The organism is Bacteroidota bacterium, from assembly GCA_025059945.1.
Taxonomy (GTDB): Bacteria; Bacteroidota; Rhodothermia; order JANXDC01; family JANXDC01; genus JANXDC01.
In genome coordinates, this window is the sequence record JANXDC010000002.1 from 1 (window position 1) to 55,984 (window position 55,984).

The 55,984-nt window shown below is 63.1% G+C and carries 53 protein-coding genes, 1 tRNA gene and 2 rRNA genes; 43 read left to right on the forward strand and 13 right to left on the reverse strand.

From position 1 onward, the window contains the following. Both NZ993_00905 and rrf read left to right on the forward strand, forming a co-directional pair. Nucleotides 1-1,047: ribosomal RNA gene (locus NZ993_00905) — 23S ribosomal RNA — on the forward strand; the annotation flags it as partial. Nucleotides 1,048-1,137: 90 nt separating this feature from the next. Beyond that, nucleotides 1,138-1,250, forward strand: a 5S ribosomal RNA gene (rrf, locus tag NZ993_00910). Between the two features lie 42 nt (nt 1,251-1,292). Here rrf and NZ993_00915 read toward each other — a convergent pair. Then, nucleotides 1,293-2,702 carry a Glu/Leu/Phe/Val dehydrogenase gene (locus NZ993_00915; GenBank protein ID MCS7154357.1) on the reverse strand — a complete coding sequence of 470 codons (1,410 nt, stop codon included), beginning with the start codon at nt 2,700-2,702 and terminating at the stop codon, nt 1,293-1,295. Nucleotides 2,703-2,789: 87 nt separating this feature from the next. Between NZ993_00915 and NZ993_00920 the strand changes: the two genes are divergently transcribed. Then, complete coding sequence (locus NZ993_00920) at nt 2,790-3,878, forward strand: DUF4097 domain-containing protein (GenBank protein ID MCS7154358.1); 1,089 nt, start codon at nt 2,790-2,792, stop codon at nt 3,876-3,878. On the opposite strand, the gene bshA is transcribed toward NZ993_00920, so the two are convergent. After that, a complete protein-coding gene (gene bshA / locus NZ993_00925) occupies nt 3,875-5,020 on the reverse strand; it encodes an N-acetyl-alpha-D-glucosaminyl L-malate synthase BshA (GenBank protein ID MCS7154359.1) in 1,146 nt (381 codons plus the stop codon). The genes NZ993_00920 and bshA overlap by 4 nt on opposite strands. A gap of 92 nt (nt 5,021-5,112) precedes the next feature. Here bshA and NZ993_00930 point away from each other — a divergent pair, with 92 nt between their 5' ends. From NZ993_00930 to NZ993_00955, 6 genes are all read left to right on the forward strand, one after another. After that, nucleotides 5,113-6,297: a KamA family radical SAM protein gene (locus NZ993_00930; protein ID MCS7154360.1), complete on the forward strand. Its 1,185-nt coding sequence runs from the start codon at nt 5,113-5,115 to the stop codon at nt 6,295-6,297. A 60-nt stretch (nt 6,298-6,357) separates the two neighbouring features. Beyond that, entirely contained in the window at nt 6,358-7,605 is a 1,248-nt protein-coding gene (locus NZ993_00935) for an ABC transporter permease (protein ID MCS7154361.1), read from the forward strand. Continuing rightward, on the forward strand, nt 7,598-8,869 hold the full coding sequence (locus NZ993_00940; protein ID MCS7154362.1) for an ABC transporter permease: 1,272 nt from the start codon (nt 7,598-7,600) through the stop codon (nt 8,867-8,869). The genes NZ993_00935 and NZ993_00940 overlap by 8 nt, the downstream gene beginning before the upstream one ends. Before the next feature lie 83 nt (nt 8,870-8,952). Continuing rightward, the gene (locus NZ993_00945; protein MCS7154363.1) at nt 8,953-10,704 is read left to right on the forward strand and encodes a hypothetical protein; all 1,752 of its coding nucleotides are present in this window, start codon (nt 8,953-8,955) and stop codon (nt 10,702-10,704) included. Further along, nucleotides 10,701-12,110 (forward strand): hypothetical protein, encoded by a 1,410-nt coding sequence (locus NZ993_00950; protein MCS7154364.1) that lies wholly within the window; start codon nt 10,701-10,703, stop codon nt 12,108-12,110. The genes NZ993_00945 and NZ993_00950 overlap by 4 nt, the downstream gene beginning before the upstream one ends. A gap of 4 nt (nt 12,111-12,114) precedes the next feature. Further along, nucleotides 12,115-12,720, forward strand: a complete 606-nt coding sequence (locus NZ993_00955; GenBank protein ID MCS7154365.1) for a phosphatase PAP2 family protein — start codon at nt 12,115-12,117, stop codon at nt 12,718-12,720. Between the two features lie 19 nt (nt 12,721-12,739). Here NZ993_00955 and NZ993_00960 read toward each other — a convergent pair whose 3' ends face one another. Beyond that, nucleotides 12,740-15,904: a PAS domain S-box protein gene (locus tag NZ993_00960; protein MCS7154366.1), complete on the reverse strand. Its 3,165-nt coding sequence runs from the start codon at nt 15,902-15,904 to the stop codon at nt 12,740-12,742. A gap of 228 nt (nt 15,905-16,132) precedes the next feature. Here NZ993_00960 and NZ993_00965 point away from each other — a divergent pair, with 228 nt between their 5' ends. Both NZ993_00965 and NZ993_00970 read left to right on the forward strand, forming a co-directional pair. Continuing rightward, the gene (locus NZ993_00965; protein MCS7154367.1) at nt 16,133-16,627 is read left to right on the forward strand and encodes a flavin reductase family protein; all 495 of its coding nucleotides are present in this window, start codon (nt 16,133-16,135) and stop codon (nt 16,625-16,627) included. A gap of 122 nt (nt 16,628-16,749) precedes the next feature. Next, nucleotides 16,750-18,096: an OmpA family protein gene (locus NZ993_00970; protein MCS7154368.1), complete on the forward strand. Its 1,347-nt coding sequence runs from the start codon at nt 16,750-16,752 to the stop codon at nt 18,094-18,096. 73 nt (nt 18,097-18,169) lie between these two features. Here NZ993_00970 and NZ993_00975 read toward each other — a convergent pair whose 3' ends face one another. Further along, nucleotides 18,170-19,702: a magnesium chelatase gene (locus tag NZ993_00975; GenBank protein ID MCS7154369.1), complete on the reverse strand. Its 1,533-nt coding sequence runs from the start codon at nt 19,700-19,702 to the stop codon at nt 18,170-18,172. Next, nucleotides 19,699-20,793 carry a VWA domain-containing protein gene (locus NZ993_00980; GenBank protein ID MCS7154370.1) on the reverse strand — a complete coding sequence of 365 codons (1,095 nt, stop codon included), beginning with the start codon at nt 20,791-20,793 and terminating at the stop codon, nt 19,699-19,701. Before NZ993_00980 ends, NZ993_00975 begins: the two co-directional genes overlap by 4 nt. A 241-nt stretch (nt 20,794-21,034) precedes the next feature. On the opposite strand from NZ993_00980, the gene NZ993_00985 reads away from it, so the two are divergent. Further along, nucleotides 21,035-21,616 (forward strand): DUF3109 family protein, encoded by a 582-nt coding sequence (locus tag NZ993_00985; GenBank protein ID MCS7154371.1) that lies wholly within the window; start codon nt 21,035-21,037, stop codon nt 21,614-21,616. Continuing rightward, complete coding sequence (rpoN, locus tag NZ993_00990) at nt 21,610-23,199, forward strand: RNA polymerase factor sigma-54 (protein ID MCS7154372.1); 1,590 nt, start codon at nt 21,610-21,612, stop codon at nt 23,197-23,199. The genes NZ993_00985 and rpoN overlap by 7 nt, the downstream gene beginning before the upstream one ends. On the opposite strand, the gene NZ993_00995 is transcribed toward rpoN, so the two are convergent. Beyond that, nucleotides 23,194-24,138: a PorV/PorQ family protein gene (locus NZ993_00995; protein MCS7154373.1), complete on the reverse strand. Its 945-nt coding sequence runs from the start codon at nt 24,136-24,138 to the stop codon at nt 23,194-23,196. The two genes, rpoN and NZ993_00995, sit on opposite strands and share 6 nt — an antisense overlap. A 66-nt stretch (nt 24,139-24,204) precedes the next feature. Between NZ993_00995 and NZ993_01000 the strand changes: the two genes are divergently transcribed. From NZ993_01000 to NZ993_01030, 7 genes are all read left to right on the forward strand, one after another. Further along, the gene (locus NZ993_01000; protein MCS7154374.1) at nt 24,205-25,149 is read left to right on the forward strand and encodes an alpha/beta hydrolase; all 945 of its coding nucleotides are present in this window, start codon (nt 24,205-24,207) and stop codon (nt 25,147-25,149) included. 134 nt (nt 25,150-25,283) lie between these two features. Continuing rightward, a complete protein-coding gene (locus NZ993_01005; GenBank protein ID MCS7154375.1) occupies nt 25,284-25,652 on the forward strand; it encodes an Hsp20/alpha crystallin family protein in 369 nt (122 codons plus the stop codon). 14 nt (nt 25,653-25,666) lie between these two features. Beyond that, nucleotides 25,667-26,137 (forward strand): Hsp20/alpha crystallin family protein, encoded by a 471-nt coding sequence (locus NZ993_01010; protein ID MCS7154376.1) that lies wholly within the window; start codon nt 25,667-25,669, stop codon nt 26,135-26,137. A 149-nt stretch (nt 26,138-26,286) separates the two neighbouring features. After that, nucleotides 26,287-27,822 carry a DegQ family serine endoprotease gene (locus NZ993_01015; protein MCS7154377.1) on the forward strand — a complete coding sequence of 512 codons (1,536 nt, stop codon included), beginning with the start codon at nt 26,287-26,289 and terminating at the stop codon, nt 27,820-27,822. Between the two features lie 104 nt (nt 27,823-27,926). After that, a complete protein-coding gene (locus NZ993_01020; protein ID MCS7154378.1) occupies nt 27,927-29,408 on the forward strand; it encodes a Xaa-Pro peptidase family protein in 1,482 nt (493 codons plus the stop codon). Between the two features lie 29 nt (nt 29,409-29,437). Next, nucleotides 29,438-30,187, forward strand: a complete 750-nt coding sequence (locus NZ993_01025) for an SDR family oxidoreductase (GenBank protein ID MCS7154379.1) — start codon at nt 29,438-29,440, stop codon at nt 30,185-30,187. Continuing rightward, complete coding sequence (locus NZ993_01030) at nt 30,184-30,705, forward strand: hypothetical protein (protein ID MCS7154380.1); 522 nt, start codon at nt 30,184-30,186, stop codon at nt 30,703-30,705. Before NZ993_01025 ends, NZ993_01030 begins: the two co-directional genes overlap by 4 nt. Before the next feature lie 1,046 nt (nt 30,706-31,751). Here NZ993_01030 and NZ993_01035 read toward each other — a convergent pair. The 4 genes from NZ993_01035 to NZ993_01050 form a co-directional block, all read right to left on the reverse strand. Beyond that, nucleotides 31,752-32,174 (reverse strand): hypothetical protein, encoded by a 423-nt coding sequence (locus NZ993_01035; protein MCS7154381.1) that lies wholly within the window; start codon nt 32,172-32,174, stop codon nt 31,752-31,754. Between the two features lie 128 nt (nt 32,175-32,302). Then, the gene (locus NZ993_01040) at nt 32,303-33,172 is read right to left on the reverse strand and encodes a hypothetical protein (protein ID MCS7154382.1); all 870 of its coding nucleotides are present in this window, start codon (nt 33,170-33,172) and stop codon (nt 32,303-32,305) included. A gap of 108 nt (nt 33,173-33,280) precedes the next feature. Then, nucleotides 33,281-33,787, reverse strand: coding sequence for a hypothetical protein (locus tag NZ993_01045; protein MCS7154383.1), 507 nt, complete (start codon nt 33,785-33,787; stop codon nt 33,281-33,283). An 83-nt stretch (nt 33,788-33,870) separates the two neighbouring features. Beyond that, entirely contained in the window at nt 33,871-34,389 is a 519-nt protein-coding gene (locus tag NZ993_01050; GenBank protein ID MCS7154384.1) for a hypothetical protein, read from the reverse strand. A 1,030-nt stretch (nt 34,390-35,419) separates the two neighbouring features. Here NZ993_01050 and NZ993_01055 point away from each other — a divergent pair. From NZ993_01055 to NZ993_01070, 4 genes are all read left to right on the forward strand, one after another. Continuing rightward, on the forward strand, nt 35,420-36,625 hold the full coding sequence (locus NZ993_01055) for an acetyl-CoA C-acyltransferase (GenBank protein MCS7154385.1): 1,206 nt from the start codon (nt 35,420-35,422) through the stop codon (nt 36,623-36,625). Nucleotides 36,626-36,673: 48 nt separating this feature from the next. Continuing rightward, complete coding sequence (acs, locus tag NZ993_01060; protein ID MCS7154386.1) at nt 36,674-38,644, forward strand: acetate--CoA ligase; 1,971 nt, start codon at nt 36,674-36,676, stop codon at nt 38,642-38,644. 73 nt (nt 38,645-38,717) lie between these two features. Further along, entirely contained in the window at nt 38,718-39,227 is a 510-nt protein-coding gene (locus tag NZ993_01065; GenBank protein ID MCS7154387.1) for a peroxiredoxin, read from the forward strand. 93 nt (nt 39,228-39,320) lie between these two features. Beyond that, the gene (locus tag NZ993_01070) at nt 39,321-40,217 is read left to right on the forward strand and encodes an HDOD domain-containing protein (GenBank protein ID MCS7154388.1); all 897 of its coding nucleotides are present in this window, start codon (nt 39,321-39,323) and stop codon (nt 40,215-40,217) included. 12 nt (nt 40,218-40,229) lie between these two features. Here NZ993_01070 and NZ993_01075 read toward each other — a convergent pair whose 3' ends face one another. Beyond that, a complete protein-coding gene (locus NZ993_01075) occupies nt 40,230-40,904 on the reverse strand; it encodes an adenine nucleotide alpha hydrolase (GenBank protein MCS7154389.1) in 675 nt (224 codons plus the stop codon). 103 nt (nt 40,905-41,007) lie between these two features. On the opposite strand from NZ993_01075, the gene NZ993_01080 reads away from it, so the two are divergent. The 7 genes from NZ993_01080 to NZ993_01110 all read left to right on the forward strand — a co-directional run bounded on the left by NZ993_01080 (nt 41,008) and on the right by NZ993_01110 (nt 45,872). After that, nucleotides 41,008-42,540, forward strand: a complete 1,533-nt coding sequence (locus NZ993_01080) for an aldehyde dehydrogenase family protein (GenBank protein MCS7154390.1) — start codon at nt 41,008-41,010, stop codon at nt 42,538-42,540. Continuing rightward, nucleotides 42,537-42,953 carry a thioesterase family protein gene (locus NZ993_01085; protein ID MCS7154391.1) on the forward strand — a complete coding sequence of 139 codons (417 nt, stop codon included), beginning with the start codon at nt 42,537-42,539 and terminating at the stop codon, nt 42,951-42,953. Before NZ993_01080 ends, NZ993_01085 begins: the two co-directional genes overlap by 4 nt. A 38-nt stretch (nt 42,954-42,991) precedes the next feature. Then, nucleotides 42,992-43,960, forward strand: coding sequence for a hypothetical protein (locus tag NZ993_01090; GenBank protein MCS7154392.1), 969 nt, complete (start codon nt 42,992-42,994; stop codon nt 43,958-43,960). Next, entirely contained in the window at nt 43,948-44,250 is a 303-nt protein-coding gene (locus NZ993_01095) for an EthD family reductase (protein ID MCS7154393.1), read from the forward strand. Before NZ993_01090 ends, NZ993_01095 begins: the two co-directional genes overlap by 13 nt. Further along, nucleotides 44,251-44,718 carry an EVE domain-containing protein gene (locus tag NZ993_01100; protein ID MCS7154394.1) on the forward strand — a complete coding sequence of 156 codons (468 nt, stop codon included), beginning with the start codon at nt 44,251-44,253 and terminating at the stop codon, nt 44,716-44,718. Continuing rightward, the gene (locus NZ993_01105) at nt 44,705-45,085 is read left to right on the forward strand and encodes a VOC family protein (GenBank protein MCS7154395.1); all 381 of its coding nucleotides are present in this window, start codon (nt 44,705-44,707) and stop codon (nt 45,083-45,085) included. The genes NZ993_01100 and NZ993_01105 overlap by 14 nt, the downstream gene beginning before the upstream one ends. A gap of 73 nt (nt 45,086-45,158) precedes the next feature. Beyond that, nucleotides 45,159-45,872 carry an SDR family NAD(P)-dependent oxidoreductase gene (locus NZ993_01110; protein MCS7154396.1) on the forward strand — a complete coding sequence of 238 codons (714 nt, stop codon included), beginning with the start codon at nt 45,159-45,161 and terminating at the stop codon, nt 45,870-45,872. Here NZ993_01110 and NZ993_01115 read toward each other — a convergent pair. Both NZ993_01115 and NZ993_01120 read right to left on the reverse strand, forming a co-directional pair. Beyond that, a complete protein-coding gene (locus tag NZ993_01115; protein MCS7154397.1) occupies nt 45,869-46,624 on the reverse strand; it encodes an SDR family NAD(P)-dependent oxidoreductase in 756 nt (251 codons plus the stop codon). The two genes, NZ993_01110 and NZ993_01115, sit on opposite strands and share 4 nt — an antisense overlap. Beyond that, nucleotides 46,621-47,061, reverse strand: coding sequence for a secondary thiamine-phosphate synthase enzyme YjbQ (locus NZ993_01120; GenBank protein MCS7154398.1), 441 nt, complete (start codon nt 47,059-47,061; stop codon nt 46,621-46,623). The genes NZ993_01115 and NZ993_01120 overlap by 4 nt, the downstream gene beginning before the upstream one ends. A gap of 92 nt (nt 47,062-47,153) precedes the next feature. On the opposite strand from NZ993_01120, the gene NZ993_01125 reads away from it, so the two are divergent. From NZ993_01125 to NZ993_01180, 12 genes are all read left to right on the forward strand, one after another. Continuing rightward, complete coding sequence (locus NZ993_01125; protein ID MCS7154399.1) at nt 47,154-48,665, forward strand: FAD-dependent thymidylate synthase; 1,512 nt, start codon at nt 47,154-47,156, stop codon at nt 48,663-48,665. A gap of 51 nt (nt 48,666-48,716) precedes the next feature. Beyond that, nucleotides 48,717-49,598 carry a M23 family metallopeptidase gene (locus NZ993_01130; protein MCS7154400.1) on the forward strand — a complete coding sequence of 294 codons (882 nt, stop codon included), beginning with the start codon at nt 48,717-48,719 and terminating at the stop codon, nt 49,596-49,598. Between the two features lie 68 nt (nt 49,599-49,666). Then, nucleotides 49,667-50,008 (forward strand): polymer-forming cytoskeletal protein, encoded by a 342-nt coding sequence (locus NZ993_01135; protein MCS7154401.1) that lies wholly within the window; start codon nt 49,667-49,669, stop codon nt 50,006-50,008. After that, the gene (locus tag NZ993_01140; GenBank protein ID MCS7154402.1) at nt 50,008-50,247 is read left to right on the forward strand and encodes an AtpZ/AtpI family protein; all 240 of its coding nucleotides are present in this window, start codon (nt 50,008-50,010) and stop codon (nt 50,245-50,247) included. Before NZ993_01135 ends, NZ993_01140 begins: the two co-directional genes overlap by 1 nt. Further along, complete coding sequence (locus NZ993_01145; protein ID MCS7154403.1) at nt 50,244-50,681, forward strand: hypothetical protein; 438 nt, start codon at nt 50,244-50,246, stop codon at nt 50,679-50,681. Before NZ993_01140 ends, NZ993_01145 begins: the two co-directional genes overlap by 4 nt. Nucleotides 50,682-50,770: 89 nt before the next feature. Then, complete coding sequence (gene atpB / locus NZ993_01150; protein ID MCS7154404.1) at nt 50,771-51,772, forward strand: F0F1 ATP synthase subunit A; 1,002 nt, start codon at nt 50,771-50,773, stop codon at nt 51,770-51,772. Nucleotides 51,773-51,795: 23 nt separating this feature from the next. Further along, on the forward strand, nt 51,796-52,026 hold the full coding sequence (gene atpE, locus NZ993_01155) for an ATP synthase F0 subunit C (protein ID MCS7154405.1): 231 nt from the start codon (nt 51,796-51,798) through the stop codon (nt 52,024-52,026). Between the two features lie 61 nt (nt 52,027-52,087). After that, nucleotides 52,088-52,594, forward strand: a complete 507-nt coding sequence (atpF, locus tag NZ993_01160; GenBank protein ID MCS7154406.1) for a F0F1 ATP synthase subunit B — start codon at nt 52,088-52,090, stop codon at nt 52,592-52,594. A gap of 1 nt (nt 52,595) precedes the next feature. Next, a complete protein-coding gene (atpH, locus tag NZ993_01165; protein ID MCS7154407.1) occupies nt 52,596-53,147 on the forward strand; it encodes an ATP synthase F1 subunit delta in 552 nt (183 codons plus the stop codon). Between the two features lie 19 nt (nt 53,148-53,166). Further along, a complete protein-coding gene (atpA, locus tag NZ993_01170; protein ID MCS7154408.1) occupies nt 53,167-54,768 on the forward strand; it encodes a F0F1 ATP synthase subunit alpha in 1,602 nt (533 codons plus the stop codon). 9 nt (nt 54,769-54,777) lie between these two features. After that, nucleotides 54,778-55,683, forward strand: coding sequence for an ATP synthase F1 subunit gamma (gene atpG / locus NZ993_01175; GenBank protein MCS7154409.1), 906 nt, complete (start codon nt 54,778-54,780; stop codon nt 55,681-55,683). A gap of 59 nt (nt 55,684-55,742) precedes the next feature. Continuing rightward, nucleotides 55,743-55,832: transfer RNA gene (locus NZ993_01180), tRNA-Ser, on the forward strand. Nucleotides 55,833-55,984: the final 152 nt, after the last annotated feature.

Here is a 55,984-nt window from a genome sequence, read left to right on the forward strand (position 1 = left end):
GAAGGTTAAGGGGAGGGGTTAGCCCGCAAGGGCGAAGCTCCGAACCGAAGCCCCGGTAAACGGCGGCCGTAACTATAACGGTCCTAAGGTAGCGAAATTCCTTGTCGGGTAAGTTCCGACCTGCACGAATGGTGTAACGACCTGGGCGCTGTCTCGGCCGCGCGCTCGGTGAAATTGTGGTGCCGGTGAAGACGCCGGATACTCGCCACGGGACGGAAAGACCCCGTGCACCTTTACTGCAGCCTGGCATTGGCTTCTGTTAGGGCGTGTGTAGGATAGGCGGGAGGCTGAGAAGCCCGGGCGCCAGCTCGGGTGGAGCCGCCCTTGAAATACCGCCCTCGTTCTAATGGGAGTCTAACCTGCGGCCCTGAAGCGGGTCGAGGGACCGTGTCAGGTGGGCAGTTTGACTGGGGCGGTCGCCTCCTAAAGCGTAACGGAGGCTCCCAAAGGTCCCCTCAGCACGGTCGGCAATCGTGCGTAGCGTGTAAGGGCATAAGGGGGCTTGACTGCGAGACCGACAGGTCGAGCAGGGACGAAAGTCGGGCCTAGTGATCCGGCGGTTCCGCATGGAAGGGCCGTCGCTCATAGGATAAAAGGTACGCCGGGGATAACAGGCTGATCGGAGCCAAGAGTTCACATCGACGCTCCGGTTTGGCACCTCGATGTCGGCTCATCGCATCCTGGGGCTGGAGAAGGTCCCAAGGGTTGGGCTGTTCGCCCATTAAAGCGGTACGTGAGCTGGGTTCAGTACGTCGTGAGACAGTACGGTCCCTATCTGTGGCGAGCGCAGGAGGCTTGAGGGGAGCTGTCCTTAGTACGAGAGGACCAGGACGGACGGACCTCTAGTGTACCAGTTGTGCCGCCAGGTGCAGCGCTGGGTAGCTATGTCCGGATGGGATAAGCGCTGAAAGCATCTAAGCACGAAACCCACCCCAAGATGAGGCCTCCCTGAAGGGCCCTCCGAGATGAGGAGGTAGATAGGCGGCAGGTGTACGCGGGGTAACCCGTTGAGCCGAGCCGTACTAATAGCCCGTTCGACTTGAGCGCGGATTTTTACACCGCGCTGGACGCGCAGCCGCTTGTGCGTGCAAACGTCGCTACCCTCTGCTTCGCCGTGTCGAGCGTAGAGTTTGCTTTCCTGGTGGCTATACCGGACGGGAAACACCGCTTCCCATTCCGAACAGCGAAGTTAAGCCGTCCAGGGCCGATGGTACTGCCCAAGAGGGCGGGAGAGTAGGTCGCTGCCAGGAAGATTTTGGGCCCTCGCCCCACAGGGCGAGGGCCCTTCTTCTTTATGGGAAGATCCCTAGATCCAAGTACGCCGTGGCGATCTTGCGGATCGCGCTCACAAAAGCCGCTGTACGCAGCGTGCCCGTTCGGGGATCCCGCTTCCAGATCTCCCGAATTTGGTGATAGGCCGAGATCATCGTCTCCTCTAAGCCGGAGTTGACGATGTCCTCCTCGTCGGCGCCATGCGCAATCGACTGCCGTTCGTGCTCCGAGAAGGCGTGCCCTGTGGCGATTTCGACTGCCCGAAGCATGCGCCCCAGGCTGGCCTGCTCATAGCGCTTGCTGAGGCGCCCAAAGCGCACGTGCGAGAGGTTCTTGAGCCACTCGAAGTACGATACGGTCACTCCGCCCGCGCTAAGGTACAGGTCGGGCAAAATGAGCACGCCGCGGGCCGTAAGCAGCTCCTCGGCCTCTGGGGTGGTCGGGCCGTTGGCCGCTTCGGCGATGATCTTCGCCCGGATCCGGGGGGCGTTTTCGGCCGTGATCTGGTTCTCGAGCGCGGCCGGAATCAAGATGTCGCAGTCTACCTCCAACACGTCCTCCCGGCGTGGAAGCGCCCGAGCCTTGGGATATTCCGTAATGCGCCCACCCTCGGACAGAAACCGGTTTAGGTCCTCCACCTCGATTCCGTCTGGATGGTAGATGGCCCCGTCGGATTTGCCCACGGCCACGATCACGGCCCCGCCTTCCTGACAGAACTTGGCCGCATGATAGCCCACGTTGCCCCACCCTTGCACGGCCACGCGCTTGCCCGCTAGCCCCGGGCTGAGCCCGAGAGCCTTCATGTCTTCGGCCTGCGCGCAGGCCTCCCGGATGCCGAAGTAAGCCCCGCGCCCGGTGGCCTCTACGCGTCCTCGCACGCCCCCGGCGCTGATGGGCTTGCCCGTTACGCAGGCCATGGCGTCGATCTGATCGGGGAAGAAGGTGGCGTAGGTGTCGGCGATCCAGGCCATCTCCCGAGGTCCGGTGCCCACGTCCGGAGCAGGTACGTCGATCCCAGGCCCGATGAAGTGCTTTTTGATCAGCTCAGCCGTATAGCGACGCGTAATCGCCTCTAGCTCCTCTGCCGTATACGCTTTAGGATCGATCTTGACCGCCCCCTTGGCCCCCCCGAAGGGAACGTCCACCACGGCGCACTTGTACGTCATGAGGGAAGCCAGCGCCTTGACTTCGTCTTCGTCCACGTAGGGCGCGTACCGAATGCCGCCCTTAGTGGGAAGCTTGTGATGGCTATGCTCTACGCGCCAGCCCGTGATCACCTCTAGACCCCGACGCGTACGCACAGGGAAGTGAAAACGGTAGACCGCGTTGGGGACCTTGATCTGCTCCAGGAGCCCAGCCGGATACTCGAGCAGAGCCGCGGCTTTATCGAACTGGTGGTGTACGGTGGCATAGAATTGGGCGCCCGACATCGCAATGCCTCCTCTCAAAGCCGACACAGAGCGCCCCATGCTAGCAAGCCTTCGGCTAAAGTGCAACGGTTGAGCGGGAAAAAACTCGTGAAACCCGATCCTGCGGATTGCGTACACGTTCGGGAGCGGGCGGGGGTCATTATGCAACTCATGCGGCCAAACTGGGTGCTCATCGCTTTAGGTATTGCCTTGGTGGCCGCCGGCTTATGGAATGTGACGCGCCGCCGGAGTCCAGCGCAGCCCCACCAGGCGGCGGCCCATCCCGTCGTAGCCGAAGCTACAGAGAGGCAGCCGGAGCAGGAACTGCTGTGGTCTCAAGTCTTCTCCCTATCCCCAGGGGGGCGGTTTAGCCTGCGCACCGAAGGGGGCTCCGTTCGCCTTGAGGGAGGGGAGGGAGATTCGCTGGTGGTGCGCGTGCTGGTGCGCGGCGTCCGCGCAGAGCGAGCGCGCGCTTGGTGGAGACGCCATCATCTTGAGGTGCGGGCTTATCCTAATGAGGTCGCGATCGCGCACGAAAGCCCCCGACGGGAGGCGCTCTGGGAGGCTTTTCGGGACTATGAGCTCGAGTTTCACGTTCGCGCCCCTCGCGCGCTGCAAGCGCACCTTACAAGCGCCGGAGGCGACATCTTCGCCTCGGCCTTTGCGGGCAGGCTAGAGGCCCGCACGGCTGGGGGCGAAATCGAGCTTGTCGGGGTAGGCGGTGCGCTTGCGGTTCAGAGCAGCGGGGGAAACATCCGGCTGCGCGATTTTGCCGCCTCCGAGGCCCAGATCTCCGCCTCTGGGGGAGATATCCGGTTAGATAGCGGAAGGGCTGAGGATCTGCGCGTGCGCACAAGCGGCGGCGATATAAGGCTAAAGGCCGTCCGGGTGGGTCGAAGCCTGGCGCTAACCGCCTCTGGCGGGGATATCGAAGCGTGGCTTGCCGAGCTGGGCTCTGAGGTCAATTCCTTGAGGGCCGCCGGGGGCGATGTTGTGCTGTACCTGCCGCGATCGATCCCGTTGCGGATGCGGCTGCGGGGCGATCGGGTGCGCGTGGACTCGGCCCTCGCAGCTGCCCACGTCGTCTGGGAGGGCGGACGTTCCGGCATCCATCTGGAGCAAAGCCCCAAGGCGGAGGGGCGGCCCTTGGAGGTTCGCGCCTCTGGGGGCGCCATCTTGTTGCGTGCGCTGCGTTAAGAAGGAACGGTTGGGCGCGCGATTACGGCTTCGTACAGGGCCTCGTAGCGAGGCACGATTTGCTCGATTCCGTAGCGGGAGACGGCCCATGCGCGCGCCTGCGCGCGCAGGCGCTCCTGTAGCGCGGGGTTGGTGAGCACCTCATAGGCGTGTTCGGCCATGGCCGTTACGTCTCCGACGGGACACAGAAACCCCGTCTCGCCGTGCCGAATAAGCTCCGGAAGCCCGCCGGCGTCTGTTGAGATCACGGGCACCCCGCAGGCCATGGCCTCCAGGGCAGCTAGCCCGAAGGTTTCCGAGGCGCTCGGCATCAGGAACAGATCCGCGATCGCCAGGATCTCCTCCACCGGTTCTTGCTTACCCAAAAACCGAACGGCCTCGCAGGCGGCCAGCTCCCGGCAGAGCTGCTCCACCTGCGTGCGCTCCGGCCCGTCTCCGACCAATAGCAGCTTGGCCTGCAGGCCTCGCTCCAGAAGCCGCACGAGCACCCAGACGGCGTCCGAGACGCGTTTAAGCGGACGGAAGTTGGAGATGTGCACGAGCACTTTTTCGCCATTTGGGCAGAGGGCCTGCTTAAAGTGCGCCTTGTTGATGGGCCGAAACCGCTCCGTGTCGACGAAGTTGGGGATCACCACAATGGGGACGCGCACGCGAAAGTGCGCCTCCGTCTCCCGGCGCAGGTACTCGGAGACGGCCGTTACGGCGTCGCTCTGGTTGATGCTAAAGCGCACCACGGGTTCAAAGCTGGGGTCCTGGCCCACGAGCGTAATGTCCGTTCCGTGCAGGGTCGTGATGACCGGGATCCGGATCCCCTCCTCGGCCAGGATCTGCTTGGCTAGGTAGGCGCTCGTGGCGTGTGGGATCGCATAGTGCACGTGCAGCAGCTCCAGGTGCGCAAAGCGCACTGCGTCGACCATCTTGCTGGCCAGGTTCAGGTCGTAGGGGGGATACTCGAAGAGGGGATACTGCACGATCGGGACCTCGTGGTAGAAGATGCGCTCGCTAAAGCCCTCCAGGCGCATGGGCATGGCGTAGCTGATAAAGTGCACCTCGTGACCTCGACGGGCCAGGGCTTTGCCTAGCTCCGTAGCCACCACGCCCGATCCGCCATATGTGGGATAGCAGGAGATCCCGATACGCACGCCGCCTCTCCTTGTGCCCCGTTTACAACCCCATCGGACCCCGGGGGTTCCCGCTAACGAGGGGGCGCGCGTATCTTTAATGCAAAAAGATCATGGAGCCTATCGGAGCCGATCATCCCCAGTGGCGCGATTGGCGCTGGCAGATGCAGCATCGCATTCGCACCGAGGCCGAGCTAGCCCGCTACATTCGGCTGACCGAAGAGGAACGCCAGGCCCTGGAGCGCACCCGGGCTCATTTTCAGTGGGGGATCACCCCGTATTATGCGGCGCTCATGGATCCGGAGGACCCCCAATGCCCCGTGCGCCGGCAGGTGGTGCCCCGTATGGCGGAGCTGGACGATCCGATCGGGCTAGACCGCGAAGATCCGCTGGCGGAGCTAGAGCACGCGCCCGTAAAGAACCTGATTCACGTCTACCGAGATCGGGTGGCTTTCTGCGTGACGGCGGAATGCGCCCTATACTGCCGCTATTGCCTGCGCAAGCGCATGGTGGGCGATCCAGCCTTTTTTTTGAGTCGGGCCGAACGGCGGGAGGCGATCGCCTACGTCGCCGCCCATCCGGAGATCCGGGACGTGCTGCTGACGGGCGGCGATCCGCTGTCCTTGGGCGATGAGGCCTTAGAGGAGCTCATTCGAGAGCTGCGGGCTATTCCGCACGTGGAGCTCATCCGGCTGGGCACCCGATATCCCGTAACGCTTCCGTATCGGATCACGGAGGCCCTGTTGAGGCGCCTGGAGCCCTATCATCCGATCTGGGTCAACACGCACTTCAATTGCGCCAAGGAGATCACCCCGGATGCGGCCGAGGCGGTGGATCGGCTATTGCGACACGGCTTTCCCGTAGGCAACCAGAGCGTGTTGCTGCGGGGCATCAACGACACCCCAGAGCAGATGCGGGCGCTGCTAGCGGGCCTTGTGCGCAGCCGCGTGCGGCCCTATTACCTCTATCAGGCCCAACTGGTGGGGGGTACGGCGCACTTTCGCACCTCCATCGAGCGAGGCCTTTGGATTATGCGCGAGCTGCAGGGGCGTATTACGGGCTTTGCCATCCCGCGTTATGTGCTCGATACCCCCTTCGGCAAAGTACCCCTGACCAGGGACTACATCTTGGGCCGCTCCGGAGATTACGTCGCCGTGCGGGCCTACGACGGCCGGGTTTGGCTTGAGTACAACCCGCTTGCGGAGGAGGATCGGGATCTGCCCGTTCAGCTTCCGAGTGTGGAGATCGACCCCAGCTGGCCCACGTATGTGCCCGCGCCTGCGAAGCCCCGCCCGTAGGCCGCAACTTCGCCTTGAGGGTTCCGTTTAAGAAAGGGCGTCTAAGGGGGCCTTCCGTACATGAGCCAACGCATACGCCGCTGGGCGCTAGAGTGGTACGAAGGCGTGCGCATGGCCCTGGAGGCCATCCGCGCCCACCGGCTGCGCAGCCTGCTTACCACGCTCGGCATCATCATTGGGATCGTCTCCGTTACGGCCATGTTCACCACCATCGACGGCATCAACCGGGGCTTTGAGCGCACCATGGCCATGATGGGCACGAACGTGTTGTACGTGCAGAAATGGCCATGGGGCTTTGGGGAGGGCGAATATCGGTGGTGGGAGTACATCAACCGCCGGGCTATAGAGCCGGCCTATGCGGAGCAGATTTTGGCCCTCTCCCAATACGCCACGGCCGTGGATGTGGGGGTGTCCACGCGGCGGACGGTGCGGTACCGGGACCGAAGCGCGGAGATAAGCGTGCAAGGCCGATCCGCGTACATGCCGCTTGTCTCCAACGCCGAGGTGGCCGAGGGGCGGTTCTTTACCGAGACCGAAGACCGAGCCGCGCGCTTTGTGGCGGTATTGGGTGCGGAGGCGGCCGAGGCGCTCTTCCCCAACGAAAGTCCCTTGGGCAAGCGCCTTTATGTCGGCTCGTATCGCTTTGAGGTCATAGGCGTGCTGGCCGTGCAGGGGCGGGCTTTGGGTCTGTTCCGCGTTGACAACATGGTCATCATACCCTTTAACACGTTCCGGCGGCTTTTTGGCACGCGGGACCGGGACGTTACGATCACGGTCAAATATCCGAGCGCGCAACTGCTCCCCGAAGCCCGGGAGGAGCTGCGCGGAATTATGCGGCGGCTGCGTGCGCTGCGACCCGAGCAGCCCGATGACTTTTCGATCAACGAGCAGGAGATGATCCGGCGCCAATACGAACAGGTGACGGCCGTGATCTACGCCGTTGGCATCGGGCTTACGGCTCTCTCGCTCCTTGTGGGCGGCATCGGGGTGATGAACATTATGTTCGTCTCCGTGCGCGAACGCACGCGCGAAATCGGCATTCGCCGCGCCGTTGGGGCCAAGGCGCGGGCCATCTTGTGGCAATTTTTGGTAGAGGCTATCGTGGTCTGCTCTCTGGGGGGCGCGGTCGGGATTGCGCTTGCGGCCCTCGTAACCTGGGGCATCAACCGGATATTCACCGCCTATATGAGCCCCGCGACCGTGGCTTTGGCCTTCGGGATTTGCGTGCTGACGGGGATCGTCTTCGGGTACCTGCCCGCTCGCCAAGCGGCCCGCGTTGATCCCGTGGAGGCGCTGCGCTATGAGTAGAGCTCCTCTTATGCCGGTGCTAGAGGCCTTCCGGATGGCCTGGGATGCCCTGCAGGCCAACCGGCTGCGTTCCGGTCTCACGTTGTTGGGCATCGCGATAGGGGTCTTCGCCATCATCGCCTCCGTTACGGCCGTGGGGGTGATCGACCGCTACTTTCGCGACACAACGCGGTTTTTGGGCTCCAACGTGTTTATCGTGCAGGACCGGCCCAGCGTGGAGATCAGCACAGGCGATCGCCGGCCCCGCACCAATCCCCCTATCACGTATGAGCAGGCCCTGGAATTCCGGCGCCGGGCTACTTTGCCTTTGGCCGTGGGGATCTCGGATTGGTTTGGCGTAGAGCGAATCCGCTATGCGGATCGTCGCACCGAGCCCAACGTGGAGGTCTGGGGAGGCGACGAGTACTTCCTGGCCCACCTATCATATGAGCTAGCCGAGGGCCGGAACCTGACCGCAGACGACGTCCATTACGCCCGCTCCGTGGTTTTGCTCGGCCACGAGGTGGCCGAAAAGCTCTTTCCCGACCGAAGCCCGCTGGGCAAAATCGTCAAAATCGGCGGCGTGAGCTTTCAAGTTGTGGGCGTGGTCGCGCGCAAGGGCTCCGCTTTTGGCCAGAGCCAAGATCGCTTTGTGGTGGCTCCGATTACGCGGCTTTTTCAGGTTTATGGCTCCTACAGAACCACGCCCACCGGAGAGCTAGTGCCACGCTCCATGTTGATCAGTTTTGAGGCGCCGAGCTTGGAGCTTCGGCAGGCCACGCGGGAGGAGGCCACGGGTCTATTGCGTCAAATCCGCCGCCTGCGGCCTGAGGAGCCCGATAATTTCTACATCGACACGAACGAGTCCATAGCTCAGGCCGTCACCTTTTTCACCCCCTATCTTACGGCCGGTGGGGTCTTGATCGGCAGTATCGCCTTGCTTGCGGCCGGGATCGGGATCATGAACATTTTGCTCGTCTCCGTGACCGAACGCACGCGCGAGATCGGCATCCGGATGGCCGTGGGCGCGCGCAGGCGCGATATCCTGTGGCAGTTTCTGCTCGAGGCCATCTTCATCTGTGAGCTCGGAGGGGCTGTGGGGATCCTGTTGGGCGTTTTGGGCGGCAACGTGATGGCCTGGCAGTTTGACATCCGGCCGGTTTTTCCTTGGGGCTGGGCTATCGGCGGGGTCTTGGCTATGACGGCCATAGGGCTTTTGTTTGGCGTCTACCCCGCCGCCCGGGCCGCCCGGTTGGATCCGGTTGAGGCGCTGCGTTATGAGTAGCGCAGGCACTTGAGTTTTTGTTCGTTTCTGCTTACTATCGCCAGACGATAAGGGGGGGAGTCTAAAACGTAGGGAGGACGTCTATGCGGCTTCCTATCCTCTGCTGGCTCGGTGTGGCATGGGGCGCTTTGGCGGCCTGTGATCTTATCCCAGAAGCCCCGAATGTAAACGTGCAACCTAGCCTCAGCCTGGCTTTGGTGCGGGAGCTGGAGTATCAGTTCCTGGGCCGCGGCAGAAAAGTGTTTCTGGACAGCACCCGTGAGGCGGTGGGCAAGCTTTTTGACGCCCAGCCCGGAACGGGGCGCGTCTTTTTGGGCCTGGAACAAGATGCCGATATCGGACAGTTCGACGCCGCCATCCCTGCGCTTACGATCCGGGGTGTCTCGATCGAGATGAGCAATCAGGTCTCCGTTGTCTCCGGGGGGTTGATCGTCTCCGAGGACAACGTGCGCTTCGCCCCGGGGGATTTTGTGGCCTTCTCCGATGGTCGCATCGAGATCCCCGAGATCCGCAACACGGAGCCGGTGGCCTATGAGTTCGTGCGCATTGTGCTTAAAGGGCTGCGCAGGGCCCCGTTTGGCCCCGCCGACTCCGTCGTGATCCGCTTCGAAGGCGCGGTCGACCGGCCGGATCAATACCTGTTTCGGCGCCTGGAAGCAGGCGAGGTGCGTCGGGGGATCCAGATACCCGTTCGGGGCATGCGGCTTTACCCGGTTCGCGGTCAGCTGGGCTACGATGTTTTCGCCCGACCCACGCAGTTTCGCGCCGAGTCCAACCCGCGGGCCATAGTCATCCAGCTCGGCGTCGAGCGCGTGGCCGTAAGCCAAGTGCAGGCGCGCCTGGTGCCCCGTACGATCCTGCTCTCGGAGGACCGCAACAGAGACGGCCGGCTGGATATCGCTCGCGTAGAGGAATCCCGCATCACGCGCCTTTCGGATCTGCGCAACCTCTCGCAGGTCATCCAGAACCTCAAGCTCTCGGGAGCCCAGATGACCCTCGAATACCAGACGAACTTGCTCATGGGTGGGGTCTTGTATGGGGTCTTCGAGGGCCGCCGAGCCGATGGCTCGCGCATCGAGCTTGTGGGCCGAGGACCTTACGCCCTGACGGCCGCCGACACCGTAGGGGGGTTTCTCAGGGGAGGGCAGGCGATCCGGCCCACGATCAAGTTTCCGCTTCCCCGACCGGCCTCCGCCACGCAGACGATACGGCTTCTGCTGGATGACGGCAACAGCAACCTGAGCCAGTTTCTGAGCGCCCTGCCCGTAGAAGTGCGCTTTACGGGCAAGTTTCTGCTCAACCCCACAGGCGAGGCCGTCGTGCTCAACACCCCCGTAACGTTCCGAGCTCGGATCCGCTTTCAGCTCCCCTTGAGTCTGGAAAACACGCTGGCTGATCCCGTGGTGCTTACGGACACGGTGGAGGCCGATCTGAGTGATCTACCCAAAAACGAGCCGCAGGATGAGCTGCGGCTGCTTTCCGGACGGGTGCGCCTGAGCTACCGGAATGGGCTTCCGATGGGCATTCGGATCTCCGAAATCGGCTTCTTGGATGAGGCCCGAAGGCCGTTAGCCGTTCGGATCCCCAAGCCGGGCCAGGTGCTCGAGCTCAGTCCTGCTCCGGTGGATGCGGCCGGGCTCTCCTCAGGCCGGGCGACGGGCGCACTCGAAATCGGCCTGGAAGAGTCGGAGCTCAACCTCCTGCATCGGACCCGACACCTGCGGCTCGTCCTGCGCGCCGGAGCCGCTCGCCCGGGCGCTGTGATCCGAGCCCAAGACCGCCTTGCGGTGGATCTCACAGCAAGCCTGCAACTTAACGTAAAGGTGCGGCCATGAAAGCACAAGTCGGGGCAGTAGCCATGGGCCTGCTGTTGCAGGCGAGCGCGCTTCAGGCGCAGTGGGCCGCTACCCCTCGGGGGCTTGCGGCCGGGGGGCTGGGGGTGGTCTGGGAGACGGGTGTATACGGGCTTTTGGCCAATCCAGCCAATTTGGCCTGGTCGGATCGCCCCGGAGCCGTCACGATCGCCCTGGGCACCCTTGGGGTGGGCCTGGATGCAAACCTGTTCCCCAAGTCCGTATACGATCGATACTTCATCGGGGGGGAGACGCTCGGGTCCGATCGGGCCGATGCGGTGCTCCGCGAATGGTTTGGGCCCAGCGCGGAGCGGCAGCTGTATAGCCAGGTGGACCTGGTGCCGATCGGGATCGGGCTTCGAACATCCGGCGTGGGCTTCGGCCTGGCTCTGCGCAGCCGCCTGGCCATCAGCCAGCGCCTGAGTCGGGGGTGGCTGGATCTGGTGCTGAAGGGCACGGCTCCGGATCGGGAGCTAGAGCTCAATCTCGACGGGATCCTGCTGCATTACACGGAGCTGACCGCTGGGATCGCGTTGCCCATCTGGCGCTCCGATTCAGAAGGCGCCCTTTATGTGGGCGTCGCCCCCCGTATCGTGCTGCCCATGACGTACGGGCAGGCTGAACTGAGCTCAACCCTCGCCATCAGCAGCGGAGGGCAAGAGCTCCGCCATCGCTATCGGATCGAGGTGCGCACGGCCGGAGAGCTGACCAGGCGCTGGAACGCGTGGTTGGATGAGGAGTCCGTCTCCGGCTCCTGGAGCGTACTCAGCCCCACGGGCAGCGGATGGGGGGTGTCTGTGGGGTTGGCCTACCGGAGGCCAAACTGGGTGGCGGCGGTGGCGCTAAACGACCTGGGACAGGCGCAGCTGACCAAACAGGCACAGCGGGCCACGAACAAAGTTTCCGAGTTTCTGTACCGGGGCATACGCCTGGATCCGGATAAGCTCAAAGAGCGCTTCAACAACGACCTGGGCGAGTACGTGCGCGCTTTTTGGGAGGATAGCGTCCTAAGCGTCCACTACCGCGCCTTCAATCGCCAATCGGAGTCTTTGCGCGTGCCGCTTCCGGCGCACGTGCAGGGGGGGTTTGCGTATAGGCCCGCCGGCCCCCTGCGCGTGGCCTTGGCTGCGGGCCTGGGCCTGACGGAGACGGCGCCGCCGGCCGCGTTGGGGCTGGGGCTAGAGTACCGACTGGGCGGCGAGGGCTTCTTCATCCCCCTGCGGGCGGGCTTGCAGGTGGGCGGTCATGTGCCCTGGGCCCTGACCGGCGGGTTGGGGCTGATCAACTCCCGCACCCTGGACCTAGATTGGGGGCTGCTGTTGCACCCAAGCGGCAGTTCGGGCTACCGGGTGCGCGTGGGCCTGGGCACGCTCACCTTGCGCTTTTAGCTTCATGATTCTCTCCGTAGGCTTGCTATGCGTTTCCCTAGTCGCGGCGGCCGAGGATTCCAGCTGGTGGCTGCGCCAGGATGTACGGCTACTGCGCGCTATAAACGGGATAGAGGATCCGATCTGGGGCGGTTTGCTTTCGGCCGCCAACGCCTCCGCTTACCCCGTTTTTCTGGGTGCGCCCCTCAGTATGTGGGCGACGGGGTTTGTGCGGCGCGATGAGCGCTGGCTTCGGGCCGGGATCCGTTTGGCGCTCATAGAAGGGGTGGTGGCCGGAGCTGTTTTCGGTCTTAAGCGCGCCATCGGACGCAAACGCCCCTATTGGGTGCTTCTGGACCTACGACGCAGCCCTCCGGAACCCTCCCGGTCCGATTCCTATGCGATGCCCAGCGGTCATGCGGCGCTCGCCTTCGCTGTGGCGACTGGAGGGGCGCTGGAGGCTCGGCGCTGGGCCGTGAGCGCCTCCTTGTACGCATGGGCCGCTCTAGTGGCCTTGGCGCGGCCTTATTATGGGGCGCACTATCCCTCGGATGTGATCGTGGGGGCCGCGCTGGGAGCGGGCCTCTCCTGGGGGGTGCGCGAAGCGCTACGCCACTGGGGATGGCCTTAAGCAGCGTTTGGGCCTCGGTTCAAACCAAGGCTTCCCCTCCGGTGAGCTCGCGCAAAGCGCGTCGGGTGTGTCGATAGGCCTCCTGGAGTTGGCCAACGAGGTAGCGAGCGCGCAAGGGCTCTCCCCCCCGCGCTTCCTTTTCGAGCTCCTCGCAGAGTTGGCGCATCGCTTCTGCTCCGATGCTAGCCGAACCACCCTTGAGGGTATGGGCCTCGCGGTAAAGCTGTTCCCAGTGGCCGGTATGCACCAGCTGTTCCATAACGCGCAGCCGTTCCCGGGCATCCTCCAGAAAGCTTTCGACCAGCTCGCGCAAAAACGCTCCGTCGCTTGTCTCATCGATCGCCTGTAGCTCCGCGATCACGGCCCGATCCAGCACAGTCTCCAGAGGGGGTGTGGGCTGTGCGGAGGGCTCAGCCTCGGCAAGAGGTAGCCACTGCCGCAACAGCTCAAGCAGAAGCCCAGGCCGGATGGGTTTGGCCAGGTAGTCGTTCATGCCCGCCTGGAGGAACCGCTCCCGGTCCCCGCTCATGGCGTGCGCGGTAAGCGCGATCACCGGCGTCTGGATGCCCATCTGACGCAGCCGCCGCGTGGCCTCTAGTCCGTCCATCTCGGGCATCTGCACATCCATGAGGATCAGATCAAACCGAGCGCGTCGAAGGGCGTCGAGCGCCTCCTTGCCGTTGCCCGCGGTGATCACAGACAGGTTTAGGCGCTCAAGCATCGTAGAGGCGATCTTCTGGTTGACCGGGTTGTCCTCGACCAGCAAGACCCGGTAGCGCTCTTTGGGCCAGGGAGGGCTAAGCTCCTCACCGGGCTCAAGCGGAGTTTTCTGTGGGCCATCTGAGGCGCTGGGGCGGTCGGCGGGGCTAGGGGGAAGCGCCCGCAGCTGTTTGGCCAGCTCCGAGGCTCGAATAGGTCTATACAGGCACCTTCGGATCCCGAGCATGGCCAGCTTGGCTTGGTCCACCGCAGCCGAGGAGGACAGGAGCACGATCGGTAGCTCGCGAAAACGGGGCTCAGCCCGGATGGCGCGCGCCGTATCGTAGCCGTCCCAATCCGGCATGTTGAGATCAAGCAGCACCCCGTGAAAGGGACGGCCTGCAAGGAGTGCGCCTTTGAGCGCCTCCAGCCCAGCACGGCCTGAAGGGGCGGATTCGGCCTCGGCTCCCAAGGCGCGCAACATGCGCACGAGCGCGCTGCGGTTAGCCGGATGGTCGTCGATAACGAGCCACCGATGGCCGGCTAAATGGGATTGCGCCTGCTCCTCTTCTTCCTCTGCATACGAGAAGGGGAGCTCGATCCAGAACGCGCTTCCTTTCCCTGGTTCACTTTCGGCCCCGATGCGGCCGCCCATGAGCTCTACCAGCTGTTTGGAGATCGCCAGTCCCAGTCCCGTTCCCCCGTATTGGCGGCTGATTAGGCGATCGGCCTGCTCAAATGGCTCAAAGAGCCGCGCTAGCTGATCGCTAGCGATGCCGATGCCCGTATCGTGTACGGTGATCCGGATCCAGAGCGTTTGGGCTTCCTCGCGTAGCACCTCGGTCCAGATCAACACATGGCCCTGATGGGTGAACTTGACGGCGTTGGAGACCAAGTTGAGCAACACCTGACGCACCCGATCCGGATCGCCTTGAAGCCGCGCTGGCAGCGACGGGGGCAGGATGTAGCCTATCTCGAGGCCCTTCTGACGCACGATGGGTCCGAGCAACTCCAAGACCTCGCGCAGGAGCTCCTCTAGACAGAAGGGGGCGATCTCGAGTTTCAGGCGGCCGGATTCGATCCGGGATAGGTCCAGCAGGTCGTTGATGAGGGCCAGGAGCATCTCGGCCGATTGCCGGGCACCTTCCAGGTATTCGTTGCGCTCGCCTTCGTCTCGGTATGCCCCTTGCGTTATGAGGTCCAGGTATCCGATTACGCCGTTCAGGGGGGTGCGGATTTCATGGCTTACAGAGGCCAAGAAGGCGCTTTTGGCGCGGTTGGCCGCTTGGGCCTGCTCGGCTAGTTCGCGGGCCAGCTGAACGGCCTCTTCTAGCTGCAGTTTCTGCGCCGCTAGCTCTGCTGTGGCCAAGCGCAGCTCGGTGACGTCACGCAAGAAGACCTGCCAGAGCACCTTCTCGTCATTGAGCGGGATCCGAGATGCTCGGAGGCTGGCGATGAACAATTTGCCGTCTTGGCGACAGAAGGTGAGCTCTTGCTCTATGAGCGGTTTGTCTTGGCTCAGCAGATGGTCTAAAAGAGGCTCTTGGCAGGAGCGTGAGATAGCCTGCAGGCTCGCCAGAGGCCGACCGTGTAGTGCTTCGGGTCTATAGCCGAAGGCGGCCGCGGCGCGTTCGTTGGCCTCGACGATGCGCCCCGCCTTGTCGAGCACCAGGATCGGATCCGGTGCGCTCTCAAATAGGTTTCGGTAGCGGCGTTCTTGCTCTCTGAGGGCTTGCTGGGCCAGGCGGGCTTCCGTGATGTCCTCGGCGACGCAATGAAAGCCCACCACTTGATCGTGCTCCCAAAGAAGCGAACAGCGCTGCCGCAGCCAGAGCTGCCGTCCAGTGGGCAGCTTGAGGGCGATTTCAAGCTTCGTCTGCGGGGTGCGGCTGAGAAACTGGCGCAGATAAAAGCGCTGCACGCGCCCACGCTGGGCCGGCTCCAATAGGTCCGTATAGCGAAGCCCGCGGAGCGTCTCCAAGTTCATGCCCACTACTTGGCAGGCCATAGGGTTAGCATAGGTGAAGCGGCCCTCCAGGTCGAAGCTGTAGATCATAAGCGGGGCGTGTTCGACCAGGCTCCGATAGCGCGCCTCCGAGTCGGCTAGCGTTTTTTCCAGTTCGATCCGGGCCGTTATCTCCTGTACCCATAAGGCGGAGCCAATTACGCGCCCTGCGGGGTTTCGTAGAGGGGTAGCCTGCCAGTGGCACCAGATACGGCGCCCATCGGGGCGCGTGATTTCCCAGAGGCCCCCCCGCGGTTCTCCCAACGATAGGGTCGCACCGATCTGCGAAGACAGTACCCCTCCGGCCGTTAGTTTGCACCAATCCTGCCCCCGTAGGGCCGCGGCGTCTTGATCGAAGATCTTGCTTGCTGCTTGATTCGCATACAAAATGCGGCCCTCTGTGTCGCAGAGAAGCAGCCCCCAGGGGGCATCTGCGAGCAAGGGCGCGACAAACACCTCAGGCAGACGTGCCGCTCTCATGGCTGTCCAATACGGATCGAGCTTTGGGTGCAACAAAGATCAAGCCATAAACTTCACATGGGGACAGAGCAAAGTAAAACACGACCCGGGCGCTTCTTGAGGTGGGCTTCCCGGCCAAGCGAGTGAAAAAGTGTAACTATTTGCTTTTGGGGGCCCTCGTTTCGGGGATTGTGCGAAGCGCCTCTGTCGGGATATCTTCCCTATAGAGCCACGGCAAGGAGGGCCGTCATGACGCAGGATATCGTGAGGGAGGTGCTACAGCTGTTGCCCTATCCGTTTTTTGCCTTCAGCACCCGATATCAAGATGAGATCAACGCCTTCGCGGGAAACTGGCTGACGCAGTGTTCCTTTGAACCTCGGCTTGTGGCTTTCGGATTGCAACGGGAGGCGTATTCGTACGAGCTATGTCGCCAAAGCGGGGTCTTCGCGGTCAGCTTGTTTACCAAGGAGGGGGCCGAGGCGCTGCAGCGCGTCGTGGGAAGCCGGCGCAAGCGGCCCGATAAGATGGCTCAGATCGCCTACCGGCCTGGGCCCGCTACCGGATGTCCGATTCTGGAGGGCGCGGCGGCCTGGTTTGAGTGCCGGGTGCGGCAGTGGGTGCAGACGGGGGGCGATCATGATCTTGTGATCGGCGAGGTGGTGGCGGCTGGCTTGGAGCGGCCTAACACGCGCGTTCAGGACGTGCTGCTGGTCTCAGATTTGGGCTGGAGCTACGCAGGGTAGCAAAGTCCGTTTTCTTTTTCTTGCGGCTATATTCCCTGCGCCGTATTTTAAACCCCGCAAGGAGTGCGCTCGCTTTCGCTGGGGGATCGGTTATCGTATGGCACAACAGAAAGGGCAGATGTATGCGTGCACTCAGCGTTTTCGCCTTGCTTTTTACGCTAGTCTCCATCACGCACGGACAGACGGAGCGCAAGCTGTGGGTGGGGCTGAACGTCGGACTTCCTTCCTACGTGGGCGATTACAATCGTATTGGGACCGCCGTGGGCGGTAACGCCTTCCAGCTTGTAACGGGACGCTGGATGGCAAGCGCACAGCTGGGATACGAGCTTTCCCGCACCCTGGGGTTGCGTTTTGCGCTGGGCTATGGGGAGGCGCACTATGAGCCCTCTGGCGGCAACTTCCCCCGGGGGGCGACGGTGCCCTTTCATACCACGATTTTGCCCATTGAGGGCCAGTTGCTATACAGCTTCGCCCCGGCTGCCACGGTAAACCCCTACGCCTTTTTGGGTCTCGGGGCTCTGTACTATCAACCCTTCGACAACCGGGACAACAAGCTGCGCGATGGGTCCGTTACGCTCTTGGTGCCGATCGGGGCGGGCCTGGAATTTGCTTTATCGCGCCGACTGTCGCTCCTTTTGGAGGTGGGGTACCGGCACACCCAGAGCGACTACCTGGAGAACTACAGCGCCGGTTCGAAGGACGTCTTTGGCACTAAAATTTTGACCGGGGACGCTCTGCTTACCTACAGCGCCGGCTTGCGGCTGAACATAGGCAGCGCCCCGCCGCCGCCTCCGCCGCCTCCGTCGCCTGTTGTGAACAACCCACCGGTTTGGCGCAGCCTGCCGGATCAGACCGGTATGGTCGGAGAGCGCATGGTGGTCGCGGTGCAGGCTTCTGATCCGGATGGGGATCCCCTTACGCTGCGGGCTCTGTCCCTGCCTCAAGGGGCGCAGTTTCGGGATCTGGGCAACGGCGCAGGGCAGATCACCTGGACGCCCACGGAGGCCCAAGTGGGCGCACACACAGCGGAACTAGAGGCCTCCGACGGTAAAGCTCGCACATCGGGTCGGCTTCGTTTGACGGTTCAAGCTCGGCCCGCGCCGCCGCCTGCGCTTACGGAGCTCAATACGGTCTTCTTTGATTTCGACAAAGCGGACATCGACGCCGAGGCCGCGCGGCTATTGGATGAGAACGTGCGTTTGTTGCAGCAGAATCCGCAGTACATGGTCCGCATCGACGCCTACACCGATTACGTGGGCACGGCCCAGTACAACCTGCGCCTGAGCCAGCGCCGAGCTGAGGCCGTACGGCGCTATTACGAAAGCCGGGGCATTGATCCGGCCCGCATCACAGCTCGGGGGCTTGGCTTCTACCCTCAGCGCTGCGGACCGGCCGAGCAGGATCCGGGTCCGGGTTGCCGCTGGATGCGCAGGGCCATTAGCGTGCCTCTACCTCCGAGTACGCCTTGACATTGAGAAAAAAGAGGCGGGGCGGATCCGATCCGCCCCGCCTCTTTTATGAGGGCCCGAAGGCTAAACCATGCTACCAACGGCTCTTCCCACTTCTTTCTTCGTCGTCTTCATCCGCATCTGCATCCGATTGTCTAAGGCCGGTTAGCATCGTGCCCACCAGGTCCACGTAGGCGTGTTCATCGTCCAGATCGCGCTTGCCCAGAAGCGAATGCTGATGCAGGGCTTCCAGCACGAGCTCCATCATGCTTAGCCGTTCCAGGTCGTTTCCGGGCCGCGTATGACGGCAGACCAGCTCCGAAAGCCCCGGAACGGACTCGAGCCGCTTTTGGTATTCCGGTTGTGGCAAGTCGTCGGGTAGCGAAAGCGTGTTGCCTTGGGCGAACCAATCGAGGATCTCCTGGTAGGGGCGGCGGCCATCGGGCTTGCGGTTGGGATCGGGAAAATAATGCACAAAGCGCGCCTTGATGGCCCGGCCGATAAGGAGGCGGGCCACGGCCAGGGGCCCCTCTTGTTCCCCCTCGTAGACGAGTTCCAGCTTGCCCGTAATGGCGGGCACGGTGTGGTATAGGTCCGATACCCGCACGGCGGCCTCCGATTCGCCGTTGCGCACGGCCCGTCGCTCGACGCTTGAGATAAGGTTTTCGCATGCGGCGATGGGCAAGCGCGTGGAGACTCCGCTTTTTTGGTCGACGAACTCACTTTGACGGGCCTCGAAGGCGATCTGCTCGATGATCTCTCGGTAGATATGGGGGGTGTGCACGCGCACAAGCCCCCGCTCGGTCCAGGCCTCTTGCTCGGTGATCGCGAGCGCCACCTCAAGAGAGCGCGGATAGTGCGTCAGAATCTGCGAATCGATCCGGTCCTTAAGGGGGGTGATGATGCTGCCGCGGTTTGTGTAGTCCTCCGGATTAGCCGAAAAGACCATGAGAATATCCAGCGGCAGCCGGACCGGAAAGCCCCGGATCTGCACGTCGCGCTCTTGCAGAATGTTGAGCAAGCCTACTTGGATGCGCGGGGCCAAATCGGGCAGCTCGTTGATCGCGAAGATCCCCCGGTTCATGCGGGGGATAAGGCCGAAGTGCATCACCTCTTCATCTGCGTACGTAAGCCGTCGGGTGGCCGCCTTGATCGGGTCGATATCGCCGATGAGGTCCGCGATGGTGGTATCCGGCGTGGCGAGCTTTTCTCCGTAGCGTTGGCTGCGATGCAGCCACGCGATCGGAGCGTCATCGCCGGCCTCTTGCACTAGGCGCCTGCCGTATCGGGAGATGGGCTCAAAGGGGTTGTCGTTCGTCTCGGAGCCTTCTAGAACAGGCACATATTCGTCCAAGAACTCCGGCAACAAGCGGATGATCCGGCTTTTGGCCTGCCCACGCAAGCCGAGCAGGATGATGTCGTGTTTGGCCAGAAGCGCGTGCACAAGCTGCGGGATTACGGTCCGATCGTAGCCCAGAATGCCGGGAAAGAGCGTTTCCCCCTTGCGCAACTTGCGAAGCAAGTTGCGTCGGATTTCTTCTTTTACGGGCAACACCTGGTAGCCGGAGCGCTTGAGCTCTCCCAGCGTGCGTACGCGCAAAAGCCGGTCGTAGTCGGGTATGGTCATCGGACTCGCTTGCGACGATTTCGGATAAAGTCCTCCAGCACGTACTCGCCCAGCTTGTCCAGAGCTGCGTAGTAGGCGCGGCCCTGGTTAAGACGGGTAAACTCGTGCACAAAGGCCTGCAGGTATGCATCGCGCGCGACCATGAAGGTCGTGATCGTGATCTGCTCCCTGCGGCATCGGATGGCCGCATCCAGCACGCGGTTTACAATGCGCCGATCCAGTCCGTAGGGGTTCTTGTAGAGCCGGCCGCCTATGAACATAGCGCTTGGCTTGCCGTCTGTGATGAGGACGATCTGCTTGTTCATCCCCCGTCGGCGGCGCAGGATCTGGCGTGCGCGCTCTAATGCGGCCAGCGTGTTCGTGTAATAGGGCCCCACTTCCAGGTACGGAAGGTCTCGAATCGCCACGGGCCAGGCCTCATTACCGAAAGCGATGATATCAAGCTTATCCTGAGGGTATTGGCTTGTGATAAGCTCCGCTAGCGCCAGGGCGACTTTTTTGGCCGGGGTGATGCGGTCCTCCCCATACAGGACCATGGAGTGCGACACATCCAGCAGCAGCACCGTAGCCGTGGACGCATGATGGTCCGTTTCGCGCACGGCGATGGTTTCCTCATCCAGCCTGAAATCCTCAAGCCCGTAGCGGCGAAAGGCGTTGCGAAAGGTCTCTTGATGATCGATATGCTGCACGTTGTCGCCGAACTGCCAAGGTCGGGTCTCGGGCTGGGGTTCCTCGCCCAGGCCCAGATGCGGGGTGGGGTGTCGACCCAGGCCGCGTTTGCGCAGCTTGGAGAAGACCTCCTCCAGGGACCTTTGGCGCAGGCTGCGTTCGCTCTTGGGGGTGAGCTGAACGCGGCCCGGTTCCTCTTCGCGCAGGTAGCCGCGTTCTTGGAGCTCCTCGATAAAATCCCCGATTCCGTAATCGGGGTCTGTCAACCGGTAATGCCGATCTAGTTGGGTAAGCCAATGCAGGGCTTCCTGCGCGTCCCCGGCCGTATGGAGCAGGAGCTCCTGAAAGAGTCGGAACAGACGGCCGAAGGCGCTTTCCCGCCGCTGTTGGGCTTCGTTCCAGGCCTCGTAAAGAAAGTGCATGGATTGATGCGCCCTGCCTTCGGTCAACTCCGACGGACCCTGTAGGGGGAACTATTAGGGGGGATCCCCCATGAGCCGATAAACTTACCTAGAGTTCGCCTGTCAATCTACGATGGGCTCAGATCGGAAACAACCGGACGGGAGATGATGAGATCATCAAAAATCAGGCCGCAGAGAGGATACGGGTTGATTTTCTAAGCGCGCTAGGCTAAATAGCGGCAGTATCGGGGGCTGAGTACATATGCACCGCCAACTGGGCACGGTTGAGGTCTCCCTGGATGTACTGCGGGCTCGTTTCGCCTGTGATCTACCGGCCTGTCGGGGGGCCTGCTGCGTGGTGGGCGTAGGCGGGGCGCCGCTGGAGCCTGGGGAGCTGGCCGCGTTGGAGGCCGCTTTGCCCGTCCTGTGGGGTCGCCTCCGAGCCGAAGCGCAGCGGGAGATCAGCCGGGAAGGGCTTGCGGAGCCCGATGGCGCGGGCTGGGCTCTGCGCACCACTCCGGAGGAGGGCGCCTGCGTGTTGGCCGTCTTCGAGGACGGCATAGCGCGCTGCGCCGTGGAGCAGGCCTATTGGGAGGGCCGGATTTCGTTTCGCAAACCCCTATCATGTCACCTCTACCCGATTCGCGTCGAATCCAACGGTCGACGGGAAGTGCTCCGCTACGAACAGGTGCCGATCTGCGAAGCCGGCCGCCGACGCGGCGAGCGCGAAGGGGTGGCACTTATCGATTTTCTGCAGTCAGCGCTTGTGCGCCGGTGGGGGTTGGCTTGGTATGAGCGCTTACGCGCCGTTGCGGACGCTACGGAGGAGGAAGCACCATGCTGAAGACGTCCTTGCAACAGCGCCTGCAGCAGCGCCTGTCCCCGCAGCAGATCCAGTACATCAAGCTGCTGCAGCTGCCCACGCTAGCTTTCGAACAGCGTGTGGCCGCAGAACTGGAGCAAAACCCCGCCCTGGAAGAGGGGCCGGAGGAAGAGCAGGAGCTCCTGCTTACGGAGGAAGAGGCGCAGGCCTTTGAGGTCGCCGAAACGTTCGTCCCCGAGCCAGAGGAGCCGGAATCGGAGACTTCGCTGGAGGTCTCGGTTGCCCCCGTGTCGTCTCCCGAGCCCTCCATGCCCGCGGCCTTGGGGGATCCGCAAACGCCCGCCGCCGACGGATCCCGTTCTGAGGACGAATACAGCTGGGAGGAGCTGCTTGCCGGTCAGGATCTGGACCCGGAGCGGTATTATCAGACCCGAGGCGGTGAAGACCCCGACGAAGAGGACGACCCATGGGCCCGCACGCCCGCTCGGGAGACCTTCATCGAACGGCTGCAGGCGCAGTTGCTCTACTTGGATCTAGACGAACGAGGCCGGCTTATCGCAGAGCAAATCATCGGTTCCTTGGATCCAGATGGTTACCTACGCCGACCGCTGAGTTCAATCGTCGATGATCTGCTTTTCTCGCACGGCGTAGAGGTCTCCGAAGCCGAAGTTGAAACTGTGCTCAAGCAGATCCAACGTCTAGATCCTGTTGGCGTAGGGGCGCGCTCGCTCAAAGAATGCCTGGAGGTGCAGCTTGAGGCCCTCCCGGAGTCCACGCCCGCTCGAGAGCTGGCGCTGCGCATCGTACGGGAGGCCTTTGGAGAGCTCAGCCGCAAACATTTTGACGCGATCCTGCGCAAATTCGAGATCCCCCGAGAGGCGCTGCTACAGGCCTGGCAGCTGCTGCAACGCCTTAACCCCAAGCCTGGAGACGGAGACGGAACGCCAGAGCTCAACTACATCACCCCGGACTTCGAGGTCTACGAGCAGGAAGGCGAATTTGTGGTCACCCTCAATCGGCGCAACGTGCCGGAGCTGCGCATCTCGCGCCAATATCGCCAGATGTGGGAGGAGCTGCAGCAGCCTGGACGCCGTCAGGACCCGAATCTCGAGGAGGCCCGCGAGTACCTCAAAAAGAAAATCGAAGATGCGCGCTGGTTCATCAACTCCATCCGCCAGCGGCATAACACCATGCTCAAGGTCATGCGGGCGATCGTGGAGCTGCAGGAGGACTTTTTCCGGCATGGCGAGGGCCATCTGAAGCCCATGATCCTAAAAGACGTGGCCGAGCGTATCGGTATGGATATTTCGACCGTAAGCCGGGTCGTAAGCGGCAAGTACGTGCAGACGGAGTTCGGCACCTTTCCCTTGAAGTACTTCTTCAGCGAGGGCCTGGAGACGGAATCCGGTGAGGAGATCTCCAACCGGGAGGTCAAAAACCTCATCAAGGAGCTTATCGAGCAGGAAGACAAGCGCAACCCCCTAAGCGACGACAAAATCGCCGAGATCCTTGTCAAGCGCGGGCTCAAAATCGCTCGCCGCACCGTGACCAAGTACCGGGAGCAGCTGGGCATTCCCGTGGCGCGCCTGCGTCGGGAGCTATAAGACCAGGCGTAAGTTCCAAAGGTGCATCCCGCCGGGGGTGCTTAAGGACCGATACGCGTAGTCCAGCCCGAAGCGCCCAAACTGCAGGCCGAAGCCCAAGCGCAGGCCCGCCATATCCAACCGGTTTTGGTGTCTAAGCTCCCGTTGCTCCCGCATGCGGTAGCCGAAGCGCACCAGCAGACTGGGGGCTAGGGTTAGCTCCCCTCCGAATGCGAGATCCTCCCAGGGTGCGTAAATCCGTTCCGCCTCAGCCGAACCCAGAGTGGCCAGGTGCAGCGTAAGCGGCAGGTATTCAAGTCGTTTGGAGATCGCAAGCGTCACCTCAGGTTCGGGCCGTTCCGGGGTAGCGGTGTAGCGCTTTAAGGTCCATCCCAGATGCCGCAGTCCCACGGCGAGGGTCCATTGGCGCGGCAGGCGCCACCTGGCCCCCAGGTCCAGGGCCAAGACCAAGGCCGTGTAGCGCTCAAGGGCCGAGTAAAGCACCTTAAGCCCGGCGCCCGTCTCCAACGCATCGGAGTAGGTGCGCCGGTACTGCAGGCCCAGCAGGGCGTCTAGAGCCGTAAAGCGACCCTGCGCTTGGCCCGCTTCGTCCAGGCGCTCCATGGATCCGTAGTGCAGCACCAGAGCCTGCAGGCCCGCGCTTTGCCGAGGCGCAAGCGGCCTCCAGGTGCCCAACCAGAACACCTCGACCGTGCCCAACAGGCGACCGTATCCCAGTCCCAGCTCAGGGGCGCCCTCCCCTGGAAGGAGAGCGGGATTATGCCAGGCCGCGGCCAGGTCCCCGCGCCCAAGCGCTACGGAAGTCCCCCCGAGGGCCGAAAGCCGAGCTGAGGTCTCAAGGCGCAGGGCCGCAAAGGGTTGCGCCTCAAGGATTTGAGGGGCGCATACGATCGCCCATCCGATCGCTAGCAAAGCCAATAGGCGTCGCGGTGGCATCATGCAACGTCCATAAAGTAGCGGGGCCCCAAGAGGCTAAACAAGGCCTGGGGTGCGTATCTTTTCGCGATGATGGCTCGCGCGGCGATCGCACTGCTGATCTGGGGTCTGCTCGGCTGCGCCGGGCCGAAGTCGGTCCGCGTAGATCCGCGCATGCTCGCCGACGCGGAGGGTTTTTTCCTCTCGACAGGACGCTTCAGGCTCTACGTGCGCCCCGCTGGGCCTGAACATGGCGAGCCTGTTTTGCTTGTGCACGGCTTCGGGGGAAGCACGGTGAGCTTTGAGCCGCTTCTGGACAGCCTGGCCGCCCGGGGTTATCGATGCTACGCCGTGGATCTGCTAGGTTTTGGGCTGTCGGATAAGCCCAACGGAGCCGACTACAGCCACCCGGCTCAGGCCCGGAGGCTTGTAGCCCTACTGGACGCGTTGGGGCTAAAGGCGGTGCACGCGGTGGGCCATTCCATGGGCGGCAGCGTGCTTGCGCACCTGGCTCTGTTGGCTCCGGATCGGATCCGATCGCTTGCGCTTATCGCGCCGGCGATCGCTACGGAGCCGCGGGGGCCCGCCGGCATAGGACGGCTCATTTTAGGCCTGCCCCCCGTCTCGACGCTGCTTAAGCGGCGCATTCGAGAGAGCCTGTCCGGCCCCGAGGCCATAGCCGCCCTTCGGCTGGCCTACTACCAGCCGGATTCTGCGCTCAGCGCCGAGCGCCTGGAGCGCTACCGAAGACCCCTAAAGACCCCGGGTTGGGAGTCGGCTCTTCTGGGCATGTTGCGCGACAGTCGCCGCAACGCGCTCGCCCCGGAGCGGCTCCGAGGGGTGCGCGCTCCGGTGCTTCTGCTTTGGGGCGAAGCGGACCGCATTGTGCCCATCCGGGAGCGGGATCGCCTAAGGGAACTGTTTCCCGTCGTATATGAGGCGACCGTACGCCGCACGGGCCACCTGCCCGCTGAAGAAGCCCCCGGACTGGTGGCCCGGGCTCTGATCGCTTTTTGGACATTTTTGTCTGAATAACTGCTGCCAAACCGACAAACCCCCTGTCAGCTTGTCTTTTTAGCCTGTTCACGCTTCCCCGAAATCCGCGTCCAGCTGAGCTTGGCATGGTGTGTGCGAACGACTCAGGCGAAAGAACAAAGGAGGATGCGGCCATGGCAGAGGTAGTCAAGAAAGAGGTTCAGGCGGTAGAACCTACTGAGATGCGCTACGTTACCCTCTCCCCCCAGGTGGACATCTACGAACTGGAGGACGCCTATGTGGCGCTCTTCGACCTGCCTGGAGTAGAGAAGGGGCATCTTACGTTGCGGCTAGAGGAGAACCGCCTGAGCCTGGAGGCCCGTGTTGAGGATCCGCTCCTGGAGCGGCATCTGGGCCAGAGCGGGTACCGGTATCAACGCACCTTCGTTCTGGGCGATGATGTGGACCCCAATCACGTGGAGGCCGAGCTCAAGGACGGGGTGCTGGAGCTCCGCATCGGTAAGCGGGAGCAGCTCAAGCCGCGGACGATTGAAATCAAGTAAGGAGGGTATAGGCTATGGCGACACTGGTGCGCACGATGCTGCCGACGCTGTGGAGCGATCCGTTCGCTCCGGATTGGACGCGCTCGATTGCGCGCGACATCGACCGGATGGTGCGCGAGATAGACGCGCTTTGGGAGCAGACCTTCGGCTGGGCGCGTTCAGGGCGCGTGCCGAATGTGGAAGTCTTCGACACGGATTCGGAGTTCATCATCCGCGCCGAGCTTCCCGGTCTTCGCAAAGAGGACATCAAGATCACCCTCGTGGGGGATCAGCTTACGCTGGAGGGCGAGCGCAAGCCGGATCCGAAATTTGAGAAGGCCCGTGTGCATCGGGCCGAACGCTGGTACGGGACGTTCCGGCGCACGTTCGTGCTGCCCTTCACCCCTGACGGCAAGCCCGTTGAGGCGCGCTTCCGCAATGGGGTGCTCGTGATCACGATCCCGAAGCCCGAGGCGCAGCAGCCCCGGCAGATCGTGATTAAGTAGTCTCCGCTTAGGGCTGCCACGGCACTACCCGGCCCGCCTTCGAGTGGCGCCGGGTTTTTTTCTGGGATCTTTCGGGCCGGCGGATGCAATAACTAAGCGATGTAGTGCGTTTATGTAGAGGACGAACCGAAGCATTAGGAGACCTCCCAATGCACACCCGCACCCGTAAATCAGCCTGGTTGTTGGCCCTAGCCGGCTTCCTGGCCGGTCTACTGGTAACGGCCGTTGTGAGCCTGCATACCGGATGGGTGGAGGTCAAGCGCACCCATGCAGCGGACAACGGAACCGTGAGCATTCCGGAGCGCCGGATTCAAACGCTTACCGATCTCAGTCAGGCCTTTGCTGATGTGGCCGAGTCGGTAGTACCCTCGGTGGTGACGATCACGGCCGAACGTGTGGTGCGTGCGCCGCGCTTCCTGAATCCCTTTGAGGGGACGCCGTTTGAAAACTGGTTTCGCTTCGATGTGCCGGAAGGAGAGCAGCGCGCCCGCGGTCTGGGTTCCGGCGTGATCATGCGCTCCGACGGTGTGGTGCTGACCAACAACCACGTCGTGGAGGGCGCAGAGCGGCTGCGCGTGCGGTTGTACGACGGGCGCGTCTTCGACGCCGAAGTCGTGGGCCGCGATGCGGCCACTGATGTGGCTGTGTTGCGGATCCGCGCCACAGGCCTGCCCACGCTGCCGCTCGGCGATAGCGACCGGTTGCGGGTAGGCGAATGGGTGCTGGCCATCGGCAGCCCCCTGTCGGAGAACCTAGAGCACACGGTTACGGCTGGCATCATCAGCGCGAAGGGCCGCACGGGAATCATCCAGGACGGCCGGGCCTTCGAGAACTTCCTGCAAACCGACGCGGCCATTAACCCGGGCAATTCCGGGGGCCCCTTGGTGAACACGAGGGGCGAGCTTGTGGGGATCAACACGGCCATCGCCACCCGCACAGGCGGCTTTCAGGGGATCGGCTTCGCGATCCCGATCAACATGGCCCGTTGGGTCATGGAGCAGCTCCTGGAGAAAGGCAAGGTCGAGCGCGGCTACCTGGGGGTGACGATCCAGCGCATTACGCCGGAGCTAGCGCGCGCGCTGCGGCTGGAGCGGCCGCAAGGGGCGTTGGTGAGCCAAGTCGCTCCGGGAAGCCCCGCGGAGCGGGCCGGTATCAAGCCTCGGGATGTGATCTTGGCCGTAAACGGTCAGCCCGTTGAGAACGAGTCCGATCTGCGTAACCGCATCGCCTTTAGCCGTCCGGGTTCGCGTGTCACGCTTAGCATCCTGCGTGACGGTCGTCGCCAGGAGGTGCACGTGACCCTAGGCACGCTGGATCCTAACCTCTTGGCTGGAGCCGAAGATTCCGGTGGTGGATCCGAGGGTCCTTCCTCGGAGCCTGGCTCAAGAGGAGCGCTGCTTGATAAGCTAGGATTTAGCGCGCAGAACCTCACCGATGAGCTGGCCCAGCGCTACCGGCTGGGCTCAGATCGCGAAGGCGTGGTCATCACCTCCGTCCGATCGGGCTCCGTAGCGGAAATGGCGGGCCTCAGGCCCGGCATGGTGATCGTGGAGGCCAACGGACAGAGCGTGCGCACGATGCGGGATCTTGAGCGCGCGCTCTCCGCTGTGCGCTCAGGCGATGTCGTGTTGCTACGCCTTCGCCAGGGATCGAACTACCTGTACGTGGCCCTGTCCGTATCGTGACGAACCGAGCTCGCCGCAAGGCCGCCAGGTGTACCTGGCGGCCTTTTTTGATGCGGGTGTGGGCCAGCTCCTAGATTAGGGGGAGCGAATTGAGGAGATAAGCCATGCGTTGGCTTCCGTTTCTGGGGCTTATGCAGGTATGCGCCGCGCTGGCGCATGCTCAGGTGGGGGCGCCGCTGTTTACGTCGGACTTTCCCCCGGAGGAATTCGCTCAACGCCGCGCGCGCTTGTATCAGGCCATTGGCTCCGGGGCCATCGCTCTGCTGCCGGGCGCGCCCAGTCCCGTGGGGTATGTGCGCTTCCGGCAGGCGAATGACTTCTATTACCTCTGCGGGGTTGAGACCCCCCATGCGTACCTGCTTCTGGACGGCTCCGTGCAGCGGGCCATGCTGTATCTACCCCATCGCAACGAAGCCCGTGAGCGCAGTGAGGGTCGCGTACTCTCAGCCGAGGATGGGGAGCTGGTGCAGCGTCTGAGCGGGATAGATGCCGTATACGGGGTTGAGCTGTTGGCAGAACATCTGGCTCGTTACGTGCTGCGCGGGGTCCGGGTGCTCTACACCCCGCTAGATCCCGCCGAGGGGCTCGCCACGAGCCGCGACATCGCCCTGCGCACCATAGCGGACTGGGCCTCAGACCCCTGGGACGGACGCCCTTCACGCGAAGGCCATTTTGTAGGGCTGCTTCGGATGCGTTTCCCGCAGCTGGAGATCCGAAACCTATCCCCGATACTCGATAGCCTACGGCTCATCAAAAGCCCCCGAGAGCTAGAGCTCGTGCGCAAGGCCACGCGCCTGGCCATGGAGGCCATTCGGGAGGCTATGCGCTCCACGCAGCCCGGACAGTACGAGTACGAGCTTGAGGCGCTGGCTCAGTTCATCTTTCGTCGTCACGGAGCCCAAGGGGATGCCTATTATGCGCTCGTGGCCAGCGGCCCCAATGCTTGGTATCCCCATTACCACGCAGGCAAGCGACAAATGCAGGCCGGGGAGCTCGTGCTCATGGATTACGCACCGGATGTGGGCTACTATATGAGCGATGTTACGCGCATCTGGCCCGTAGATGGGCGTTTTAGCCCCGAGCAGCGAGAGCTATACACGTTCTACCTGGCCTGCTACCGGGCTATCCTGCGGGCTATCCGAGCGGGTCGCACGGCGCAGGAGATCAAGCAGGAAGCTGCTTCCGAGATGGAGCGCATACTCGCCGCAAGCCGGTTCTCCCGGCCTCATTATCGGAGGGCCGCGGAGTCCTTTGTGGCCAGTTACAAAGAGTCGGCCCAAAACCCCCACACCACGCTAGGACATTGGCTGGGGATGGCCACCCACGACGTAGGTCGCTATACGGGCCCTCTGCGGCCGGGTATGGTCTTTACGATCGAGCCCGCCCTGCGCGTGCCCGAGGAAAGCTTGTACATCCGGCTTGAAGACGTAGTGATCATCACGGAGAGCGGAGTAGAAATCGTCTCCGAGGCGCTGCCCATGGATGTTGAGGCCATCGAGCGCCTCATGCGAGAAGAAGGGATCTTAGAACGCTATCCCAGACTAGAGGAGCGCATGCTGCGAGCGCCTACGACCACTGGGCGCTGATTCATGCGGGGCTTCGCTTTAACGCCTCAATGCGGTTAGAGGGCAAAGTTGCACTCGTCACAGGCGGGGCGGTGCGCATCGGACGGGGCATCGTGCAGATGCTGGCGCGCGCCGGCTGCGAAGTCGCCTTTACGTACTATCGATCCGAGGCCGAGGCGCACGCGCTGGCCGAGGCGCTCCGCGAGGAGACAAAGCGCAAGATCGTGGCCTGGCCCTACGATGCGCGGGATCCGGAGCAAGCGCAGACGCTTCTGGAGCGCATCCGGAGCTTGTGGGGACGGCTAGATGTGCTCGTGCTCAACGCGGCTGTTTTCTTCCGAACCCCTTGGGAGGAACTAACCGAGACCCAGTGGGATACGTTGCTCGATATCAACCTCAAGGGCCCGTTTTTTCTGGCTCAGGCGGCTGCCCGCCAGATGCTGCGTCAAGAGCCCGATTCGGCCGGCATACGAGGCAAGATCGTGGCGATTTCCGATGTGGCTGCCGAGCTCGTCTGGCGCGCCTACCTGCCGTATCAGATCTCGAAGGCCGGGCTGAACCTCATGGTGCGCGTGCTGGCTAAGAACCTTGCCCCCTCAATTACGGTAAACGCCGTGGCCCCAAGCACCATCCTGCCTGAACCGGGGCGCGTGGTGAAGCCCGAGGAGTTCGCCCGGGATGTCCCCCTGGGCCGGCCCGGCACGGTAGAAGAGGTTGCGGCGGCGGTGCGGTTTCTGCTTGAGCACGATTTCCTGACCGGGCACGTCTTGCATGTAGACGGCGGCCGCAGCTTGGTATGAGCCGGCATCCTAGGTCGAGGGCTACTACCATAAGCGACCCGGGACGCGAAGCGTCCGCAGCGGGTGCCAGTGAACGCACGTTTCAGAGCCGCTACCAAGAGGCGTTCTCTTGGGCTGGGGTTTGGCGCTCTGCTTCTGCGCATGCCCTGCGGTGGTTAGCCCCCTTGGGCATGCTGCTGATCTTGGGATGGGCTCTGGAGGGCCGACTGCGCCCTGGGCTCTGGCTTGCCCTCCTGGTGTTGCCATCCATAGCGGGGTTGTTAGGGGCGCTCGGGATGCTCTTTTTGCGCCCTGCTCGGCTGCGCGTACGTCCGGGTTGGGTGGCTTATGAGCGAGTCTGGGATGTGCTCTGCGGACGTGCGCCTCGGTTCCGGCGTCTAAAGGGGGCTCGTCTGGATCCGGATGGGGCCCTGCATCTGTATTTTGAGGCAGGGGAACAGGAGACGCTCCATCCGGCGGATTGGCCCGCTTGGCGTTTGCTTGTGCGCTCCATCGGCCGCGCCGTCCTTAGCTCCTAGTCCGATAAAGAGGCCGCCACGCATCCAGGCTTACGGGAACAAGGTAGGCGTTCGGGACCTCGCCACTAAGCCGAACGCGCGCTAGCAGTTGCTCGGCCTCTTGTCGCGAGGACAGGGGCACGGTAAGGACCACATAAAACCCGCTTGTCGGCCGAAAATCGACAACGCAGACCGTCCTGAGGGCTCTAGCGAGCCGCTCAGCCAGGGCGCGGGCGGGCTTTAGGGTTCGGAAGGCCCCCGAAGCCACAGAAAACCCCTGTCTTGCGGAGGGCTGTGCGAGCCGAATCCCCAAGCCCTCTATACCTTGGGCGCGCAGCGTCTGCAGGCGCTCCTGAAGGGCCGTCTGAACTCAGCGTGTCGGTCCAGAGCGCATATAGCCCAGCCTCAGGACGCGCCACAACATGAAGGCGGCCCCTCCAGCGGGCTCGTATCCCCTCTAGATGGCGGCGCGCGGCCTCTGGGGATCGAAAGGAACCAAGCTGTACTACACACCGGTAAGGCCGCAGGGACGCTTGCTGGAGCTCCTTTTGCGGCTCCAGGGGGGCAGAGGCTGGTTCGCCGGCTAGGGGGAGTAACCGCACTTCGCGGTGAAGACCGCTTGGCGCGACGGATCGATCTGCAGCAAAATGGGCTTCTGCAAATACGCCCCGATACGGGCCGGTTGCTCCGGATCGGGCTTGAGTTTTCATAAGCGCCGCGGGGTATCCCCTCCAGGTAAAGGTGGCCGCTGTGGAAGGTGCTCAGCGTAAACCGATGGCTCCCGTCGCGCTGCAGTAGGTGCAGCACAAGACCCGGCAGGGCGCGTCGCTGACCTCTTAGCTCGATCCAGGCCTCTCCCTGCAACGCGGCTGTGGGCTCCAGGGGCACGCGCACTGGAATCAGTCCATACGGGGGCGCAACGAGCGGCAAGAGGGGCGCTCGGGGTCGATAGGAGGGCAAGATCTGGCTGTAAAGCTCGGTTTGATAGACCCCGTACGGGCTCGCACCCCATAGGATGAGCCCGTTTCGGCGGGTCTGAACGGAAAGCGCAGGCCGCGAGCGTACCTCTATTCCGGGGAGCTCACTTTCGCCGGTGTCCCAGCGGCCGTTGCCGTTTTGATCTGGAAAGCCCTGGATCCAGAACCCCCCTCCCGGCGGACTGTTTCGAGGCCATAACCCCCGCCGGGAAGCCAGAGCAGAACCCCGGACAGAGCGATGTGCTCGCGTTCGCTTGCGCCGCGGGCGGGGCTCCAGAGCCGATGGCGCTGCCCCCACAGGCGAGCCCAGGAGCCCAGGGAAAGGGCCAAGCTAAGCCCCATCTGCCGAGAGCCGTCAGAGAATCGGCTTCCGGAAAGCCGCACTCCTCCTGAAGTGCCAAAAGGTAGGTTCAGCTGAAAGCCCGCAAGCGCTAAGGTCCAGGACGCGGGGGCGTACTGGACGTGCGCCGACAAATACATCGGACCTCCGGCTACGGTTCGGTGCAGGCTCAAGGGTCCCTCTAACGTTTGTCCGGACCCGCCAAGCCGGGGCCCAACCCATCGTCGCCAGTAGGCCGACTGAAGCGAACCAAGGGGGGTCGCGAAGAAAAGCGCGGGATGGACCGCAAACAGACGTTGGCCTAAGAAGCCGACAAACGACCCCGCCAAGCACGGGGTGAGTGTGAGCCGCCCGAACCGAATCGGAACGGAAGCGCTGGCCGTGCCGTACTGCTGCTTATGCCGCGCGTTGTGCGGCACAGACGCCAGCTCCCCTGCCAGGAGGCCGATGTCAGAAGCCCTCTGGACCCCCTTAGCTGGATCGAGCTCTGATACCGAAACGGCCAGAGCGCTTCGGCCTGCCATAGCCCCCAAGACCCCAGCGCCGCGCCTAAGGCGCCCCAATAGGCGGTCGATAGCGGCCCACCTGCGGATTTCCAGACCCGTACTAGGCCCGCCTGAAGCGTAAGCTGCGGCCCAAGGCCAGCGGCAAGGCGGGCTCCCAAAACGGGTAAGGACTCCGGATGTAACAGGCCGCCTATCAGCTCATAGCGCCAGGCCCCAAAAGGAAGCAGATAGTAGGGGATCGTCCGGCTGATGGTCTCCTGCAGCCGCTCTCCGGTTGGAGTGATAGCCTGCAGGCGCAGTTCGTTTGCGCCCTCTAGTAAGGGGACGCGCAAAAGCAAACGTCCATCCTGGGGCACCCGTACCCGGCCGATGAAGATTCCGTTTTGGTAGACCTCGACCCGCGTCCCGGGAGGCCAAAAGCCTTCCTCCGTTACCCAACCCCGGCCGCGCTCTAGATAGGGTGGCGTGTTTTGCACCCACAGCCCGCGCACTGTCGCGTTCGGCAGCCAAGGCAGCGGGAAGCTTCCCGCGGTGATTTGCCGCAGCCAGGGCCGGAGAAAGCTCCAGCGCCAGCGTAGTTCCTCTAAATCGCTTCGCAGCATGCGAAAGCGGGGCTCAGCTTGAACGATTCCCGAGGCCTCTAAATCACCTCCTAGCAGCAGCACCCCCGCGCGCCAGAGCGCACGTGGCCTCGGCGCCCTCCCCGCGCGTTCCCAGCTTAAGGTGTACTCAAGCAGTCCCGGCTGCCAGAGTTTGCGGGGAATATATGGGGGTTACCAGGACGGCAAAAACTCCCAGTTTAAGCCTGTTTCCTTGAGCTCTCGCAGATGGGCCTTCACCAAGGCCGGCGGAACGGGTCCCTGTGGGATGATGCGCAGGCGCAGGCCCTGCATATCGAGCTCTAAACGCGCCTCTAACAGGCGCTCTAAGACGGGGATGGAAACAAACAGCTCCTCGCCCTCTAGCTGCCATTCCGCCTCGGAGGCCATAAAGGACTGGCGCCGAGTCGTGATACGCCTGCGTCTGGGATCCAGGCAAAACCAAAACCGCCGTTCCTGAATGTGGCCGCACCAGGTTTCCGGCTCACCCTGCACAAGAAAAACCCCAAGGGCTTCCAAAAAGGCTCGCAAAGGGATCAGCAGGGAGCCTTCCCGCACAGACCGCGCCAGCAGTATCGCCGGCTCGCCCCTCGACAGGTCCAGCTCAAGAGGCACCTCGGCCTCGCGGCGAGGCTGCGCCCCAAGCCAGGGGGTGACGGCGAAAGTCCCCCACAAGGTCAACGCGAACAGAAAGGGCCCTTCATCTTCGCAGATACAGCACAACCCGCTGCCGAAGCGGTCTTGCAGGGATCAGGTCCTCAGGCTTAAGGTCGGGTCGTTCGGCTACGTACTCTTAGAGTATACGAGCCCGGGGGCAGCTGCCGAAGCGAAAAGCGGTAAAGCCGAGTAAGCGTCCCGTAAATGGGTACGTACTCCCGAGCCTCTGCTACCGAGACGCCGGCTCCGTCGCGTAGCCGGCAACGCAGAGTCCCGATAGCCGGAACAGAGGCGGCCGTGCGCAAGCGCAGCCGCAGATACGAAGCGTCCCCTTGTGCCCACACCTCCGCCGCCTCAAGCTCTGGGCGAGCCTCCACGGATCCGCGTCGAAGGTAGATGATGACGTTTTGGCTGCCGACGATTTGGGCTTGGATCTCCCCCTCCTCCAACCGTGCCAGGGGCTTAGGAGGCGGGGTGCCGCGCACCTCCAGTCGGGTCCAATAGACTCCTGCTCCGGCTTCAGCCGGAAGCCGGGCTAAAAACCGAAGCGTCTGACTTTGCCCCGTCTCTAGCCTGAAACGCTGGGGAAAAAAGCGCAGGTGGGGAGTAAGATCCCCAGCGCCCAAACGGAGAACGAGCCGCCTCCTGAGGATATTCCATTGAAAGCCCGCCCAGGGAATCCGAGGTGGGATAGCCGAACAGCAGCGACACGACCACCTCCAAAGGTTCAGAGCCCGTATTGCGAACCTCTACGCTGCTCGCCCCCGTACGCGGATGCAACGCAACGGCTAAGGGATAAAGGCTGATTTGAGCCACAAGCGGCGCGCTCACGCCTAGCCGCAGCCCAACAGCGATCCAGAAAGTCCACATAGTCTCGGGTCTGGCCAAGAAAGCAGAGATCCGCCATCAGGCGGGCCTCTTCAAAACCACAGCCGAAGCAGAACCTCCCCTACGGAATCGTAACGGTGTAGCTAATCGTCAAGATGTTGGTGCTGCTCGTGGAAGCCCCCGCATGCACGCGGAGCACGCCTCCTAGCCATATGTAGACGTTATCCGCGGAACTTACCGCTATTTGACCCCCCTCCTTGGTTAGGGAAGCTTGATGAGCTGCTGTAAGCGTCGCTGTTGACTCTGTATCTCGGGACCTGAGGGGTAAAAGAGAACCCTAATACCGGGGTGCCATATGTGAGGCTGAGCGTAAGCGCACCACTCCGGGCCGGGGTGAAGGTCACCTGGAGGTTCCCACCGGCAAGTGTTGTGTTGTAGGGTTCTGTGGCGGTGCCGCCATCCGGGTAATAGTCTACGTAGCCGCTTGGTGGCACGGTGATGGTGCCGAACTGCAGGGGACTAGTCGTCACCGTTATCGTAGGCGGGCCGCTAAAGCCGCTCACTTGCACGGCGATCGTGCCCGACGATGATGATTGGGCCCAAAGAAGACAGGGGCTCATCACCGCTAAGATGAGCACGGGCGGCTTAGCTTTCATGGAAAAAGCCCTCCCTTTTCAGCGCAATCAAAGACATGTTGTCCGAAATCAAAGAAATCAAGGGTGTTGCGAGGTTCTTTGCCCGAAAAACGTCTCGGCCGAAACCCCGGTGCGCCGAAGGCCGATGTTTTCCCGCAAGACCAACCGTATTTACTTTCGCAAAAAAAGGGCCATGGCGGAGAATGCGGTTATTGTAGACGCGCTGCGCACCCCGATTGGTCGTTACGGGGGCGCGCTAGCCCGCGTGCGGCCGGATGACTTGGCCGCGCACCTGCTGGGAGCGCTCCTGGAACGCCATCCTGAGCTGGACCCGGCCGAGATCGAGGATGTGGTGCTGGGCTGCACCAACCAAGCCGGGGAAGACAACCGCAACGTGGCCCGCATGGCCGCCCTGATCGCGGGGCTACCGGAGACGGTGGCCGGGGTTACGGTCAATCGCCTTTGCGCCTCCGGGCTTGAGGCCGTGGCCTACGCCGCGCGGGCCATACAGGTCGGGGAGGGCTCCGTCTTCATAGCGGGGGGCGTAGAGAGCATGAGCCGCGCCCCGTTTGTTTTGCCCAAGCAGACGGAGCCTTTCGGGCGTCAGGCGGAGATCTACGATACCACGATCGGTTGGCGTTTCGTAAACCCCCGGTTTGCGGCGCGCTACTATCCGTATTCCATGGGCGAGACCGCCGAGATCGTCGCCGAGCGCTACGGGATCGGGCGTGAGGAACAGGACCGCTTCGCTTACGAAAGCCAGATGCGCGCCCGGGCTGCGATCGAGGCGGGCAAGTTTCGCGAGGAGATCGTCCCTGTTCCGGTGCCCGGCCCCCGAGGGGAACCGATGCTTGTGGAGCAGGATGAGCACCCGCGTCCGGATACGACCTTGGAGAAGCTAGCCCGGCTGAAGCCTGCCTTTCGGGAAGGCGGCACGGTCACGGCCGGCAATTCTAGCGGCATCAACGATGGGGCGGCCGCCTTGCTGCTCATGTCCGAGTCCAAGGCTCGGGCCCTGGGCATCAGGCCCTGGGCGCGCATTTTGGGCTCGGCCGTCGTGGGCGTGCATCCGGACGTGATGGGCATCGGCCCGGTTCCGGCCACGCGCAAGCTGTTGGCCCGGCTTGGGGTGCGGCTGGACGCAATCGACCTGATCGAGCTCAACGAAGCCTTCGCGGCCCAGGTTTTGGCCTGCGTGCGCGAACTGGATCTGGATATGAGCCGCCTAAACGTCAACGGGGGAGCCATCGCTCTGGGCCATCCGCTGGGGGCCACGGGAGCTCGGCTTTTGGTTACGCTGTTGCACGAGATGCGCCGCAGGTCGGAGGCGCGCCTGGGGCTTGTGACCCTCTGCGTGGGGGTCGGGCAGGGCATGGCCCTGTTGGTGGAGAAGCTCTGAGCGCAGCCGTCCGGGACGGGGCATAGAGCAAAAAGGAGGAGGTCGGCCATGGCTCAGGATACGCTCACAAGCGTGCTGCAGGAGGACCGGATCTTCTATCCCCCGCGCGCTTTTCAAGAACAGGCCCACATCCGCAGTCTGGAGGAGTACCGCGCGCTCTACGAGCGCTCCCTTTCGGATCCGGAGGCGTTTTGGGCTGAAGTGGCCTCTGGGTTTCACTGGTTTCGGCGCTGGGATCGGGTGCTGCTCTGGGATCCGCCGCGGGCGCAGTGGTTTGTGGGCGGTCAAACCAACTTGTCTCATAACTGTCTAGATCGGCATTTGAGTACGTGGCGCCGCAACAAGGCTGCTCTTATTTGGGAGGGAGAGCCGGGCGAGCAGCGGGTGCTCACGTACCAGGACCTGTATCGGGAGGTCTGCCGCTTCGCCAACGTGCTGCGGTCCCTGGGCGTGCAGAAGGGCGACCGGGTGGCCATCTACATGCCGCTGGTTCCGGAAGCCGTTGTCGCCATGCTCGCCTGCGCGCGCATCGGGGCTGTGCACTCGGTCATTTTCGGAGGGTTTTCGGCCGAGGCCGTGCGGGATCGGGTCAACGACGCCGGGGCCCGCTTGATCGTGACCGCCGACGGGGGGTGGCGTCGGGGCAAGATCGTGCCCCTGAAGGCGAACGTCGAAGAGGCCCTTCAGCGCGGCGCGCCCACCGTAGAGCATGTGATCGTCTATCGCCGCATCGGATGCGAGGTGCCCTGGGAACCTGGGCGAGATCACTGGTGGCATGAGCTCATGGCCGCCGCATCCGGAACCTGTCCGGCCGAGCCCTTGGACAGCGAGCATCCCCTTTTTATTCTGTACACCTCGGGCACCACAGGCAAGCCCAAGGGCGTGGTGCACACGACGGGCGGATACATGGTGTATGCGGCCACCACGGCCCGATACGTATTCGATCTCAAGGAAGAAGACACGTACTGGTGTACGGCCGACATCGGCTGGATCACGGGCCATTCTTACGTGGTCTACGGCATCCTGGCCAACGGGGTGACAAGCCTCATCTACGAGGGGGCTCCGGATTGGCCCGATCCGGGCCGCTTCTGGTCGATCGTGGAAAGGTACCGGGTGAGCGTTTTCTACACGGCGCCGACGGCCATACGGGCCTTTGTGCGCTGGGGGGAGGCCTACCCACGCCGCTATGATCTTTCGAGCCTGCGCCTGCTGGGCACTGTGGGGGAGCCCATCAACCCCGAGGCCTGGATGTGGTACTATCGCGTTATCGGCGGAGGCCGTTGTCCGATCGTGGATACCTGGTGGCAGACCGAGACCGGGGGGATTATGATCAGCCCTCTGCCTGGGGTCACGCCCCTGGTGCCGGGCTCCTGCACGCTGCCGTTTTTCGGGGTGGAGGCCGACGTGGTCGACCGAGAGGGGCGGAGTCTGCCGCCCAACACCGGGGGGTTTTTGGTGATCCGACGCCCCTGGCCGGGCATGATGCGCACCATCTACGGGGACGAGGCCCGCTATGAGCGCCAGTACTGGAAGGAGATCCCGGGCTTGTATTTTTCCGGAGACGGGGCGCGGCGCGATGAGCGCGGCTACTTTTGGGTGCTGGGGCGCGTCGACGACGTCATCAACGTAAGCGGCCACAGGCTGGGCACGATGGAAGTCGAGTCGGCCTTGGTCAGCCACCCCGCCGTGGCCGAGGCGGCCGTTGTGGGCCGGCCCGACCCGCTTACGGGCACGGCCGTGGTCGCCTTCGTGGTGCTTAAGCCCGACGTAGAACCATCGGGCGCTCTCAAGGAGGCCCTGCGCCAGCACGTGGCCGGACAGATCGGCTCCATAGCTCGGCCCCAAGAGATCATCTTTAGTGAGGGGCTCCCGAAGACGCGCTCCGGCAAGATCATGCGCCGCCTGTTGCGCCAAATCGCCTCAGGTGAGGAGCGCCTAGGAGACATGACCACCTTGGAAAGCGCCGAGGTCATCGAACGGCTTCGGGCCCAGTTTGCAGGCGGCGAGGAAGAGGAGTAAACGGAGGGGAAAAAGGAACCTCTGGTTTTCGCCAAAGCGTTTCCCTATGCGCTCAGCAACGCAGGAGGTGAAGATGGTACACGTGTTGCTTGTGTTCGCTCTGACCCTTTGGCCGGGTTCTGACAAAAAGCCCAAGGTAGGCGATCCGGCCCCGGATTTTGAGGCCCCCGCCACTAGCGGCAAAACGATCCGGCTGCGTGATCTTAAAGGAAGCTGGGTGGTGCTTTACTTCTACCCCAAGGCCTTCACACCGGGCTGCACGGCTCAGTCGTGCGCGCTGCGCGACGGTTATGCGGAGATTCAGAAGCTGGGGGCCGTGATCCTGGGCGTGAGCTTGGATGATCTGGAGACCCAGAAGCGTTTTAAGGCCGAGCACCGGCTGCCCTTTGAGCTGCTAAGCGATGTCGATAAGAAGATCGCGGGCGCTTATGGGGTGTTGGCCCCGATGGGCCTGTTCGCCCAGCGCAAGACTTTCATTATCGATCCCGAGGGCCGAATCGCATACGTCTTCGATAAGGTCGACGCGGCCAAGCACGATCAGGAAGTACGCCAGGTTCTGGCGCAGCTTGTGGGCCGCAGCTGAAAAACCGCTCCTGTGGGGGGACTTATCTCGGGGGGTAGGTGAAGAGGGCGGTCCAAGAAGCGGCCCGAAGCCGAAAAGGCAAGGGAGCGACATATGCAGCCCTCCCGAGAGCAGCCCCCGGCGGTACGGCTCAGCAAGCCGCTTTCCTTCGATCTGGAGCTACCGCCCCTACCGGCGACCGTAGCACAGGTAAGCGAAATCCTTGCGGCTGGAGCGCAGCAAGCCGATTTCGCTCGCCTCACCCAGATCATCGAACGCGACGTGGCCACCTCGGTGGCCGTGCTGCGTCGGGTCAACTCCGCCTACTACGGGCTACGTGTGCGCGTAAGCGACATCGGGCGGGCCGTTCGCCTGCTGGGGCTCGTTGAAGTCTCTAACATCGTCACTACGATCTCCATGCTGCGGCTGCGCAACCTCATGCGCACCGAAGAACAGGTGCGGATTTACCGGCAGCTGCTAACCTATAGCCTAGGCACGGCTTTCTTTGCACAATTCCTCGCTGACTCCCTAAAGCTCGCCGCTAAAGCCCTGGCCTTTACCGGCGGGCTATTGCACAACGTGGGGGCTTTGGTGCTGCTCTACAACGAGCCCGAGCTCTATGAGGCGATCTGGTACGGGGCGGCCGATGGCCGGGTCCCCTCCGTTGAAGAAGAGCGCGCGATCCTGGGTATCGATCACGTTCAGGTCGGCGCTCATGCGGTACGGGAATGGCATTTCGCCGAAGAGCTAGAGTGGCTCATCACCTATCAAGGCGACCCAGAGGCTCTGCCCCACTCTTTAAAGCCCTTGGGCTACGCCCTGGCCGTGGGCAAATGGGTGGGGTACGCGCTGCCCCTTACGCCGCATCTGGACTGGCAGGCGTTGGCCGAGAAACGCGCCTTCCGAAACCTGTGCGCATCGGCAGATGCGGAGCCTAAGCAGGTGCTCGTCTTACTGCAACATCAGCTGGCGCGCGGCAAAGAGTTCCTGCATACCGCCGTAGAGGCGTAAGGCGCTTTGAGCCTACTCTTCTAGATCCCGATAGCAGAACCCCCGGCACAGGACTCGACTCCCCAGACGATGCGAAACGGGGCTTTGAAAGCAAGGTCCCGCGAAAACGAACGTATGAAATTCGCCGTTCTCCCCGCACGGGTCCACTTCCGAAGGCAGCCGGCGCGCCAGCGCGGGCCGCAGTTCGCGTCCCGCCCACTCGGGGCCGAGCTTCTTGAGCTCCACGCACACGATGCGGGTTCGAAACCCGGCAGACCAGAACTCCTCCAAAAGCCTCCAGCTCGCCTTCCGGTCTGAACTCCCCGTCCAGACGGGAAAGACCGGCTCCAATCCCAGAGCGGCCAGTTGCCTTTCCCGATAGGCCCGGATGTCCTCCAGGAACACGTCCCCGAAGGCTACATGGCGCAGGCCGCGACGGCGCCATTCCCAAAGAACCTCGGCCCAGGCTGCCTCGTAGGCGGCGTTTGTGGGCTCTGGGGGCAGAAAGATCGGCACGAGCGCTATGCCTAGGGCCTGGGCCTGCTGGGCTATGAGCTGGCGCCGCACCCCGTGCATGGTCACCCGATCGTAGGGCTGGCTGATCGAGCAGAGCAGCCCCACCGGCCGCCAGGAGCCGCTCCGCAGAAGCCGCCACAGGGCCAGGGCGCTGTCCTTGCCCCCGCTCCAGGAAAGCAGAATCGGGCGCATCTCTTAAAGCTCGCCCCTTGGGGCGCGCCCGCACAAGCTCGAAATACGGCTCGCGCTTGTGCCCGGAATGTGCGTATCATTAAAGGCAAGCGGGAGGTTTCTCATGAGCGTACGAGTCTATGAGCTTTTTATCGACGGTCGATACCGACCGGCCTCCGACGGGGGCACTATACCGGCCATAGATCCGGCCACCGGCGAGGCCTTCGCCCAGGTGGCCTGGGCCACGACGCAGGACGCCGAGGAGGCCGTGCGCGCCGCCCGGCGCGCCTTCGAGAAGGGGCCTTGGGTCCAGACGACCCCGGAGGAGCGAGCCGGCTTGCTGGAGGCTCTGGCCAAAAAGATCAGCGAGGAGCGTTTTCGGGACTTCCTGGAGCTTGAGATCCGGGATGCCGGTTCTACGTACAAAAAGGCCAAAGAGGACGTCTACCTTTCGGGCCGCGCCCTGGTGACGTTCGCCCGTCTGGCTCGCAGGTTTGTCTTCGAGCGGGAGCTTGAGGACATATCCAGGCCCGGGGTGAGCCGCAATTACCTGCGTTACGAGCCCGTGGGGGTTGTGGCGGCTATCACGCCGTGGAATTTCCCCCTCAAAATGGCCGCCTGGAAGCTGGGCCCGGCCCTGGCGGCGGGCTGCACCGTGGTGCTCAAGCCCGCTCCTGAAGCGAGCGCCTCCGTGCTCATGCTGGGGGAGCTGCTTAACGAAGTGGGCCTGCCGCCGGGGGTGGTGAACATCATCACCGGAGACGCCGAGGTAGGCGAATACTTGGTGCGCCATCCGCTGGTGGACAAGGTCTCCTTTACGGGCTCAACCGAGGTCGGCCGGCGCGTAATGGAAAACGCCGCGGGAACGATGAAGCGTCTTACCTTGGAGTGCGGAGGCAAGTCCGCCAACATCCTGCTTGAGGACGCCGAGCTGGAACACGCCATTGATGGCGCCATCTACGCCATGTTTTATCACGCTGGCCAATGCTGCGAGGCCGGAAGCCGCCTGCTTGTTCCCCGTTCGCGTTACGAGACTGTGCTAGAACGTCTCAAGGCCCGTCTGCAAGATCTGCGCGTAGGCGACCCCAAAGACAAGGAGACCGACATGGGCCCGGTTGTCTCAGAGGCCCAACTGCGGCGCGTGCTCGGCTACATAGAGGTGGGCAAACAAGAGGGGGCGCGCCTGCTCTGCGGCGGCCGAGCGCTGGAGCGGCCTGGATACTTCATCGAACCCACGGTGTTCATCGACGTGCGGCCCGAGATGCGGATCGCCCAGGAGGAGATCTTCGGGCCCGTGCTCGTGGTCATACCGTATGAGACCGTGGAGGAGGCGATCGCGATCGCCAACGGGACCCCATACGGGCTGGCCGCGGCCGTCTGGAGCGCAGACCGGGAGCGCGCCCTCGAAGTAGCCCGTCGGTTGCGCGCTGGCACGGTCTGGATCAACGAGTACCATCTGCTCACCGAAAAGGCCCCCTTTGGCGGATACAAGCAAAGCGGCCTGGGTCGCGAATTCGGCGAAGATGGGCTCAAGGCTTTTCTGGAGGCCAAGCACCTCTACGTCGATGAGTTGGGCGAGCGCGCCAAAAAACCCTGGTATGATACGGTCATCCGCCCCGCCCCCCGTCCACAGCCGGAATCGGAGCAAGCGCGATGAAGCCCGGGCTCAAAGCGGGCGATCAGGCCGTTTACGAAAAGGTGGTCAGCACGGCCGACATCGCCGAGTTTCGCAACAAAGTCGTTCATCCCCTCTACGCTACGTTCAAGCTGGCCGAGGACGTGGAGTGGACCTGTCGGCAGCTGATTTTGCCTTACTTGGAGCCGCATGAAGAGGGGGCCGGAACGGAGCTCTACATTCGGCACTTGGCCCCCACACCCGTGGGGCAGCGGGTGCGCATCGTGGCCACCGCCACCGAGGTCACGGAACGCCGGGTCGTGGCGCGCTTTGAGGCTTTTAACGAGGCGGTCAAGATCGCCGAAGGCCACATGACGCAGGCCATACTGCCCAAGGCCAAGTTTCGGGAGCTGATACAGGAGATCCAGCGCAAGGCCGCGCGCGTGGCCGAGTAGCCGATCCAGCGGATTGGGTTTTGCCCTGCTCCGAATACATGAGGCTGCTTGCGCTCTGGATAGCGCTATCGGACTCTGGCCTTGTGCCGAGCGACCGTTGGCTGCAGGATCTCGTAGCCCGGTATGCGTCCGATTACTGGAGGGCGCATAGGGCCTTGTTGGTGCGCCTGGCCGAACGCCATGCGCTCAACGCGGACGACCCGGACGTGCGGCATCGGCTGGTTGTGGCCCATCTGCTGCATCAGTTTGTAGCGGCGCATCGTCGTCCGTGGGGGGGAGGCCTCTTGGGTGTGCGGTACGCCTACATGGATGAGCGGGCGCAGATCTTGCGTCGGCTGGACACGCCGACCGGGCCCGTCTACGAGCCTCTGTATGTGCGCTTTCGGCGCGGGCACCGCTACGTACAGCGGGCGCACGCGGTGGATCGGGTGCCGCGCCTTTTCCTGGGTGATCTCTTTGCCGAATCCCCGCCCTACCGCTGGGCGGGGCAGCCCCTGTATAGCTTCGGCTGGTGCAGCGAGCTGGAGATGGCCTACGTGACCCTGCTGGGCTACTTCCGTATACCGGCTCGCATTGTCATGCCCCGCCCGACGCATGTGCGGACGCAGCTATGGGTTGCGCCCAACCGGAGTCTGCTAGTCGACAACACGGAGGGCTGGTTCGGGGAGCAGCCTTGGCCCTATGCCGAGGACGCCGCACCCGGGGTGCCGGAGGAGGCCCGGCGTTATCTGGCCTGGTATCAGGCGCGCGCCCGTGAAGGGGCCGTGGTGCCCGTCGGCCCTCGCGCGCGGGCACGGGTCGAAGCCGCCCTGCTGGCATACCTAGAACAACGCCGCTTGCGCTGGGACTTGCCTCAGCAGGAGGATTCAAGGCGCAGCGCGCCCATTTGGGCTTGGCTTGCAGGAGGCGGGGTTGCGCTTCTGCTTTTGTGGGGGCTTATTTGGGCCTACAGCCGGTGGTATCGCCGGCGGACGCATCCAGAGGGGGACAGGACATGGTTCGGATGACCGCCTTATACCGAAAGCCCGAGGATCCGGAGGGTTTTGAGCGGGCATACTTTCAGGAGCATCTGCCTCTGGTGCGGCGCCTGCCGGGTCTGGAGCGTGTGGAGGTGGCCCGGCAGCGTCGTACGCTCATGGGGTCGGAGGGGCCCTATCTTGTCTGCGACATGTACTTCGCCTCCGTGGAGGCCTTCAAACAGGCCATGAGTTCTCCAGAGGGTCAGGCTATGGCGCAGGATGCGCAGCGTTTCGTCGATATCCTGACCGTGATCCTAAGCGAAGTCGTGGAGGCCTGAATGCCGTTTTGGCTCCTCAAGTCTGAGCCTCAAGTCTACAGCATAGAGGATTTAGAGCGCGACGGGGAGACGCTCTGGGATGGGGTGCGCAATTACCAGGCGCGCAACTTCCTGCGGCAGATGCGGCCCGGCGATCGGGCCTTTTTTTACCATTCCAACGCCTTTCCTCCCGGTGTGGCGGGCCTTATGCGCGTGGTGGAAACGGAGGTGCCGGATCCGACGCAGTTTGAGCCCGAAAGCCCGTATTACGATCCCAAGGCGCGCCCGGAGGCGCCCCGATGGTGGACGGTCCGCGTGCGTTTCGAGGCCCGTTTCTCCCGATACGTCAGCTTGGAGGTGCTGCGCAGGGCGTTCTCGCCTGAAGAGCTCTGGATTTTGCGTCGGGGCAACCGCCTGAGCGTGGTGCCGGTCTCCGATGCCGTAGCCGAGCGCCTGCTCAAGCTGGGCGGAATCGATGGAGGTGCTTGAGACCTGCGTATACGCCTCGGATCTAGAGGCGGCGCGTCGCTTCTACGAGGGGGTGTTAGGGCTACCCTGTTTTCGTTTTGATCCCCCCAGGCAGGCTTTCTTCCGGGCCGGAAGCGGGGTGTTCCTGGTCTTCAACCCCGAAGAGACGACGCGTCCCGGACCGCTCCCGGCGCACGGCGCCCGGGGTAGCGTACACGTCTGCTTTCGCATCCCCGAGACGGAGCTTGAGCGGTGGCGGCGGAGGCTGCAGGAGGCCGGATACGCCGTGCAAGAGGCCCTTTGGCCGGGAGGGGTCCGGAGCCTATATGTGCGCGATCCGGCCGGGAACCTGGTGGAGCTAGCCCCGGCGCGAATCTGGGGGTTTTAGGCGGGCTTGCGGCCCAAAGCCCAGTTTTGTAACATCGGACCGCCCCTTTTTGCGTTCGCATAAGGAAGCGGTTATGGAGCTACGGCAGGCAGTCGCTTGGGTTACCGGGGCGAGCCGTGGGCTGGGGCGTGCGCTTGTGGAGGCGCTCCTGGAGCGCGGCGCCCGCGTAGCCGGCATGGCCCGATCCGAGTCGGAGCTCGAGGAGCTGGCTCAGCGCAGCTCGGGCCGCTTTTTGCCCCTTGTGGGCGATGTGCGCCGTCCGGCGGACGTGGAACGGGCCGTGCGCGAAATCCAGAACCGATGGGGCACGGTGCACGTGCTCGTCAACAACGCCGGTCTGGGGCGTTTCGCCAACGTCGAGGAGCTCTCCATTGAAGACTGGCAGATGCAGATCGAGACCAACCTCACGGGCGTTTTTCTGTGCACGCGGGCCGTTGTGCCCCTTATGAAGGCCCAGCGCTACGGGCATATCGTCAACATCGCCTCTATCGCGGGCCTCATGGGCAATCCCCAGCTTACGGCTTACAACGCCTCCAAGTTCGGCGTGCGGGGCTTCAGCGAGGCCCTCATGAAGGAGCTGCGTGAGTTCGGGATCAAGGTCACCTGCGTCTATCCGGGCTCGATCGACACGCCGTTTTTCGATCCGCTGGGCCTGCCGCGGCACAAAAACATGATGCAGCCTGAAGAAGTGGCGCGCTGCATCGTGTTCATCCTGGAGACGTCGGATAACTTCTTGGTAAGTGAGATCGTGCTGCGGCCGTTAAACCCCAATCCACCCGCCTCCTAAAAATCGACCGGCAGCAGGGCTCCGTGCTCTCGGATATCCCACTCCTGCGCGGCGAAGGTTTCGGCGTCTACGACAAGCAGAAGCCAGGCCAGAAACCGCGCCACAACCGAGGGATCCAGAAGCTCTCCGCGTTCGTAGTGGCCGATAAAGCGGGCCCGGGCCGGGAAAAGCGTTTCGGGAGTGGCCCGCAGGCGCGCCTGCATCGGCGTGTCCACGACCCCGGGCCGAACGCTTCCGACCCGAATGCCGCGCGAGGCTAGCTCCTGGTCTAGGCATCGGTACAGCATATGCAGAGCGGCTTTGGCCGTGCAGTAGGCCCCCCAGCCCACATATGGACGGTGAGCGGCGCCTGAGGAGAGGTGCAGGATGCGCCCTCCGGCCGGCATGCGCTCCAAGGCGAGCTGGGTCAGGAAGAGCGGGGCCTCGACGTTTACGGCCATGTGCGCCCGCCATGCCGATAGCGATACCGAGGCAAGGGGTCCTATGGGGTCGAGCACGGCGGCGTTGTGCACTAGCCATTTCAGCGAAGCCTGATCCGGAAGCGCTTCAAGCGCGGCTTCTCGCCCCTCTGGGGAGCCGATATCGGCCACCACAACCCGAATGCGCGCCGGATCCCGGGCGCGTGTCTGCTCCAAAGCCTGTGCCCGTCTGCCGACGCCTAACACATACAGACCTCGGCGGGCAAGCTCCCAGCTAAGCGCCTGCCCGATGCCGGAACTGGCCCCCGTAACCAGAGCCCAAGGGGTGCTCATGGCCCTTGCTCCTCCGATTGCCCGAAAAGCGTGGCTGTAACCGAACGCGCGCCCGCGCGATCGCGGTGCTCGCACAAATAGATCCCCTGCCAAGTCCCCAGATATAGCCGTCCATCTCGGACGGGGATCCACAAGCCTGGGCCGATGAGGACCGCCTTTACGTGGGCGGGCATATCATCCGGGCCCTCAAGACGGTGCCGAAAGTAAGGGCTCTCATCCGGTACAAGCCGGTTCAAGAAGGCCTCTAGATCCCGACGCACATCGGGATCGGCGTTTTCATTTAGGGCCAGCGAGGCCGATGTGTGCCGCAAAAACAGATGCAGCATCCCCACAGAAAACCACGCCAGCTCCGGAAGCTGGGCCGTGATCTCTCCTGTAATGAGGTGCACCCCACGGGGTCGAGGGCGCAGGTTGAGGTCTTTCTGAACCCAACGCACGCTTTAAAAATATAGGCGGCCGGTTTCCGAAACACTCCCGTCCTTGCTCACGAAGGCCGTACCTTTAGGAAGGCAAGCCCGAGGAAGAGGTCATGCGTCCAGAGGATCGGGAGCTACTGAAGCCTTACGTGACGAACCTAGAGGGGCCGGTTTTTGCGCTGCGCAACCTGCCCGAAGAGGTCATAGCCGTACTGTTTGCCTACTACAGCCGCTCTCCGCACGGGCTGCGGGAGAACCTGCTCAAGCTTCTGCGGGAGCAGGACCTCGCATTTCTGGGCGCGCAGCCGGGACCTCCTGAGGACTCCGATGGGCTTGAAGCGCTGCAGGAGCGGGCCCGGGCGTTTCACGAGAAATGGGTGATCGGCTACGGACACGCCTCTGTGGCCGAACACGCTGTCGTGCACCTGGCCGTAGAGGACGTTTCGATTTTGGCCAGCAAGGCGGTCGAGGACGCCCGCCTGGCTTCTTTTACGGAGAAGTCCACCCGGTACGTGGTCTTCAATCCGGAGCGCTTCTACGCGCTCTCCGAGCATCGGCGGGAGCCCTGGTATGGGGCGTACCGGGATGTGGCAAGGGAGCTGCTAGAGACATACCACGCCCTCATGCCCCATGTGCTGGAGCGGTTGCGGGCCGAGATCCCGAGGGCGCCGGATCAGTCCGAGCGCGCTTACGAGGCGGCTTTGCGCGCCCAGGCCTGCGATCTGCTTCGGTATCTGCTTCCGGCCGCTGCGCTGACCAACCTGGGCATGACGATCAATGCTCGATCCCTGGAGCATCTGCTGCGCAAGCTCTTCTCTCATCCGCTAGCGGAGGTGCGGGAGCTGGCCGGCCGCATCAAGGCTGAGGCGCTCAAGGTCGTGCCCACCCTGGTCAAGTACGCCGATTACAACCCCTACAGGGCCCAGACTCCGGCTCGCGTGGCCGCCTGCGCGACCCGTCTGCTGGGCCGTCCGGAGCCCGAGCCAGCCCGGCCGGTCGTGCTTGTGGAGTACGATCCGGAGGCTGAGCGAAAGCTGCTGTGCGCGATCCTGTATGAGCAGACGCGCCTGCCCTACGAGCAGCTGCGCCGTCTGGTTGAGGGGCTCGAGGCAGGCGCTCAAGAGGAGGTGCTTGATGCCTACTTGGCCGGGCGCGGGCCCCATGATGAGCCGATGCGGGCTTTGGAGCTTGTAAGCTACAGTTTCGACGTTCTCCTGGACTTCGGGGCTTACCGCGATCTACAGCGACATCGAATGGCCACGCAGCTGGTGCAGCCCTTTGGGCCTGAGCACGGCTATGAGCTTCCGGAGCCCCTTAGCCGATGGGGACTAGAGGCGAAGCTCCGCGGTCCCATAGAGCGGGCAGCTCAGGTGTACGCCCAGATCGCCCAGACCCATCCGCACGAGGCCGCCTATGTGCTGCCGATGGCCTACCGCAGGCGGATGCTGCTTACGGCCAACCTGCGGGAGCTGCATCATCTTATCGCGCTGCGCTCCGGTCGCCAGGGGCATCCCGCCTATCGGCGGATCGCGCAGGCCATGTACCAGGAGATCAAGCGGGTGCATCCGCTTCTGGCCCGCTACATTCGGGTGGATCTCGCAGATTATGCCCTGGCGCGCGCCTAGTTGCATCCCCACCGGATGCGGGCTATTTTCCTCGGGTGGGGCCAAGGTGCGATGATGAGGTTTCCGTGGACGCGCCTGCGGCGTTGTTTAGGGCGCTTGCACACCGTGATATGGATGGTGGAGGATAGCGCCCACCCCCTCTATTCGCTTCGGGTGCGCTTTGTTGTGCTTTTCTTGGGTCTCGTGGGTTTGGGGCTTCTGCTTTTAGGAGGCGCCCTTGTGCTCATCGCCTACACGCCGCTTCAGGGGCTCATCCCAAGCCGCGTAAGCCCAGGGGCCCATCAGCAGATCCAGCTAATGCAAAAGCGGCTTCTGGCTTTAGAGGATAGCCTGCGCGCCCAAGCCGCCTATATCCACAGTATGCGCCAGGTGCTCCTGGGCGAGTTCCGAGCCGAGGATGCGCCGGAGCCGGCTCCGACGTCGGGGGAGCCCCTTCCTTTGGAGACATATTCGGCCTCCGAAGCTTACACAGCCGTTGCGGAGCCGACACCAGTGCGTTGGACCAGTTTAAGCCCCAATGTGCTAGAGCCGATCGTATTTCCGGCTCCGTCGCCCGTGGAGGGGGTGGTGACGCGCGGACTAGATGCCCGAATCGGCCACTGGGGCATCGATATCGCCGCTCCGGAAGGAAGCCTTGTGGGCGCCATAGCCGACGGTTTTGTGGTCTTTGCGGATTGGACTCAAGAAGGGGGCTACACGATCGTCCTGCAACACGCGCGCAACTTTCTTAGCGTCTACAAGCATAACCAGCGCTTGCTTCGACGGCTTGGCGAGCGCGTGCGGGCTGGGGAGACCATCGCCCTGAGCGGCCGTTCGGGGATGATCACCACGGGTCCACACCTGCATCTGGAGCTCTGGCATGAGGGCATCCCTTTGGATCCATTGCCGTATTTATATGGCGTGCGTTCTATCGTGGGCACCACGGATCGATAGCGAGGGCGCGCAGCATGTTTAGAAAAAACGCAAGTTCCGCGGCCAGGTCCGGAACCGGAGCGCTCAACATGATTGCTCCGGGCACGGTCATCCAGGGAACGTTGCGTGTATGCGGTGATCTGCGCATGGCGGGCTCCGTCCGGGGGCAGATCAACGCAGACGGCAAAGTCGTCATCGCCCCTGAGGGACGCCTGGAAGGGGACCTAGAAGCTAGCTGCGCCGATGTGGCGGGGTTCGTGCAAGGAGCTATCCGAGCCGAGCGCGTTGTGTTGCGCGCCACAGCCCGCGTGGCGGGACAGGTGCTGATGCAACGGCTTGTGATTGAAGAGGGCGCCCAATTTGAGGGGGAGTGCCATCGCCTGGAGGTCCACGTAGTCGATGGAGCCGAATCTAGCCCCGAGCTCGCCTGATGCAGGCTAAGCCGCCCCCATCCGGCCCGCGCGAAGCCTATCGGTATTTGGTCCTAAGCAGCCAGATTTTGGGCAGCTTGCTCGGGCTTGTGCTCTTGGGTTATGGGCTCGACCGGTATCTGGGCACCGGCCCCTGGCTCATCCTGATCGGAGCTGTGCTAGGGGTCCTGAGCGCGCTGTGGCAGCTTGTGCGGCTTCTGCTTCGGGAGCCCCCCTCGGGCCGATCCGATGCGGGATGAAAAACAAGCGCGTGCCTTTCGCCTACGCCTCCCAACCCAAACGGGGAGAACGCAGCTGGGGGAGCGCCATCGGGCTCTGCGTGGCGCTTTCCTGCGGCATAGGCCTTTTTTGGGGCCAGGATAACCCGGCCGTGGGCGGCGGGGTCGCCTTTGGGGGGCTACTGGCCGCTTTGCATGCCTATGTGGGATATTGGGCGCTACGGCGTTTCTTTTTACGTGCCGATCGCGTATCTTTGCGCGCCGTGTTATGGAACATGGCGGCGCGTTTCCTGGGCGTCGTGCTCGGAATCGCGCTGGCGGTTCAGGTTGGCCGCCTCTCTGTTGAGGCCCTCCTCACGAGCTTTTTGATTGCGTATGTGGGCCTGAAAATCGGGGAAGTGCGGATTCTGGGTCGAACTATCGGCCCACCCCCGAAGACGGAAAATGGCGTGTGAACATGCGAACCCGAGCGCCGTTCTCCCTTCTATGCTGCGCCCTTCTAGGGACGTCAACGGTCCAGGCGGCAGCTTCGAAATCCGATGGTGTGCAGCTCGATGTGCTGCACCATGTGGCCAACGCCTACTACCTCGATTTTAGCCCACTGGGCAAAATCGAGCTGCCGCGCATCCTGATCGATGCCGAAGGGGCGCACCTGTTTCCCTCCACCACGGCCGCGCTGCGCGATGGGCGCTTTGTGCCCGCCGAATGGGCCGAAAAAACGGCTTCTCAGGCCCCGACGGAGGCCACGGAGGAGGAGCCATCTGCTTTGCACGAAGTCGGCAAGCTAGCCCGTCGCGATGGCCGTCCCATTTATCTGGATCTTTCCCTTACGCGTCACGGGGTTTTTATGCTGCTAGCGGGTCTGCTGCTGGTGGGCATCTTCATACCCCTGGCGGGTCGATATCGAGCCGGAGTGGGGCGCACAAGCGCCCCGCGCGGGGCTTGGCAGAACCTCTGGGAGGCGATCGTGCTCTTCATTCGCGATGAGGTGGCCATCCCCAACCTGGGCCAGCGGCACTACCAGAGGTATATGCCGTACCTGCTTACGGCCTTCTTCTTTATCCTCTTCTGCAACCTGTTGGGGCTGGTGCCCTTTGGCGCTACAGCCACGGGCAACATCACGGTCACCGCGGTGCTGGCCCTTTTTACGTTCGTGATCACGCAGCTTTCGGGCTCGCGTGATTACTGGCGACATATCTTCTGGATGCCCGGGGTTCCGGTGGCGCTGCGGCCGATTTTGGCCTTGGTGGAGTTTTTGGGGCTCTTTACGAAGCCTTTTGCGCTCGCCATCCGGTTGTTTGCGAACATGACGGCCGGACATGTGGCGATTGTGTGCATCCTGGGGCTGATCTTCGTCTTTGCGAGTCTCTCTCCAGCCCTGGGCTATGCGGTCGCGCCTTTTTCGGTGGCCGTGACCTTAGGGGTGTACGGCCTGGAGCTGCTTGTGGCCCTGCTACAGGCCTACATCTTTACGATTTTGTCTGCGGTTTTCATCGCGGGCGCCTTAGAGGAACATCATCACGAAGAGGACCACGCAACCCACTGAACAGCTATGGAGGGAACACCACAATGGACGCAAGCGCTTTGGCGTATCTAGCCGCCGGCATCGGCGCTGGTTTGGCCGCCATCGCGGCCGGTATCGGAATCGGCAGGATCGGTAGCGCGGCCGTAGAGGGCGCGGCCCGACAGCCGGAAGCCGTAGGGCAGATCCGTCAGCTCTTTATCTTGGGCGCGGCCCTAATCGAGGGCGTGGCGCTCTTCGGCATCGTGGTGGCGCTTCTGTTGACGCTGCTGAAGTAACCCCCGGCTCGGGTTAAAAGACGAACACGCAACCGAAAACAAGCGGGTGGATGACGCGATCATGTTGCTAGTGGCGGCGGGGCTGCTGGATATCGATGTGGGGATGGCGGTATGGACCCTGATTGTTTTCTCTCTGCTGCTGTTTGTGCTTTCCCGTTTTGCCTGGAGGCCGATTCTGGCGGCCCTAGTAGAGCGGGAGCAGCGCATCCAGGGTTCCCTGGAGCGGGCCGAGCAGATGCTAGCGGAGGCCAAGCGGCTGCAGGCCGAAAACGAGCGGCGGCGGCACCAGATTGAACTTGAATCCCAGAAGATCATCCACGAAGCGCGCGAGGCGGCCGAGCGCCTGCGGGCGGAGCTTCTGGACCGGGCTCGTCAGGAGGCCCGGGCGCTTCTAGACCGCGCACACGAAGAGATCGAGCGCAACAAGGAGCGGGCTCTGGTGGAGCTGCGCGTCGAGGCCGCGGAGCTGGCCGTGCTGATCGCAGAGAAGATCTTGCGCACGCAGCTCGACGCCCGTCGGCAACGCGAGCTTATAGAGTCCGTATTGGCCGAGCTGGAGGCCTCTTGATATGATGCGCGCTCGGTTCGTCCGTCACTACGCGGAGGTCCTCCTGGAGGTTGCGCAAAAGCAACAGCGCCTGGACGCCGTCGGCGCTGATGTGGCGTCTTTGCGTCAGCTGCTGCGCCAGTCTCGAGAGCTTACGCTCTTCTTCCGCAGCCCCTTGATCAGACGGGATCGAAAGCTTGCCGTGGTGCAGGCCCTGTTTGAAGGGCGCCTGGATGAGCTTACGCGGCGTTTTCTGGAGATCTTGGTCCGCAAAGGCCGCGAGCCGTATCTGGAGTCGATCCTAGAGGCCTTTGAAGAGCTGCGTGACGAAGCCCTGGGGATCGTGCGCGTACAGTTGAGCGCAGCCCAAGAGCTGGAGCCGGAGCTATACGAAAAGATCTGCTCGGCGCTCGAAAGCTACACGGGCAGTCGCGTAGTGGCGACTTTCTCCCTGGATCGCAGCCTGATTGGAGGCCTGCGGATCCGACTGCGGGATCGGATCATCGACGGCAGCGTCCGGCATCAGCTGGAGGCGATCCGCCAGCGGCTAAAGGCGGGGTACGCGTTAAACTAACAGAGCACGAGGTGGGAGCATGGCTGAGATTCGACTCGATGAAGTGTCTGCGATTCTGCGCCGGCAGCTAGCGGGATTTGAGCAGGAGGTGGACATCTACGACGTGGGCACCGTCCTGCAGGTGGGCGACGGGATCGCCCGCATCTATGGGCTTGCCAACTGCCAAGCCGGGGAGCTCATCCACTTCCCCCGCACCAACACGATGGGCATGGTCCTCAATCTTGAGGAGGACAACGTGGGGGCCGTGCTTTTTGGTGAAAGAGACGAGGTCAAGGAGGGCGATGAGGTGCGTCGCACAGGCCGCATTGCCTCCATCCTGGTCTCCGAGGAGATGCTTGGCCGCGTCATCGATCCTCTGGGCAACCCGATTGACGGCCGGGGTCCGATCGGGGGCAAGCGCTACGAGATGCCCCTAGAACGCAAGGCCCCGGGGGTCATCTACCGGCAGCCCGTAAAGGAGCCCCTGCAGACCGGTATTAAGGCCATCGACGCCATGATCCCGATCGGCCGGGGGCAGCGGGAGCTCATTATCGGCGACCGGCAGACCGGCAAAACGGCCGTGGCCATCGACACGATCATCAACCAGCGCTATACGCACAAGACCGACAAGCCCGTCTACTGCATCTACGTAGCCATCGGCCAGAAGGGTTCCACTATTGCCCAGGTGGCCAAGACCTTGGAGGATTACGGGGCCTTGGAGTACACGGTGATCATAGCGGCTCCCGCCTCCAGTCCGGCCCCCCTGCAATTCATCGCCCCCTACGCCGGGGCGGCCATCGGGGAGTTCTTCCGCGACACAGGCCGGCATGCGCTGGTGATTTACGATGATCTTTCCAAACAAGCCGTGGCCTACCGAGAGGTCTCCCTGCTGTTGCGCCGTCCGCCAGGCCGGGAGGCCTACCCGGGCGACATCTTCTACCTGCACAGCCGGCTTTTGGAGCGGGCGGCTAAGATCAACGAGAACGACTCCGTGGCCCGGCAGATGAACGATCTGCCCCCCTCGATTCGGGACCTCGTCAAAGGCGGCGGCAGCCTTACCGCGTTGCCCATTATCGAGACGCAGGCCGGGGACGTGTCGGCCTACATTCCGACGAACGTGATTTCGATCACGGACGGGCAGATTTACCTGGAATCTGGGCTTTTTAACGCTGGGGTGCGGCCGGCCATCAACGTGGGCATCTCGGTCTCTCGCGTCGGGGGCGCGGCGCAGATCAAGGCCATGAAGCGCGTGGCGGGCCGTCTGCGCCTGGAGTTGGCCCAGTATCGGGAGCTGGAGGCGTTTGCGAAGTTCGGCTCCGAACTGGATCCCGCCACCCAGGCTCAGCTCAGGCGCGGCGCGCGCCTGGTGGAGCTACTCAAGCAGGGCCAGTACGAGCCCATGCCGGTTGAAAAGCAGGTGGCGATAATCCTCGTCGGTACCCAGGGCGTGCTGGACAGTATCCCCGTTGAGGTCGTGCGCCAATTTGAGCGCGAATACCTGGAGCTGATTGAGGCCAAGTATCCGGAGCGCTTGGAGCGTATACGGGTCACAGGGGATCTGGACGCCGAAACCCAGGAGGTGCTCTTGCGGGAGGCGCGCGAGCTTGCGCGTAAATTCCTGCCCCAGGAGGCCCCAATCTAAGGAGAGGCCATGGCGGGGGGAAACCTACGAGATATCCGGCGGCGCATCGCCAGCGTCCGCAGCACCCAGCAGATCACGCGGGCCATGAAGATGGTGGCCGCGGCCAAGCTGCGCCGGGCACAAGAGCGCCTGCTGGCAACACGCCCCTATGCGCACCGGATCGGGCAGCTAGTGGCCGACCTGGTGGCCCGTCAGGACCTAGAGGCGCACCCGCTTTTGCGGCCGCGTCAGATCCAGCGCATTTTGCTTGTGGTCTTTACGGCCGATCGCGGCCTGTGCGGGGCTTTCAACGCGAACCTGCTGCGTCTGGCCGAGGAGACGATCGAGACCCGTTATGCGGCGTATCGCCGCGAGGGCCGGCTTTTGATCATGGCCGTGGGCCGAAAGGGACACGAGTTTTTCGCCAGGCGTGGCTACCGGCTCGTGGGCGATTGGCGAGGGGTGTTTCAGCGTCTGGCCCTGCAACAGGCCCGAGACATCCTGCATCAGATCCTGGAGGGCTACCTAGACGGAAAATGGGATGCGGTGGAGCTTCTGTATAACGAGTTCAAGTCTGTGGTGTCCCCGAATCGGGTCGTAGAGCCTCTGCTGCCCATCAGCCCGGAGTCCCTGCGCACACCGGCTCAAGCAGGCTCGAGGGGGGCCGTTGACTACCTCTACGAGCCGGATCCTCAGGCGCTCTTGGCCGCTCTTCTGCCCCGGCATCTGCTGGCGCAACTCTGGCGTGTGCTCTTGGAATCCAACGCGGCCGAACAAGCCGCGCGCATGGTGGCCATGGACAACGCCACCAACAACGCCACAGAGCTGCTGCGCCTGTTGCGCTTGAGCTACAACCGGCTTCGGCAGGCCTCGATCACGAAGGAGCTTCTGGAGATCGTAGCCGGAGCTGAGGCTTTAGCGAAGGCTCGCGAATAAAAGGAGCTTCGTGGATTGCCCCGTCTTCGGACGGGGTCGTATATTGAGACCCGATTTGCGGAGAGGTGCCGGAGTGGTCGAACGGGGCCGCCTGCTAAGCGGTTGGTCCGCCAAAAGCGGACTCGAGGGTTCGAATCCCTCCCTCTCCGCCTAAAAAAAACCGCCACCTACAGGCGGGCTTTCGTTTATCAGGATCGCCGACATGGGGCAGCTCTTAGGGCAGCTATCCGTCTACGCGATCGGCCTAAGCGGCCTTTTTCTGCTGATCGGCTACGTTATGATCCGCTTGAAAAAGCGCACC

Bases quoted from the DNA above. Each gene is read 5' to 3' on its own strand.
- NZ993_00915 (MCS7154357.1), bottom strand. From the start codon at position 2,702: ATGTCGGGCGCCCAATTCTATGCCACCGTACACCACCAGTTCGATAAA.
- NZ993_00930 (MCS7154360.1), top strand. From the start codon at position 5,113: ATGGAGCCTATCGGAGCCGATCATCCCCAGTGGCGCGATTGGCGCTGG.
- NZ993_00935 (MCS7154361.1), top strand. From the start codon at position 6,358: ATGAGCCAACGCATACGCCGCTGGGCGCTAGAGTGGTACGAAGGCGTG.
- NZ993_00940 (MCS7154362.1), top strand. From the start codon at position 7,598: ATGAGTAGAGCTCCTCTTATGCCGGTGCTAGAGGCCTTCCGGATGGCC.
- NZ993_00945 (MCS7154363.1), top strand. From the start codon at position 8,953: ATGCGGCTTCCTATCCTCTGCTGGCTCGGTGTGGCATGGGGCGCTTTG.
- NZ993_00950 (MCS7154364.1), top strand. From the start codon at position 10,701: ATGAAAGCACAAGTCGGGGCAGTAGCCATGGGCCTGCTGTTGCAGGCG.
- NZ993_00955 (MCS7154365.1), top strand. From the start codon at position 12,115: ATGATTCTCTCCGTAGGCTTGCTATGCGTTTCCCTAGTCGCGGCGGCC.
- NZ993_00960 (MCS7154366.1), bottom strand. From the start codon at position 15,904: ATGAGAGCGGCACGTCTGCCTGAGGTGTTTGTCGCGCCCTTGCTCGCA.
- NZ993_00965 (MCS7154367.1), top strand. From the start codon at position 16,133: ATGACGCAGGATATCGTGAGGGAGGTGCTACAGCTGTTGCCCTATCCG.
- NZ993_00970 (MCS7154368.1), top strand. From the start codon at position 16,750: ATGCGTGCACTCAGCGTTTTCGCCTTGCTTTTTACGCTAGTCTCCATC.
- NZ993_00975 (MCS7154369.1), bottom strand. From the start codon at position 19,702: ATGACCATACCCGACTACGACCGGCTTTTGCGCGTACGCACGCTGGGA.
- NZ993_00980 (MCS7154370.1), bottom strand. From the start codon at position 20,793: ATGCACTTTCTTTACGAGGCCTGGAACGAAGCCCAACAGCGGCGGGAA.
- NZ993_00985 (MCS7154371.1), top strand. From the start codon at position 21,035: ATGCACCGCCAACTGGGCACGGTTGAGGTCTCCCTGGATGTACTGCGG.
- rpoN (MCS7154372.1), top strand. From the start codon at position 21,610: ATGCTGAAGACGTCCTTGCAACAGCGCCTGCAGCAGCGCCTGTCCCCG.
- NZ993_00995 (MCS7154373.1), bottom strand. From the start codon at position 24,138: ATGATGCCACCGCGACGCCTATTGGCTTTGCTAGCGATCGGATGGGCG.
- NZ993_01000 (MCS7154374.1), top strand. From the start codon at position 24,205: ATGATGGCTCGCGCGGCGATCGCACTGCTGATCTGGGGTCTGCTCGGC.
- NZ993_01005 (MCS7154375.1), top strand. From the start codon at position 25,284: ATGGCAGAGGTAGTCAAGAAAGAGGTTCAGGCGGTAGAACCTACTGAG.
- NZ993_01010 (MCS7154376.1), top strand. From the start codon at position 25,667: ATGGCGACACTGGTGCGCACGATGCTGCCGACGCTGTGGAGCGATCCG.
- NZ993_01015 (MCS7154377.1), top strand. From the start codon at position 26,287: ATGCACACCCGCACCCGTAAATCAGCCTGGTTGTTGGCCCTAGCCGGC.
- NZ993_01020 (MCS7154378.1), top strand. From the start codon at position 27,927: ATGCGTTGGCTTCCGTTTCTGGGGCTTATGCAGGTATGCGCCGCGCTG.
- NZ993_01025 (MCS7154379.1), top strand. From the start codon at position 29,438: ATGCGGTTAGAGGGCAAAGTTGCACTCGTCACAGGCGGGGCGGTGCGC.
- NZ993_01030 (MCS7154380.1), top strand. From the start codon at position 30,184: ATGAGCCGGCATCCTAGGTCGAGGGCTACTACCATAAGCGACCCGGGA.
- NZ993_01055 (MCS7154385.1), top strand. From the start codon at position 35,420: ATGGCGGAGAATGCGGTTATTGTAGACGCGCTGCGCACCCCGATTGGT.
- acs (MCS7154386.1), top strand. From the start codon at position 36,674: ATGGCTCAGGATACGCTCACAAGCGTGCTGCAGGAGGACCGGATCTTC.
- NZ993_01065 (MCS7154387.1), top strand. From the start codon at position 38,718: ATGGTACACGTGTTGCTTGTGTTCGCTCTGACCCTTTGGCCGGGTTCT.
- NZ993_01070 (MCS7154388.1), top strand. From the start codon at position 39,321: ATGCAGCCCTCCCGAGAGCAGCCCCCGGCGGTACGGCTCAGCAAGCCG.
- NZ993_01075 (MCS7154389.1), bottom strand. From the start codon at position 40,904: ATGCGCCCGATTCTGCTTTCCTGGAGCGGGGGCAAGGACAGCGCCCTG.
- NZ993_01080 (MCS7154390.1), top strand. From the start codon at position 41,008: ATGAGCGTACGAGTCTATGAGCTTTTTATCGACGGTCGATACCGACCG.
- NZ993_01085 (MCS7154391.1), top strand. From the start codon at position 42,537: ATGAAGCCCGGGCTCAAAGCGGGCGATCAGGCCGTTTACGAAAAGGTG.
- NZ993_01090 (MCS7154392.1), top strand. From the start codon at position 42,992: ATGAGGCTGCTTGCGCTCTGGATAGCGCTATCGGACTCTGGCCTTGTG.
- NZ993_01095 (MCS7154393.1), top strand. From the start codon at position 43,948: ATGGTTCGGATGACCGCCTTATACCGAAAGCCCGAGGATCCGGAGGGT.
- NZ993_01100 (MCS7154394.1), top strand. From the start codon at position 44,251: ATGCCGTTTTGGCTCCTCAAGTCTGAGCCTCAAGTCTACAGCATAGAG.
- NZ993_01105 (MCS7154395.1), top strand. From the start codon at position 44,705: ATGGAGGTGCTTGAGACCTGCGTATACGCCTCGGATCTAGAGGCGGCG.
- NZ993_01110 (MCS7154396.1), top strand. From the start codon at position 45,159: ATGGAGCTACGGCAGGCAGTCGCTTGGGTTACCGGGGCGAGCCGTGGG.
- NZ993_01115 (MCS7154397.1), bottom strand. From the start codon at position 46,624: ATGAGCACCCCTTGGGCTCTGGTTACGGGGGCCAGTTCCGGCATCGGG.
- NZ993_01125 (MCS7154399.1), top strand. From the start codon at position 47,154: ATGCGTCCAGAGGATCGGGAGCTACTGAAGCCTTACGTGACGAACCTA.
- NZ993_01130 (MCS7154400.1), top strand. From the start codon at position 48,717: ATGATGAGGTTTCCGTGGACGCGCCTGCGGCGTTGTTTAGGGCGCTTG.
- NZ993_01135 (MCS7154401.1), top strand. From the start codon at position 49,667: ATGATTGCTCCGGGCACGGTCATCCAGGGAACGTTGCGTGTATGCGGT.
- NZ993_01140 (MCS7154402.1), top strand. From the start codon at position 50,008: ATGCAGGCTAAGCCGCCCCCATCCGGCCCGCGCGAAGCCTATCGGTAT.
- NZ993_01145 (MCS7154403.1), top strand. From the start codon at position 50,244: ATGAAAAACAAGCGCGTGCCTTTCGCCTACGCCTCCCAACCCAAACGG.
- atpE (MCS7154405.1), top strand. From the start codon at position 51,796: ATGGACGCAAGCGCTTTGGCGTATCTAGCCGCCGGCATCGGCGCTGGT.
- atpF (MCS7154406.1), top strand. From the start codon at position 52,088: ATGTTGCTAGTGGCGGCGGGGCTGCTGGATATCGATGTGGGGATGGCG.
- atpH (MCS7154407.1), top strand. From the start codon at position 52,596: ATGATGCGCGCTCGGTTCGTCCGTCACTACGCGGAGGTCCTCCTGGAG.
- atpA (MCS7154408.1), top strand. From the start codon at position 53,167: ATGGCTGAGATTCGACTCGATGAAGTGTCTGCGATTCTGCGCCGGCAG.
- atpG (MCS7154409.1), top strand. From the start codon at position 54,778: ATGGCGGGGGGAAACCTACGAGATATCCGGCGGCGCATCGCCAGCGTC.